The organism is Micromonospora sp. ABR4_055 (assembly GCF_056160425.1).
This window is the reverse complement of record NZ_JBSWXD010000049.1, coordinates 1-40453: the sequence shown is the minus strand read 5'-3', so window position 1 is coordinate 40453 and position 40453 is coordinate 1. Positions and strand designations below refer to the sequence as shown.

The following is a 40453-nucleotide window of genomic DNA, read 5'->3' as shown; positions in this document are numbered from 1 at the left end:
CCGTCACCGCGCCGCCGCCGGCCGGCGCTGCGGCCGCCGAGGTCCTCCTCGACCTCGGCGGACAGCCCGGCGCGGGTACGGTCGGCGCTGGGCAGCGTGCCGGAGACGTCGCGGGAGATGTCCAGGTCTGCGTAGAGGTGCTCAGAGGTGTGGTACGTCTCCGGCGGCTCGGGCATCTCCAGCCCGAGGGTCTTGTCGATGATCCGCCACCGGGTGATGTCCTCCCAGTCGACGAAGGTCACCGCCACCCCGGTCGCGCCGGCCCGGCCGGTGCGACCGATCCGGTGGGTGTAGGTGTCCTGGTCCTCCGGGCAGTCGTAGTTGATCACGTGGGTGACGCCGGAGACGTCCAGACCGCGGGCGGCGACGTCGGTGGCCACCAGGATGTCGATCTTTCCGGTACGGAAGGCGCGCAGCGCCCGTTCCCGGGCGCCCTGGCCGAGGTCGCCGTGCACGGCGGCCACCGCGAAGCCACGGAAGTCCAGGTCCTCGGCGACCCGGTCGGCCGCCCGCTTGGTACGGGTGAAGATCATCGTCAGCCCGCGCTCCTCGGCCTGCAGGATCCGGGCGACGATCTCGATCTTGTTCATCGGGTGGGTGCGGTAGACCACCTGGCGGGTCAGCGGAGGGACGCCCGCCTCGGTGGTGTGCCCGGCGTGGATGGTCACCGGGTGGCGCAGGAACCGCCGGGACAGGGCCACGATCGGGTCGGGCATGGTGGCGGAGAACAGCATCGTCTGCCGGTCCTCCGGCAGCATCGCCAGGATCCGCTCGACGTCGTCGAGGAAGCCCAGATCGAGCATCCGGTCGGCCTCGTCCAGCACCAGCGCCCGGATCCGGTCCAGCCGCAGCTTCTTCTGCTTAGCCAGGTCCATCAACCGACCCGGCGTACCGACCAGGATCTCCACGCCGGAACGCAGCGTCTCGATCTGCGGCTCGTACGCGACGCCACCGTAGATCGGCAGCACCCGCACGCCGCGGGTGCTGCCGGCGGCGGCCAGGTCCTTGGCGACCTGCAGGCCGAGCTCGCGGGTCGGGACGACGACCAGCGCCTGCGGTACGCCGTCACCGCCCTCGGTCGGGGCGAGCACCCGGTCGATGAGCGGTACGCCGAAGCCGAGCGTCTTGCCGGTCCCGGTCGGTGCCTGGCCGATCAGGTCGCTGCCGCGCAGCGCGATCGGCAGGGCGTACTCCTGGATGGCGAAGGCGTGGACGATGCCGACCTGGGCAAGCGCGGTCACCGTCTCCGGGCGGGCACCCAGGTCGGCGAAGGTGGGGCTGTCGGGCCGTGCCGGTGGGCGTTTCGCCGGCTCGTCGCCGGCGTTGTGGTCGAAAATGTCAGTCATCAGGTGTCGGGGGTGCCTCTCGTGGTGCGCCCCGCCTGTTCCTGAGGGCGCGTGTCGGATGCGGCGCCGCGACGGCGCCGGTTGTGCGGCGCGCAGGGTGCGCGCCGGTTGTGGTCGGTGCCAGAAGGGCGCCGGTTGTGCGGCGCGCCGAGCCGGCGCGTCCGATGGTCGTCGGCACCGACGTCGTGTCGGTGCGGTGCGGGTGCTGCGAAGTGCCGCCGCGATGCCGGGGCGACGCGTTGTCTGCGGCGTGCCGCAGTGCGTCAGTTGACGGCGCTGGCCACACGCGATCGACAGGTCGCGGGCCGCACGCGCGCCGCGAACCCCGCTCGAGCATCCTCGACGGCCGCAGCATTGCTGACCATGGTAGCTGACGGTCCGCGCAGACGTGGAGATCCTCGGCGACGGCGGCCGGACCGACGACTCAGCTGTGGTTCTTGTCACGCCGCCGGGGTGGTGCGGGCACGGCGGCAGTGACGAACGGCACGGTCGTCAACGGTGTCGGCCGAAGGAGTCGCGACCGGGCCGCAGTCGCGACCGGCGCGGTGATCTGGCGGGTGATCCGGGCGGACCGATCCGGATCAGGCTGAACCGATCCGGATCGGTGCGGTCGGCCCTGGGAGCCGGCGGCCGACTCGGCAGCTTCGGGGCCGGTCCGGCCAGGTCAGCGGACGGTGAAGCCGACCGAACGGGGAGCGGCCTCGGCGATCTCGACGTACGCGATCTTGCTGACCGGGACGATGACCCGGCGGCCGCGCTCGTCGGTGAGTGACAGAGTCCCCTCGGTCGTGATTGCCTGGGTCACGATCTGCTCGATCTCAGCCGGTGACTGGGCACTGTCCAGAACGAGCTCGCGCGGCGCGTACTGCACGCCGATCTTGACCTCCACGGGTCCTCCTTGAGGTGGGCGAAAACAACGCCAACGCGAAGGTTAGCCGATGCGGACGCGCTGTGGTCAGGATGCCTCACCCTGCAGCGGGAACCCGGCGATGCCCCGCCAGGAGAGTGCGGCGAGCAACGACTCGGCTTCGTCCTTGGGCACCTGTCGACCGCCGGCCAGCCAGAACTGGGCGGCGGTCTCGGCCGCGCCGACCAGCCCGGAGGCGAGCAGCTCGGCCCGGGACCGGCTCACCCCGGTGTCCGAGATGATGGTGTCGGTGATCGACGCGATGCACTCCCGTTCGACGCGTTCCACCCGGGCCCGTACCAGCGGCTCGTTGCGCAGGTCGGAGTCGAAGACCAGCCGGAAGGCGCCGCTCTCCTCGTCGACGAAGTCGAAGTAGGCCTGCACCGCCCCGCTGACCCGTTCCTTGTTGTCGGTGGTCGCGGCCATCGCGGCGGCGACTTTGGCGATGATGGCGTCGCAGTGTGTGTCGAGCAGCGCCAGATACAACTCCAGCTTGCCCGGAAAATGCTGATAGAGCACCGGCTTCGACACGCCGGCCCGCTCCGCGATGTCGTCCATCGCCGCCGCGTGGTAACCCTGTGCGACGAACACCTCCTGGGCGGCGGCGAGCAGCTGCTTGCGGCGGGCGGACCGTGGCATCCGGGCCGGTCGGCCGCTTGTCTGTGCGTCGCTCGACGCAGCGGTCATGTCGAACCTCCGAGTCCGGTCGCGGCCATCTGGTCGGCGAAGAAACGAAACGATCAGTGCATATCACCTGGCCGGTCAATTGGCCCGACGTTGCAACTTATCGCCACTGTCAGCACACGGTAGCCTCAGCGGGGGCGACCGAGGAGCGCACGGTGGACGAATCAGGTGAACCCCGCGGGGCCGCACCGGGACCAGAGGACGGCGGAGCGGATCCGCGAGACCGTCGTGACCAGGGCATGGGCAGTTGGACGGGGTCGCCGACCCGGTGGTCGGACGGCTCCGGTGTCGGGCCGGACGCCGACCGCGCCGATGCCGGCTGGGGCGCCCGCGACGAACCGGTGAGCGGCCCGCACTGGGCTGACCCGCCGTCCCGGTACGCCGAGGTGCTGCCGTTCACCCGGACTCCGCGCGGCGGCTCAGTCACCCGTGGTTCCCGCAGCGCCGACAACGGCCGTGCCACAGCCGTCAACGGCCGGCCGGTCTCCGGGCCGGCCGAGACCGTGGTGCCGACCCCACGCCCCGCGCCGGCCGGTGAGTCGATCCAGCCGGGCGGCGTGGACACCGGACGGGCCGACAACGAGCCGACCGCCAGGATGGCCGGTGGACCTGCGGACGACCCCACCCCACCCGGTGGCTCGGCCGAGCGTCGTGGCGGTGACAACCCACGCCCGACCCCGACGCCGGTCAACCCGCCGCCGCGCTGGCAGGAGACGGCCCGGGTAGTGCCGACCGCGCCGCTGCGCGCGGTGCCGGTGGCCTCGGCGGCACCGGTGTCGCCGGCCCGGCCGGCCCGCCCCGGCACCCCACCGGGCTTCCAGCCGCCGCCGACCGGTCGGCCGGGCGCGCAACGATCCGAGCCCGACGACCGCCCGGTCGAGCCTGACCGGCAGCGTTCCGCGCAGTCCGACCTCCCGCCCGACCGGCCAGACCTCCCGCCCGACCGGTCCGGGATGTCGCCCGACCAGTCCGGCCTCCCGGGTACGCCGGCCGACCGGTCCGCTGCCGGCCCCGCCGGCCGTACGGCGGACGCAGCCGGACGTGACGAACCTGCCCGACGCGACGACTTCGCCCCCACACCGCCGCAGCCCGCTGGGCAGCCGTCCAACGCCGGCCCGCTCCGGCAGCCGACCGGCGAATGGCCCGGTCCAGGTGCTGGCGGGCCGTGGTCCCGGCAGGTGACCGGCGAATGGCCCCGGCCCGGCACCGCCGACGAGTTGCGACGGCCGGTCCCGACCAGCGCCGCACCGGCCGCTGACCAGTGGCACCGACAGAGCGCCACCGGTGAATGGCCACGACCGACCAGCTCCGCCGCCTGGGACCGGCCCGCTGACGACGAGGCGGGCGATCGGACCCAGCGTGGCCAGGGGTCGCCCTCCGGGTCGGCGTCCGGGCCCCCGGCCGGTGAGCCGGACTGGTCGTACGGGCAGCGCTGGCCGGCGCCGGAGCCGGGCTGGACGGACGGGCCGACCGATTCGAGCTGGGCGGCTACGGACTCTGGCGGTCAGGTGTGGGCGGCAGAAGCCGCCGGTGGGCCGAGCGGCCCGGTGGAACGGGACGACGCCGAGCCGTCGGGCTGGTCCGACGACCAGACCGCCCCGGCTGACAGCGGCTGGTCCGGTCCGCCACCACCGAGCTGGGGCGGCGACGACCGCAGTGGCTTGCCGGGCGCGGCGAGCGGTGAGTCGGGCTGGGTGATGCCGGATCCGCCGACCGTGCCGGAGGAGCTGCCGTGGCGTCCCGACCGCCCGGCCGACCTGGGCCAGGCCGCCGGGTACCGGCCGGTCAGTGGCCAGCCCCGGTACGAGCCGACGGCTCCCGCCGAGCAGTATGAGCGGCCGGCTCCCGCCGGGCAGTACGAGCCGACGGCTCCCGCCGGCGGGCAGTACGGACCGGGGCGGCCCGGCCAGGGTGACAGCGGCGGGGACGCCGACGGCCTGATGCCCCGCCGCCGGGCGGTTTTCCGCCGCGCCGACGACGAGCTTGGCGAGGCAACGGTGTCCGGGCCGACTGGTGCGTCGGTCCCCGCGGAGCCGCCTGGGGCACCGGCCACCGCCGAGCCGGCCGGTGGTGCGCTGCCGCCGGTCGAACACCCGGCGGATCTGTCCACCACCCCCATCGCGGCTGCCGCGCTGGACTCGTTGCCGCAGCGGGTTCCCGCCGACCCGGACGTGCCGACCGTGCCGCAGCAACTGCCGCCGGTCGAACACGCGGCGGAGACGCCGGAACTCGCGCGGATCGCGTCCCACCTGCGCCGCGGCGACGTCGTCGACCAGCCGCAGGAGCGGCCGGAAGGCTTCGACGTCGGAGCGATCCTGGCAGCGGTACGCGGCGTCGGCGGAGTCCGCGACGCCTCGCTGCGGACCACCGACGCCGGTGCCCACAGCCTCCGGCTCGACCTGTCCGAGGGTGCCGACCCGGCCGAGGTGAGCCGGTTGGTGGCGCGGCTGCTCCAGGAACGGATGGGCCTGGCGGCGGCCCCGCAGAACCTGCCGGGTGGCGAACCCGACCACGGGCTGCCGGCGTTGCCCGGCCGCGCCGATCTGCCGGCGCCGGGTCGGCCGCCGGGCTCGACAGCTCCGCCGTTGACGGCTCCGGGTGGCGTACCTGGCTGGGTCGCCCCGGAACCGGCGGACGTACCGCGCCGCCGCCGACAGCCGCTGGGTCCCCGCCCCGGCCAGGACGATCCGCCGCCCCGGCACGCGGGCGCGGGCGCGACCGCCGCGACATCCGCTGTGCCGTGCGTGGAGCCGGGCGGCACCGCGCCGGAGAGCGGGCCGCCCCGGCCGCTGAACCCGGGTGGTCGGCCCGGCCCCCGGGTCGTGCTGGACCATGTGCAGGTCAGCACGTTCGGCGTGGACGCCACCGTCGAGGTGCGACTGACCGCCGGCCAGCGGACCACGTCCGGTGTGGCGACCGGGCCGGCGGTCGACGGGTACGTGCTGCGGTTGTGCGCGGTGGCCGCCGCCTCGTCGATCGAGAAGCTGTTGACCGGCCCGGCCGGCGCGGCGGACCGGGGACGGTGCATCGTCGAGCACGCGGCCGTGGTGCCGATGGGCGGCTGCGAGGTGGCGGTGGTCGTCGTACTGCTCGCCTGTGGTGGCTGGGTGGAGCAGCTGGCCGGTTCGGCGGTCGTCTCGGGGGATCCGCGGCAGGCTGTGGTGAGAGCCACACTCGCCGCCGTCAACCGGCGACTGGACGCTCTGCTGGCCTGATCGGCACGGCCACCGCCCCTGCTCGGCACGCATCCGCGGCCTGCTCGGCACGGTCCTGCGGCCTGATCGGCACCGTCCGGCGGGCTGACTGGTCGCTCAGTGGCCCGGTCGGCGGGACGGGGTGCCCGGACCGACGCGCCGGTCCGGGGTGCCCGGACCGGCGTCGGCTGTGGCACGCTGGTCAGCGATGTCCGACCGCCGTACCCGCCCGACCCGCCGTGACCACCCGACCGGGGCACGGAGCCGGTCGGCGCACCGCCGGCAGCGGCGCGGCGCGTCGCGTACCCGCCGACGGTGGCTGCGGTGGCCGGTGCTGGCGGCGGTGCTGGTGACCGTGCTCGGGCTGGCGGCGATCGGGTTCGCGTTGCCCCGGGTCGGAGTGGGCGGCGATCGGGACGCGGTGGCCGCGCCGCCCGGCGACACCACGGCGGCGACGTCCAGCGTCGAACCGCCCCCGACGACCGGCCCGCCACCGACGACCGCGCCACCCGCGCCGGTGCTGCGGCTGTCCGGCACGGCGCCGTCGGCCGGCAGCGGCGAGTTCGACTTCAGCACCAAGCAGGGGAAGATCGCCGGTCGGTCCGGCACGCTGCGCCGCTACCGGGTGGCCGTGGAGATCGGCGCCGAGGAGGACGTCGAGGCGTTCGGTGACGCGGTGGAGAAGCTGCTCTCCGACGAACGGAGCTGGATCGGCGGCGGTCAGCTGCGCCTGCAGCGGGTGCCCGACCAGGCCGGCCACGACTTCACCGTCTACCTGGCCACGGCGCAGACCGCCGCCCGGATGTGCCAGGCCGGCTGGGTGGACATCCGGATCGACGGCGAGCCGTACACCTCGTGTCGGGCGCAGGGCCAGGCAATCATCAACCTGGACCGCTGGCGGTTCTCGGTCGACCACTACGTCAGCGGTGAGGTCCCGCTCGACGTCTACCGGGCGTACGTGATCAATCATGAGGTCGGCCACGAGCTGGGCCACGGCCACGAGCGCTGCCCGGGGGAGGGCGAACCGGCCCCGGTGATGATGCAGCAGACGCTGTTCCTCAACGGATGTGTGGCCAACCCGTGGCCGTTCCTGGCTGGTGAGCGGTACGCCGGCCCCCCGCTGTGACCGGGGCGCTCAGCGGATCGGCGGAGGATACGGGGCGTACGGTCGGATTGAATCCCTGAACCGATGGTCCCCGCGCGTCGTTCGGGCCTTACCGACATGCCGTGACAATCTGGGCAGGTCAGGCCAGGGATTCGCGCCGGTTCGCCCCCTGTCGTGCACCAGTCCGACCGGCGCGGGTGGCGAAGCACGCCATGAGGGGCGGGCCACGATGCACGACCGACGACGAGTCACCGAGGAGCCGGACCGCCGGCCGGGCAACCGGCCGGACCGCCAGGGGCCGGACCGTCAGCGGGATCACCGGCCGGAGCGTCGACGGGCGGCGCGTCAATGGACGGCGCGTCGCCGACGTCGCCGGGCCGGGGCACTCATCCTGGTGACGATGGCGGCGGCGCTGATCGTCACCGACGTCCTACGAGCCGGTTCCGGCGCCACCGGGCTGCTGGCGGCGGCGGTACACGAGCCCGGCCCCGGCGGCGGGGTGGCACCCGCCGGCAGCGCACCGTCGGACGGCGCCGGTCTGCCACCGGCCCCGTCGCCAGCCAGCTACCCGGAGACCGGGCCGGGTACGTTCGGCTACCTCACCGGGACCGGCCCACTGCTCGGCTGGGCCGGGGAACTCCGTCGGTTCCGGGTCGCCGTCGAGGACGGGACCGGCCAGCGCGCCGACGAGTTCGCGGCGATCGTCGACGCGACGCTCGGCGACGGACGCAGTTGGATCGCCTCCCGGCAGTTCCGGCTGCAGCGGGTGTCCCGGGTCGACGCCGCCGAGTTCACCATCTACCTGGCCACCCCGGGCACCTCGGAGCAGATGTGCGCGCTCGGTGGGCTGACCACCGAGAAGTACACCTCGTGCCGGCTGCCCGGTCAGGTGATCATCAATCTGGCACGTTGGCTGGAGGCGGTGCCGCATTACGACGGGACACTCGCCGAGTACCGCGCCTACGTGATCAACCACGAGGTCGGTCACCAGTTCGGCATGGGCCACGAACTGTGCCCGGCACCCGGCCGCCCCGCTCCGGTGATGCAGCAGCAGACGTACGGGATGCAGGGCTGTGTGGCCAACGGCTGGCCGTACCTGGACGGCGAGCGGTACACCGGACCACCGATGACCTGACCGATGACCGTGACCGGGCGACAGTGCCAGGTGCCGATCCGCACGGGGAACGGCTATTCCCGGATCCCGGATGGCGGGCGGTGTCGCTACTCATGGCCGAGTCGGCGCGGAGCGAGCAACAATAGCGCAGCCAGCATTGCCGATCCCGGGGAGTTCACCGTGTCGTTGCCCCCGCTCGTCGAACCCGCCGCCGAGCTGACCGTCGATGAGATCCGCCGCTACTCGCGGCACCTCATCATCCCGGATGTCGGGGTCGACGGCCAGAAACGCCTCAAGAACGCCAAGGTGCTCTGCGTGGGCGCCGGCGGGCTCGGCTCACCCGCCCTGATGTACCTGGCCGCGGCCGGTGTCGGGACGCTGGGCATCGTCGACTTCGACACCGTCGACGAGTCGAACCTGCAGCGTCAGATCATCCACGGCCAGTCGGACATCGGCCGGTCCAAGGCCGAGTCGGCCGCCTCGTCGGTGCGGGAGATCAACCCGTACGTCAACATCCAGATCCACGACGTGTCGCTGGACAACGACAACGTCTTCGACATCTTCGGCCAGTACGACCTGATCCTCGACGGCACCGACAACTTCGCCACCCGCTACCTGGTCAACGACGCCTGCGTACTGCTCGGCAAGCCGTACGTGTGGGGGTCGATCTACCGGTTCGACGGCCAGGTCAGCGTCTTCTGGGACCAGCATGGCCCGAACTACCGGGACCTCTACCCGGAGCCGCCGCCGCCCGGCATGGTGCCGTCCTGCGCCGAGGGCGGCGTGCTCGGCGTGCTCTGCGCCTCGATCGGGTCGATCATGGTCACCGAGGCGATCAAGCTGATCACCGGCATCGGTGATCCGCTGCTCGGTCGGCTGATGGTCTACGACGCCCTGGAGATGACCTACCGGGTCATCAAGATCCGCAAGGACCCGAACGGCGAGCCGATCACCGGCCTGATCGACTACGACGACTTCTGCGGCGCGGTGTCGACCGAGGCCGAGGAGGCGGTCGTCGACTCCACCATCACCGCCCGCGAGCTGAAGGACTGGCAGGACGCCGGCAAGGACTTCTTCCTGATCGACGTCCGGGAGCCGGCCGAGTACGAGATCGTCAAGATCCCCGGCTCGACGTTGATCCCCAAGGGCGAGTTCCTCAACGGCGAGGCCCTGGCGAAGCTGCCGCAGGGCCGGCAGATCGTGCTGCACTGCAAGTCCGGCGTACGGTCGGCCGAGGCCCTTGCCACGGTCAAGGCCGCCGGTTTCGCCGACGCCGTGCACGTCCAGGGCGGGGTGCTCTCCTGGGTCAAGCAGATCGACCCGTCACTGCCCAGCTACTGATCCAGCGGCCGGTGGCCGCCCGCCTCCCTGGCCGGCGGTCACCGGTCCCCGGCCGGCTAGTTGACCTTGACTGAGTTACCGAGGCGGACCGCCGGACCCGGCGGTAGCCTGTCGTCCGTGGTCGATATGGATGCCGCCATCGGGTTCGTCGTCGCGCACGGCGACACCGTGGACCGGGCCCGGCTGTCCTGGTTGCGGACCGGGACCGCCCCGCAGCCCGACGCACTCACCAGCGCCGAGGTCGGGCAGGCGCCGGACGGCGGCTGGCCCGCCTTTTGGGCCGGCGACGTCGCCTCGGTCGACGCCACCTGCTTCCGGCTCGCCGAACTGGACGACCTCGGTGCGCTCGACCGGCCACCGGCCCGCAAGGCGCTCGACTGGCTGGCCGGCCGGCAACGGGCCGACGGCAGCTGGGAAGAGGACGAGAGCCTGGCCGCCGAGGCACCCGACTGGGCACGGCCCGGCGACCCGGAAGCCACCTACTACCTGACCGCCAACGCCGGCTACTGGCTGAGCGTCGCCGACACCGACGGCGCCGGCGACCCCGGCCACCGCGCCGCCGCACAGCGCGCCGCCCACTACCTGGCTGCCCAGATGCGCCCGGACGGCACCTGGCCGTCGTACCTGTTGGCCGGCTGGCTGGCCGCCGCCACCCTCTACCGGCAGACCATGTTCTACGAGTCGGCCCGGATGCAGGTGGTGCTCAACGACCGGCTCGCCACCATGGCCCCCGGCGACGTCGCCCAGCTGGCCGCCGCGCTGCGCCGGGCCGGCCTGGCCGACGACGACTGGCTGCTCACCAACGCCCGCCGTCGGCTGGCCGCCACCCAGCGCAGCGACGGAGGCTGGGACAGCGACGCGGGCGACCCGTTCGAGGTGCACGTCGTCCTGGCCGCGATCCGCGCCTGCCGCTGACCGGCCTCCCGGTGCGCGCCCGCCGTCGGGTGGGGTTACCCGCGCAGGTGGCCGTCGCCGGTGACCACGTACTTCGTCGAGGTCAGCTCCGGCAGCCCCATCGGCCCACGGGCGTGCAGCTTCTGCGTGGAGATGCCGATCTCCGCGCCGAAGCCGAACTGCCCGCCGTCGGTGAACCGGGTCGACGCGTTCACCATCACCGCGGCCGCGTCGACCCGGGCGACGAACTCCCGGGCGGCGCTCGCCGAGTCGGTGACGATCGCCTCGGTGTGCCCGGTGCCGTACCGCTTGATGTGCGTCACCGCCGCGTCGAGTGAGTCGACGACGGCGACTGAGATGTCCGCCGACAGGTACTCGGTGGCGAAGTCGTCGTCGGTGGCCGGCACCACGTCGGCCGAGAACGCCGCGACCTCCGGGGTGCCGTGCACGGTCACATTCGCGTTACGCAGTTCCTTCAGCAGCTTCGGCAGGAACGCCGCCGCCACGTCCACGTGCACCAGCAGCGACTCGGCGGTGTTGCAGGTCGACAGCCGCTGCGTCTTCGAGTTGACCGCCACGGCGAGGGCCTTGTCCAGGTCGGCGGCGGCGTCGACGTACACGTGGCAGTTGCCGACACCGGTCTCGATCACCGGCACCGTCGACTCCTCGACCACGGTGCGGATCAGGTCCGCCCCGCCGCGCGGAATCAGCACGTCGACCAGGCCGCGCGCCCGCATCAGCTCCTTGACCGAGTCGCGCGACGAGGCGTCCAGCAGCTGCACCGCGTCGGCCGGCAGTCCGACGCCGGCCAGTGCGTCCCGCAGCACCTCGACGAGGATCGCGTTGGAGTGCGCCGCCGACGACGAGCCGCGCAGCAGCGCCGCGTTGCCCGACTTCAGGCAGATCCCGGCGGCGTCGACGGTCACGTTCGGCCGCGCCTCGTAGATGATGCCGACCACCCCGAACGGCACCCGCACCTGCCGCAGTTCCAGACCGTTCGGCAGCGTCGAACCGCGCACCACCTCGCCGACCGGGTCGGCCAGCCCGGCCATCTCCCGCAACGCCTGCGCCATGTCCTCAATGCGCTTCTCATTGAGCGCGAGGCGGTCCAGGATCGCCGTCGACAGGCCGTTGGCCCGTCCGGCGTCCAGGTCGGCCGCGTTCGCGGCCACGATCTCGGCGGTACGGGCGACGAGCGCATCGGCCATCGCCAGCAACCCGGCGTCCTTGGCCGCCCGGGTCGCGGTGACCAGCTCGTCGGCGGCCACCCGCGCCCGCTTGGCCTGCTCGGTCACGCTCATGGTCAGCTTCTCCTCGAATGTCGTGTGGTCACTCGAATGTCGTGTGGTCATAGGAGCACCAGGTCGTCACGGTGCACGACCTCCCGCTCGTATCCTGGCCCCAGCGCCGCGGCCAGCTCGCCGGTGGACCGGCCCAGCAGCGTCGGCAACTCCACCGCGTCGTAGTTGACCAGCCCACGGGCCACCGGCGCACCCGCCGCGTCGACCAGGTCGACCGGGTCGCCGGCGGTGAAGGTGCCGTCGACGGCGGTGATCCCGGCCGGCAGCAGCGACTTGCGGCGGGCCACCACCGCCTGCACCGCGCCGGGGTCCAGGTGCAGTCGGCCACGGGGTGCGGTGGCGTGCGCCAGCCAGAACAGCCGGGCAGCGGGCCGGCGCTCCACCCGGTGGAACAGGGTGCCGACCGCTTCACCGCGCAGTGCTTCGGCGGCGAGCGGGGCGGCGGTGAGGACCACCGGGATACCGAAGCCGGTGGCGATCCGGGCCGCCTCGACCTTGGTCACCATGCCGCCGGTGCCGACCCCGGCCCGCCCGGCCTTGCCGATCGCCACCCCGGCCAGGTCGGCGGCGTCGCGTACCTCGGTGATCCGTTCACTGGCCGGCTTCGCCGGGTCGCCGGTGTAGAGCGCGTCGACGTCGGAGAGCAGCACCAGCAGGTCGGCGTGGACCAGGGCGGCGACCAGGGCGGCCAGCCGGTCGTTGTCGCCGAACCGGATCTCGTCGGTGGCGACGGTGTCGTTCTCGTTGACGATCGGGATCGCGCCGAGGTCGAGCAGCTTGCGCAACGTCCGGTACGCGTTGCGGTAGTGCACCCGCCTCGTCACGTCGTCGACGGTGAGCAGCACCTGGCCGGTCGTCAGACCGTGCCGGGCCAGGCTGGCGGCGTACCGGCCGATCAGCAGCCCCTGCCCGACGCTGGCCGCCGCCTGCTGGGTGGCCAGGTCATTCGGGCGTCGGGTCAGCCCGAGTGGCGCGAGCCCGGCCGCGATCGCCCCGGAGGAGACGAGCACAACCTCCCTGCCCTGCGCCGTGAGGGAGGCGAGGACGTCGGCGAGGGCGTCGACCCGGTCGCCGTCGAGGCCGCCCTCCGCTGTCGTGAGGGAGGAGGAGCCAATCTTGACGACGACCCGCTTCGCCTGGGTAACTGCGGCACGCACGAGCCCCATTCTGCTTCCCTGCCCGGCGACGCCTGGCGCGAGATCTCATATCGTGGCGCGCGTGACCCCGCAGGAGTACGTGGAGGAAGTGCTGGCGCTCGTCGAACGCATCCCACCTGGGAAGGTCATGTCGTACGGCGCGGTCGCCGACGCGCTTTCTGAGCTTTCCGGGCGTTGTTCTGCCCGCCTGGTCGGGAACATCATGGCGCGGTACGGCTCCGCCGTCCCCTGGCACAGGGTGGTTTCCTCGGCCGGCCGGCTGCCGCCGGGGCATGAGGAGCGCGCCTCTGCTTTGCTGCACGCCGAGGGTTGCCCGTTGCGCGCCGACGGCGTTTTCGTCGACATGAAGGCCGCCGCCTGGTACCCGCCGCAGTACGGCGGGTGAGACCCGCGAGTGGAGGGCTGGGGTACGTAACTCCGGGAGAATGACGTACCCCAGCCCTCCACTAGACGCGGTCACCCGGCCCGCTCGGCGATCGCCTGCCGTACTGTTTGGGGGATTTGTTCGCTTCGCCGGAGTACGTCGTCGGCGGTGAAGCGTAGCGCCAGCCAACCGGCGGCCCGCAAAGCGTTGAACCGGTACACGTCCTTGCGGAAGGTGGTTTGCTCCCGGTGATGGTCGCCTTCGTACTCGATGGCGATGCGCCACTGCGGGTACGCGAGGTCGACCCGGGCGATGAACTTCCCGCTACCTGTTGAGTCTGTTGAGCTGGTCGTCGGGGTGACGACTTTGAACTGCGGGGTGGGCTTCGGCAGGCCGGCGTCGTGCAGCAGCAGCCGGAGCCGGCTCTCCATCGGTGACTCGCTCAACGGCTCAGCGAGGTTCAGCAGGTCGCGGAGTTGCTTGACCTGCCGTAGCCCCGGGTGGGCGTCGACGTACGCCGACAGTTGGGCCTTGGTGCAGGTCCGGCGGCGCAGGAGCGCGTCCAGGGCGACGAGCGCGTCGGCCCTTGGCAGCCTCCTACCCAGGTCGAAGGCGGTCCGGACCCCGGTGGTGATGGGTATCCCGGTGAGGGAAGTGACGTCATGCTCCCAGTCGAGGGCCAGGTTGGCGTACCGGATGCGGGGGTGCGGGTCCGGTCGAGCCTTGCTCGGTACGGCGACGTGCACGGGTGCTGGCACCGTGCCCTTGTGCGGCAGCAAGTCGACGCCCCAGAGGAAGGCGGCGCTCAGTCCGTAGATAGTCGCGACGGGTGGGAGACGGACCGCGACGGCGAGGCACCACATCCGGTGGTCGTTCGGGTGGTACGCGTCGGCATGCACGTAGACGTCGTGGAGCAGGCGGCGCCAGGTCGGGCCGGCGAGCATCCGCTTGGTGAGCAGGCCGGCGGCGACTGCCTGGCTGCCGGCGAACGGTTCGACGGTCAACTCGCGGGGCACCTTGACGGGGCGGGCCATCCGGCAGAGCTTGCCGGCACACCGGCATGCTTCGCTGCCCCGATTGTCGATCTGGTCGCGAATCCGACTCAAGAGTGAGGGGGAGTGGGCTGCTGGGAGGCTCCGGCCCGGTGAGGACGGTGGAGGGGCGGGAGCCGGCGGTGGTTTGGTGCAGGCGGGGCAGTCGATGACGGTGACTGGTGACTGCCCCGCCTGCGGGTGGGGTCGGCGCGGTCTCCCGCTGGTGGCGCCGATCCGGCGGCGTCGGGTCAGATGTCGGCAGTCACCGCGGTGACCGCTCCGTCGAGGGTGGCGGCGGTGGCGATCAGCTTCGTGTGGTGCGGGCCGTCGGGCAGGTGGACTTCGCATCGCCGTGGGGTGAGCAGGACGGTGACGGCGGTGCCGGGGTGGTGGGTGGCGAGTGCGGTGAGCGCCGGCACCGGGTCGGGCGTGCCGTTGTCGGGCCGGGCATCGCCTGCGCCGCCGGGCTCACCCGCGTGGTCGTCGAGGTTGGTCGGTGCGGGGACCGGGGTCGTCGGGTCGGTGGGCACGGTGACGTCGCTGGCGTTGCGAAGGAACTCCAGGGCTTGCGCGATCGCCTTCGGCAGGCTGGGCTGGTGTGCCCCGGGGTTCCAGCGGTCGAAGTCTGTGGTGGTGTCGGGTGGGGCGAAGCGGATCCCCCAGCGCAGGCCCTGCACCTGGTACGGGATGCCGTCGTTGCGGCGGTGGTCGGCGACGGAGACGACCAGGGTCAGGCCGAGGGCGTACGCCAGTTTGACCACTGTGGCCAGGGGCGGCACCTTCGGTGGGCTGGCGCGCAGCAGGATCCGGCCGCCGGGGTGCCCGTTGGTGACATTTTCGAGGTACGCCGTGATCGGGTCGCCGCCGGGCCGGTGCACGGTGGCGTAGCCGTGCAGCAGTTCGTGGTCCCGCAGGTGCATGGTGAGGCCGTCGAGGGTGGCCAGCTCGGTCGGGTCGAGGCCGAGCGCGGTGAGATGGTGGGTGAGCTGGTACTCCGGTGGGAGCTGGTGGATGGCTTTGCCGTTGGGGTGGTAGCCGATCCAGGGCGGTGCGGCTGGCGGCGTACCGCCGAGGGGTGGCCAGTTGAGGTGACGGACCCGGCGGCGGCCGGCGGCGATGGTGACGGTCGCACCGTGGTAGATGCGGTGGGTGCCGCCGCAGGTGCGGCAGCCACCGATCGGTTCGCAGTCGCAGTCTTCCCAATGGGGCAGGTGGGTGCAGTCGGGGCAGCGCCGGTGCGGGATCGGCGGTCCCTGCCACGATGGTGGGGGTGGCTGCCAGGAGCGGGCCAGCCGGACGGCGGTATCGGTGTCGGCGTCGGTGTTGGTGCTGGTGTCGGTGCTGGTGGTGCGCAGGGTGGTGTGCCACCAGCGGCCGTCGCGCCAGATGGCGTGCGCGCCGGGGGTCGGCTCGCCGGTGAGCACGGCGGTGCAGTCGGCGACGATGCGACGTTCGAGCTGGTCGACGTCGACCGGCGGCGGGCCGAGGCTGATGCCGTTGGCCGGGCGTGGGGTCACGTAGTGGGCGGGGGCGTGCTGGCTGCGGTCGACCAGCTCGTAGCAGGCGCGGGCGACACTGACCCGGGTGGCGGCCTCGGCGAAGCTGCCGTAGCGGCCGGTGCCGGCGGGGACCGGGCTGCCGGGCAGTTCGAAGCGGACGTCCCAGCGGAAGCGGTCGCTGTCGGGTGCGAACGAGTCGCGGCGGGCTTCGACGACCAGGTCGAGGCAGAGCAGTTCGGCGGTTTCGCAGAGTTCGCCGAGGCGGCGGGCCGGGTCGGGCGGTGGTGGGGCGGCGGTGCGGCCGTACCAGATTCGCCATGGTTCGTAGCCTTCGCCGGCGATCGGCCCGGCTTCGAGGGCGTGCCGTTGGTGGTCGGGCAGGTCGGGCTGCCAGCCGGCGGGCAGCTCCGCCCACGGGGCGAAGATGGGTTCGCCGGGTAGTTCGGGGTCGTAGACGTGGGCGGCGCCGACCCGGGCGGCGAGGTCGTCGATGACGGGTGCCAGGTCGAGGCACCAGAAGCGGCCGTCGTCGGTGCGGGTCGGGGTGACCGCGCCGGGTACGACGTTCGCCGACGCGACGGCGGCGGTGTCGATGTTGGCGACGGTGAGCACGAACTGGGCGCGGCGTTTGCCCGCCCCGCCGCAGCGCGGGCACGCTGCGGCGGGGCTGCCGTCGCAGCGGGGGCAGCTGACGACGGTGACAGTGTGGTGCGGGGTCGGGTCGTGGGTCACGACTGCCCCGCGTACCTGGCGGTGGGGGTGCCGGCGCCGGTCCAGGCGGGCAGGTTGACGGCGGCCTGCGCGGCGCGGGCCTGGCTGGTCTGCCAGCGGCGGAGCGCGTCCTTGATCCGGTCGTTCTGCTCGTAGGTGCGGTCAAGTTCGGCGTAGACGACGCCGAGGTCGTGGGCGACCCGTTCGAGGAAGGCGGCGACTTCGCCGGGGTCCAGGCCGGGTCCGTGCGCCTTGCGGGTGACGGTCGGGAAGCGGTGGGCGCGGATCTGCCAGGGCCGGATCGGCCGGTACGCGGCGGGCCGCTGGTTACGGCTGCGACCGTCGGCGGGTACGCGGTAGACGCCGCTGCCGTTCGGCCAGTCACGTGGTGGTGTGCCGGCCATCGTGCGGCGTTGCCGGCGCAGCCGCCAGCGTCGCCAAAGCTCTCGCATCACGTGTTCCTCCCCATTCCTTCGCTGCTGGTGTTCGGGTCTCGCGGTGTCGTGGGTGTCTGGACGGGGGGTGGCCCTGCCGCTTGCCGATCCCGGCGGGGCCACCCCCACCCCGATCGCCGCAGCTCTCCTCGGCAGTACGGCGACCAGGGCAAACCTTCGGGGCCGGGACGCCCAACGGCGTTACCCGCTGACCGCCCCGACCGGCCACGTGGCGTCCTCTGAGGTTGGAGACCAAGGAGGAAACCTCGCACCGAGGAACCTAAGCGAAGTAGTTCGCTTAAGTCAACACCACTAGTTCGCTGTACCGGCATCTTGCTGCCTGAGCTGTCAGCGTGATCTCATGGCGGGTGGAGACCAAGGAGTGACCATGCCCGCCACCAAGTGGGAGAAGCTTGCCGACCACATTCGCGCTCAGATCAAGAGCGGCGAGCTGCGGCCCGGCGACAAGCTCCCGTCAACTGCCCAGCTCAAGGCCGAGCACAACGTCTCGGACTCGGTGATCCGCTACGCCATGCATGCCCTGCGCACGGAGGGCCTTGTCGAGAGCGCCCATGGCGTTGGAGTCTTCGTCGCCGAACCCAAGTAGGACTCCGGCTACGCGGCTGGCTCCTCCGATGACATCGCCGTGATGCTTGCAGCGTGGCCTGGACGATCAGCGGAATGATCGCAGGGCCCGATCTCGTCTACGTCGGCAGGCCCAATGACAAGCCGTGGGAGCGCTCGTAGCGGGGGCGGCACTGGTTCGCAGCCTCCGATAGTGTGGACCAACGGCTCGGGTGCCTCGAGATGCATCCCTGAGCGTAGGCCGATGGGAGGAACCGGATGGCCAGCATCCACGAGGTCAAGGCCGGTCTAGCCCAGGCCATGGCACACGGCGGCGCGACCATCCAAGAGATTCGTGCCGCGAGGGAGATGCTCGAAGGGATCATGGGTGACGTGCGTGTGGTCGGCGCTGGCACGGGACACCCCCACATCGATGCGGCCATCAATGCCTGCGAGCAGAGCTTGAAGTATCTCCATGAAGTTTCCAACCTGATCTACGGAGCGAACGAGGCCACCCGCAACTACGGGGATCGGCTCGGCTGAGGCATCGGCGATGAGTGTCGACGACGTCAAAGCAGCGCTTGTTGAGGCGAACACTCTAATGGTCAGAGCTCGCGGCACCTTCCTGGGTGCCACCGAGGTTGTTGCGGAAGGAAAAGCCCTAGCCGAAAGTGCTTGCCACGACAGCGGAAAAGATGAAGTTGTTGCGGCCAGCAAAACTTTCATCGCTGCGGCGCAGGAAATCGAACGGACTGTCCGTAGATTCGATTGTGCCATCGAGCTGGCAGACGAGTACCGAGGTCAGATATAGTGACCGCAAGCATGGAACCTGTCCTTGTCCAGGTTCAGGCAGCTTTTAATCAACTTGCCGAGGCTGCCGTGCGAGCGAGACGGGCCGCGGCTGACGCTGAACAGGCCCGAGATATCTACGAGCGTACGGCTCAAGGTGCTACCGACCCAAAAGTGCGTCGAGCGATGGCCGAGGCGCAGATCGCGGCAGACAAGTGCGGGCGATATGCGAACCTTCTTGACGCTGCTCGCGCCCAGTACGAGGCGTATTTCAAGGTTGTCGCACCCGGTTGGCGATTTAGCATTGCTGACGGGATGCCGGACGGTGAACGGCTGGCCGAGGAGGCGCTGGCGCAGGAATCCCGTGCTGAGCAGCTTCATCGTAAGCTGGTCAACGGCGTCGGGGAAAAAGAGGGAGAAATCAAGCAAGGCGAGCAGCTGGCGCGCGACATTGCCTCTGCGATCAAGGATCTTGTGAAACCTGGGGACACTCATTCGGGCACCGTTGCACCTGGCCAGAATCCTTTCCTGCAGCCAAGGGTGCAAGATTCTCAACACCCTGTCGCTGACGTCGTTATCGCGTTGACCGGCGCAGGGTTGATCGTCCATTCATTTATCAGGAAACTTAGGAACTCGAAAGCGAAGAAAAATGACCGAGATCAAGCCGGAGATAGTTGAGTATGTCCGCACGTTCGTGCGCGATGACCACGAGGAGAACGACCGGATCGAGCGCCTGCTCGACGAAGAGGGCTGGGGCGACGGTTTCGCCTCGTACCTGGCTGCGGTCTTCTACTACGCCATCGATCGTAGGTTCGGGGGCAAGTGGAGCCAAAGTGCGGTGATCCAATTTGTCGCAGATATGCGAGCTGCGAACCCCGTTGCGGCCCAAGTTGACCCAAGTGTTGCGGAAGCTGCGATTCGAGCTGCTCTGGACCCGGCAGCCGAATTGAATGTGTCGGCGCTGGAGTTGCCCAAGACGCAAATTGTAGCCATCCATCATGCGGTCGCCGACCTAGATATGACAGACAGCGATCTCGACGATCTCCTGCGCAAGGCCGAGCGCCTGGCGGCCCGATGAGATCGTCGAGATGGTGGACTGAAAGGTGACTGTTGGCCAACATCCAAGAAGTCAAAGCCGGGCTTGCCATTTCCGAGGAGCAGACAGCCAAGGTCGTCGCCCGAATTCAGGGTGCGATCGACGAGATCGAAAGAATGCTCGTCATGCTGCGATCTGTCTCGTCTACCGCTGGACATCCGCTGGTTCAAGCTGCAACTACCCGTTGCGAGCAGAGTAAACAGCGCTTGACGGAGGCCACGAAACTTGTGCGGCAAGCTAGCAAGGCTACATCCGAGTACCGAGGGCTCCTTGGCTAAGTCCTAACGGTGTGACTGGGCTGGCTTTCGTGTAGTCCGGACTTCGTTATGTAGTTGCGCAGGAGGCCTTTCGGCTCCTAATCTTCGACCTGCTCGTCGGCCAGACGAATATTTCGGTGATATTCGATCAAAGACCAGTTGAGTGGGTGTTTGTCGGTCTGCTGCAGGTCAACGACAAACGTATTACTCATGGTGTCTATGACTCGACCACTCGGGTCAATTCGAAGGGCTCCGTTGTCGAACAGTATGTGATGGTTCGGGCAGAGGCAGAGGACGTTGCTGAGGACGTCTGGACCGTTGTGTGGCTTCCCGAGGGGCTTGATGTGTGCGGCTTCCGCGTATGGTCCGGCGGGGGTCACCAGCTTGATTCCGCAGATCTGGCATGTGTAGTCATGAAGACGCTTGGCCTCCGCCGCGACAGTGGCACTTCTAACGAGCCGTTTGATTGTGGCCTCAACCCGAGTGGTGCGGGTGGACGTCTCCAGCGGAGCGAGGATCCCGGGTAAGTCCAAGCTCTCGTAAGTCACCAAGCGAAAGCGCCAAATAGTGTACCCGTCGGTCCCGACGTCTTTCCAGTAGTCAACCACTCGGAAGAGTCCGTCATAACGGAGACCGACCTCGGGCGAGTGCATCTCGTCCCCTCCGGCACCACGAATCACGCGGACGGGGTAGCCCTCAAGTTGGCTCCTGGCGAGCCCCAGGTTTCCACGCGTGAGTTCTTGATGCGCGATCTGGCGCTTAGTTCGAGGGTCGTTGCCGCCCTGGCCCGTGTACACGATCTCGTTGCCGTAGTCCTCGTCGTCGACGTAGCCGCCGGAGACGACGATAGACTCTGCTCCATCCTGCCCGCCGCAGATGCCGCCCTGAAGTGGCCGGTGGACCTTGGCCGCTGCGAGCTCGGTGCGGTTAGCGAACGTTGAGCCGGGTGGGTAACCGGGAATCTCGCCGTACGTCCGCTCCGCCATAGCCGGCAGAGTAGGACATGCGGACGGGAATGTGAAGACGATTCGATTCTGGCAAGTGGCTGCGCCGGAGGTTCAAGGCTGGCGTAGTCAGCTGTGCTGCAGGGATGGAGGCACGACGATGTCGATGCGCTGCTCCAGCTTGTGGGGGGTGGCGAAGAACTCGACGTCGCTGACGGACCTCAGCTCGCGGACGATGGCAGGCGACCAGTCGTCCTGTGTCCCGTCGAGGGCTGCGATGCGCTGCTGTTTGGGCACCTCGGACAGGCTGAAGATGTGGTAGCAGTGCTCGGCAGCCTGCTCCTGGTCGCGCCCGCTCACCGCCTGCACGTACGCGGCTTTGTTGGCGGACGACACCTGCACGGTGACGGGCCGCTGCCGACCTGAGGTCAGTCGTACCGGTGCCTCGCGCCGCACCTGTCGACCGTCGTTGGTAGCCCACGCCTTGATTCGGGTGACGACTCTGTCCGGGAAGCGCACCGGCGGCTGCTTCACCGCCAGCCATCGCAGCTGGTCCACCCGCATCGACGCCTGCGCGACGGCCAGGACCAGTTCGCCCAACGTCTCCTTGGAGCCGTAGGTGGCCAACTCGCCGGGCACGGCGTCGAAGCCGTTCAGCCCGGACAGGCGGGCTGCTTCGGCGATCGCCTCCGCAGGGCGCCCATCGTCGAACTTGACGCCGGCCATCGACAGCAGAGTGGTCGCTGTGGCGCGATCGGAGACGCGGTAACCGTCGCCGATCGGCTCCACGAGGAGTCGCACCGCGTCGCCGTCGCCGTAGGTGAGCGGCAGGTCGATGAGCAGGCCGTCGCCGTACGCCTGGGTGACGCTCTGGTCGTTGACCGCCCGCAAGATCGCGCCTACGACGGTTTCGCTGTTCATCGCCACCCCCATCACGGCTCTACCCAGGTGAAGTCGGTACCCAGTTCAACGAAGCACTCTGCCGCGAACGCTTCAAATATCGCACGGTGGACGCCCGGAGCGACCCGAGGTGCCAACGGCACCTCGGGGATGTCCGTAGGCTTATAGGCGACTTCATCGCCAATCGCCGGCTCTGTCCGATGCTTGTGAGTGCCCTCGATGGGCCGGTGCGTGTGGTTGACGCATAGCCGCCGAGCCGAGAACCCGTCACGACCAGCGCCGACGAGGTACTGCAGGTAGGGCTCGCTCGGCCGCAGCGGATGGACCGTCATCCGCAGGACGCACGGCGCAAGATGCTTGATGGCGATCCGGACCTGGACCAGGCCTTCCTTGTCGAGGCCGGGCTTCTGCCTCCAGGAGATGCCCCCGACGGTCGTTGCGGAGGCGGCGGGTGACAGGAGGCTGCCCAGGTTCGCGTGCGTAGCCAGCGGGGAGGCTTGCCTGCTCAACGATGCTCACCGGTCCAGGGGAGTGGCGGGGAGGGGAGGCGACCTTGGCGGACCAGCGATCGCCAGCGTCGATCTGGCTTAGGTTACTGCACAACTACTCCCCGCGATGCCCCGTTTCGTGTCGTCTGTGGACGTGGCCCGATGAATGCGCGGGCTCGGGGCGGGTGATGTGGTTGACTGGGTCGCACGTACTCGGAGCGACCCGGAGGAGGTGGCGGCGCGGTGGTGCAGGTGCCGGCGGTGCTCGGTGAGCCGATCCGGTTCGTGCTGAACTGGGGTCGCCGCTACTCGCTGTGGGTGTTCAACTTCGGCCTGGCCTGCTGCGCGATCGAGTTCATCGCCACCAGCATGGGCCGGCACGACTTCATCCGCCTCGGCGTCATCCCGTTCGCCCACGGGCCGCGCCAGGCCGACCTGATGGTCGTCTCCGGCACCGTCACCGACAGGATGGCGCCGGCGATCAAGCGGCTCTACGACCAGATGCCCGAACCCAAGTACGTCATCTCGTTCGGTGCCTGCTCCAACTGCGGTGGCCCCTACTGGGACTCGTACTCGGTGACCAAGGGCGTCGACCAGCTGATCCCGGTCGACGTGTACGTGCCCGGCTGCCCGCCCCGGCCCGAAGCGCTGCTGCACGGCATCCTGCGGCTGCAGGAGAAGATCGCCGCCGAGCGCTCCGGCATCGGCGGCGTGCACCGGCCCGACCCGCTCGCCTCCCCGGCGGACCTGGCCGCCGAACCGGCCACCGCGCCCGGCGACCCACGACCCGGCCCACCGCCCGCGCTGCCGAAGTCGGTTGACGCGCTCACCGCACCGGCCGTCAAGCCACCGGCCCGCTGACCACCAGCTTGCCGGCCTCGACGCTCCTGAGCTGCGCTGCCCGATGGGCCAACCCGCCTTGTTGTCCCATCCTCGCAAGTTATCAAGTATGGATCCAGCTTAGAGGTGCTATTAACAATGCTGGGCGCAATGCAATGGGCGGTGCGGCTTCTATGTTGTCGCTGGATCCCTCGGTCATGAGTGGGTCAGCTGGAACAGTGCGGTTTTCGTTTCCCGGAACGCTCGTAACTCATATGCCTAGTTTTATCCCAACATGGTCTACGATCCAACGCTGGCTGTCGTCATCTATAGCGAAGTAGACGCGACCTACTCGATCGGGGCTTACGCGATCATCGATTTTTATGTGCGGCAACCGTGAAAATTTGGACCCGTCGAACGTAAAAGTGTCGAGCTTCCGGCGACGTATGCCCTCGTCGTCTGGGGCATACGTCAATCCGTATTCCTCTGACATCCAGGTAACCATGCTTTTTCCGAGTCTACCAGTGGTCGCGCGCCAGCCGACGGCCGCCCTTGCCAGGGTTTCCAGAGTCCTCCGCATTCGTTCGCGGTACGGATAGCCTGACTGGATCCAGGACTCTTTGGCTGATTCTGTGAAAATAAGCGCACCGTCAGACTCGACTTCGAGAGCGGACCAGAGCTCGCGGAAGTCTGGCGATACTTGCAACTCCTCAAGGGTTGGCTCGTCCTCCTGTGACGATGATTCATAATGGCGGGAGATGGCCTCGAAATTGTCCTTGTATGTGCGGAGCTCGCGGTTCTCCTGTTCTAGTTCTTCGTTTGCCTCAATGAGGAATTCGGACATTTCTCGTTCTTGAACTATCTGAGCCCGCAGTTCGTTGACGAGTCGATGTACGTCTCCACTCTTTTCTGCGGCCCGAATCCTTCGCTCGGCCTTCTCCTGGGCCGACCTCCGCTCGGCTGCTCGGACAGCTTCAGCAAGTTGGTCGCGTGGGTTTGCGGCCACGGATAGGCGGGACAGCATGTTGAAGAGACGGTCGCTGACGGCCCGTTCGTCCTCTAGTAGTCGTGAGGTCCACCACGGGTTTCGTGTCGTACCGGCTGCCGTAGGCCAGAATAGCCTTGCGCCCCGTAGGGGAACCCGTGTAGAGATTTTCGCGTTTAAGGAGTCGAGGGCCAGCCATGTCTCCAACAAAAATACATGAGCAAGTCCCGCTAGTCTGTTTGCCATGGCTGACGCCAGGCGATCTTCTTGGCTTCCATCGGCGGTGCTGCTGAAAATTATGACTGGTAGCCGTCGCGAGGATTGTGTCAGCGTTTGAACAACTTCTGGTACATCGCTGGCGCGCGCGCGGATCGGTTGCGCGCGCACTTGCTCGTCGCCGTAGTAGCATGGCACCGAATTTAAGACAAGCGGTATCAGGCGGGGGCGATCTATGAAGTCGATTTGAACCGGAGCCAGTCGAGCTACCTTGGAACGTCGCCCAAGTTCGACGCGCATCCCTGTGGAGGTGTCGGCCTTGGCGACAGAGACAGCACAGACGAACTCTGCCTCACCGCCTTCGCCGAGCGGGCTGCAAATCTCTAACTTCCAGAGCTGGTGTGGTGAATCCTCTACGGTGATCGACTCCCACTGAATCTCTCGCTCATTCACCACTGCGGTCCCGCGCCCGGAGAAAAATCCTGAGGGTGCTGGCTCGCTGCCGACCGCCCATGACGCCACCTGCTGTTGCAGTGCATCGAAGGTGGATTCGGCGTCCCCATCGGTGCGTACGGCTACCGAGTACATCACCTGCATCCCAGCACCTCACTCTCGATTTGTACCGTTTGCAACTACTGTGGCGAGGTCCGATCGGTTTTGCGAGATCGTTCTGGAATCGGTGGATGCAGGCGCGGGCCTCGTAGTTCCGCACCCACCGACGGACATCACCTATGAGCTGAAACTGATCGGTACTGCCGTCCTGCGGCCAGAATACTCGGGCGGGCCGGGACAACTCGATGGCCGGCCGACCTGGGGCCGGCGATAGGAGCACCGTCCGGCGCGAGCACCTGGTACGGCGTACCGCTGGGTTCTGACCCGGCGCTCAGCGGAGCTGTTGCCCACGCGCGGTAGCGTGCCCGGACGTGAGTGAGACGCAGCGCGCGACGCAGATCGTCGACATCCTGACCGCCGAGTTCGGTGAACTGATGGCCATCGACCCGGCCGCCTTCCAGCGCAAGTTCCGCAAGATGGCCGCCAGCCCGTTCGCGTTCTACCGGGGCACCGCCTGCCTGTTCTACGCCGACCAGACCGACCCCGGCGGGCCGTTCAACGACGACAGCTTCTGCGACAAGCGGACCAGCCGCGTCTGGATCCATGGTGACCTGCACGCCGAGAACTTCGGCACCTACATGAACGGCTCCGGCGAGCTGGTCTTCAACGTCAACGACTTCGACGAGGCGTATGTCGGGCCGTTCATCTGGGACCTGCGGCGCTTCGCCGCCAGCGTCGCCCTCATCGGCTACGCCAAGGCGCTCTCCGACGACGTCATCAGCGCCCTGGTACGCACGTTCGCCACCGCCTACCTGGCGGAACTGCGGGCCATCGTCGCCGGCGGCGAGGAAGCGATCGGCTCGATCACCCTGGCCAACGCCACCGGCGTGCTGCGCCACGTGCTGCAGGAAGCCCGGCTCAACACCCGTGTCGGTCTGCTCGAGAACCTCACCACCATCAACGACTACGAGCGGCGGTTCATCCACCGCGACGGCGTGTACGCCATCGACGACGACACCCGGGCCGCGGTCACCGCCGCGTTCGCCGACTACCTGACCACGCTGCCGCAGCGGGCCGACGGCAGCCGCACCGACCCCGCCCACATCAAGGACATCGTGCTCCGCAAGGGCGTCGGCATCGGCTCGGCCGGGCTGCCGTCGTACAGCATCCTGCTCGAAGGCCACACCCAGGCGTTGGAGAACGACGTCATCGTCTACCTGAAGCAGGCCCAGGTGCCGGCCGTCGCCCGGCACGTCGACGACGACGGCGTCCGCTCCTACTTCCGCCACCAGGGCCACCGGACCGCCGAATCGCAGCGGGCGTTGCAGGCCCACGCCGACCCGTGGCTCGGCTTCACCGAACTCGGCGGGGTCGGGCAGCTCGTCGCCGAAGTGTCGCCGTACGCCGCCGACCTGGACTGGTCCGACGTCAACGAGCAGGCCGAGCTGACCGGCATCGTCACCGACCTGGCCCACTCGGTGGCCCGGATGCACTCGGTCGCCGACGACGAGTCCAGCCACGACCTGGTCGACTACTCGACCGAGGAGGCGATCGTCGCCGCGGTCGACACCGACGAAGCCGGCTTCGTCGCGGGCCTGGTCGACTTCGCCCACCGGTACGGTGCCCGCGCCCGCACCGACCACCGGATCTTCGTCGACCTGTTCCGCAACGGCCAGCTGCCCTGGGTCTGACCGGCCGGCCCGGTCGCCGTCAGTCCGGTTGCCGGCTCACCGCGTCCCGCAGGGCCTGGACAAGGGCGGTCGTTCGAGGGTCCGGTCCCATCGTGACGCGGAGTCCGTTCGTCACGTACCCGAAGGCGATGCCGCTGGCCGGATCGGCGTAGCCGAGCGAGCCGCCGTGGCCTGGGAAGCCGAAGGCGGTGGGCGACCACCATGGCTGCTCCGGCAGCGGCAGGCCGAAGCCGAGCGCAGGTCGGGTCGGGACCATGAGCACCTGGTCGATTCCGTTGGCCTGTTCGCGGGTGGCGGCGGCGAGGGTGGTCGCGTAAAGAATCCGGATACCGTTGACTTCGCCGATCAGCCCGGCGTAGAAGCGGGCCAGTGACGAGGCAGTGCAGATGCCGTTGACCGCTGGGATCTCCGCTGCCCAGGTGCGCGGATCGGTGAGGTCGATCGGCGGGTCGGTCACCGTCATCGACCGGACCACCAGAGATGTCGGATCGGTGTACGCGGCGAGCACCTGTCGCAGCTGCTCTGGCACCGCCTCGGACACGGGTGGGGTCGCCGGCTGCTCCACGGTCCGCGCGACCCGGTGTGCCTCGGTGTCGGGCAGGCCGATCCAGAAGTCCAGGCCGAGTGGTTTGGCGATCTCGTCGGCGAAGTATGTGCCGAGGCTTCGGCCGCTGACGCGCCGTACTACTTCACCGACCAGCCATCCGTAGGTCAGGCCGTGGTAGCCGTGCGCCGTGCCCGGCCGCCAGGCGGGTGCCTGGGCCGCCAGCGCGGCGACGACCGGCCCCCAGGCCAACGCCTGCTCCAGCGGGACCGGCCGGTCGAGTACCGGCAGTCCGGCCTGGTGGGACAGTAACCAGCGGACCGGGATGTTGCTCTTGCCGGCCGCCGCGAACTCCGGCCAGTACCCGGCGACAGGTGCGTCCAGGTCGAGCTGCCCACGCTGCGCCAGCAGGTGCGCGCAGGTGACCGCCGCGCTCTTGGTGGCCGAGTAGACCAGCTGGAGGTTGTCCCTTCGCCACGCGTTGCCGGTGGTGGGATCGGCGACCCCGCCCCACAGGCAGACCACCTCCTGTCCGTGACGGTAGACGCTGACGGCGGCCCCGACCTCGGACCGGGTTTCGAAGTTTGCCAGGAATGCCTCCTGGACCGGCTCGTATCCCGGCGCGACAGTGCCATTGACCACTGGCATGGGCTCTCCTTAAAGCTGTCGGGCCCGAACGGCGATCCATTCGAGCCACAGTCTGTGTCAGGCTATCCTGACTTCCCGCGTCAGGGAATCCTGACGGCCTATGCTGATGGTGTGGCGGAGGAAATGGTTCCCGGGCACGCGGACATCATCGGGTTCCGGCAACCGGACGGGACGCTGAGCGCTGACGCCGAAGCGCCGGCCGGCACAGTCGGCTACCGGGCCCGGTGCAGTTGCGGCTGGCTCGGCACCAGCGACTACCCGGCTGCCGAAGAGGGCCGCTGGATGGCCACCTCCGAGTGGGCCGGACATATCAGGCCGATCCTGGCCGCCGTGCCCCCTGGTTGGCTGCTGAGCCGTTCCGACGCCCTCCGCGACAACGTCGCCGAACTGGCCACCATGTGGCCGTTGCAGGCACTCGGCGTCCTCGCCGAGGTGGAACGCTGGCAGCGGCAGCTGACCGAACGCGCCGTGGTGGCCGCCCGGGCCGCCGGGCTCTCCTGGGCCGAGATCGGCAACGCCCTCGGCATCAGCCGACAGTCGGCACACGAACGGTTCCGCGGCGTCGCTCCACGCAAACAAGCCGGGTGACGGACACCGGCTGCCGGCCCAGGTGCCGGCCGTCGCCCGGCACGTCCACGACGAAGGTGTCCGGGCGTACTTCCGGCACCAGGGCCACCGGACCGCCGTGTCGCAGCGGGCGTTGCAGGCGCACGCCAACCCGTGGCTCTGCTTCACCGAGCTGGCCGGCGTCGACACCGACCTGGCCCACTCGGTGGCCGGATGCACTTGGTCGCCGACAACGAGTCCAGCCACGACTTGGTCGACCTCGCCCATGCGTACGGTGCCCGCGCCCGCACTGACCACCGGATCTTCGTCGACCTGTTCCGCAACGGCCAGCTGCCCTGGGTCTGACCGGGAAGACTCCTCGGCCGCCCCGGGGGTGCACGCTAGCCCAGTGATCGAACACGTGTTCTAATGAGTGCCAAGTATGCTGCGTCGGGCGAGGGTGGGGTAGCGTTGCGAGAGATGGTAGAGTCCCCGCCCCCGCTGTCCGCGTCGCGACGAACGGTCGCGGCGTACGTGGCGGTGCTGAAGTTGGCTCGCGAGCGTGGGTACGTGGTCACCCGGCTGAAGATGGCGAAGTTCCTCTACCTGACCGACCTCGCGGCAGTGCGCGAGAGCGAGGATCCGGTCTCCGGGGTCGAGTGGCGGGGCCCGTTCAACAACTCCCTGCAGTTCCTGGAGAACGAGCTCGTCGAGCGCCGTGTGGTGCAACGCGACCCCTACTACCAGGGATTCCAGATCCGGCTCGTTGGTGAACTCCCGGGTTACGACATGCCTGCGGAGGACATGGCGATTCTGGAGAAGACCCTCACCGAGCTGGGCGGGCTGGCGGCTGCGACTCTCAAGGACCTGAGTTACCAGACCCCGCCGATGGAGGACGCGCTACAACGCGAGCGGGGCGTGGTGCTCGACCTGTCGCTGGCGCGCCCGCGCCCCAAGCTTGCGAAGCTCGCGCGAAGGATGTCGGCTGTGCTCAGGCGGCTCCCGGAGCAGGAGAACGACCCGGGTATCGGCCAGGAGCTTGAGCGGGAGATGGCTGAGTTGGCCGAAGGGCGCCGACGAGCAACAGGAGTGCTATCACGACGAGCGTAGGCCGGTCGTCGTTCTGAGTGGTCCCAACACGAACAGCGTCGCAGGCTGGCCCACCGTCCTGGTCGCTCCGATCTCCACATCGACCACCCTCAAGACGGAGTACTGTGCAAGCTCAGGGCCAGCGAGGGTGGTCTGCCCAAGAAGTGCTGGGTACGGGTGGTCGCGGTGCAACCGCTCCTCAAGTCAGATCTCCAGGACCATCTCGGGGTCCTGACGGCCGAGCGCCTCGAAGAGATCCAGGCCCGACTCTTCCAGTACATGGGCCTGAACATCGACGAACCGGACGATGGCGAGCTGTCCTAGCTCAGTACGGAGCGGATCAGGGCGACGACGCCGGCCCGGATCCGTTCCGTCGGCTCGTCACGCAGCTGGTGCAGCAGGTCGCTGCGGACAGCGGCGAGCAGGGCGTGCGCCAGGAAGTCGGCGTGCTCCGGGCCGCGTACGCCGGTGATCATGTCGATCAGACGCCGGTGCAGGTCGCCGTACGCCGGGTTGAGGTACGGGCTGCCCCGGCCGGCGCTCTCCAACGCCAGCGCCAGTGCCCGGTTGGCGTGTTTGTAGTCGAGGATCGCGTCGAAGATCGCGATGATCCCGGCCACCGGATCCCGGTCGGCTCCCTGCCGAGAGTCTTGCAGGGTGGCCTGCAGGGCGGTGCCCCGCTGGGCGGCGAGGGCCTGCAGCAGGCCGGTGCGGTCGCCGAAGCCGCGGAACAGGGTGCCCTTGCCGACGCCGGCCGCCTGGGCGATGGCGTCCATGGTGACCTCGTCCGGGTCGGCGGCGGCGTCGAGCAGCCGGCCGGCGGCGGCCAGCACGGTTTCCCGGTTGCGGGTGGCGTCGACCCGTTCCTTACGTGCTGCTGCCGGCACGGTTGACCGTCCTCTCGCCCCCGCCTCGGATATCCGGACCGTCGGTCCGTATAGTTAATCCGGACCGCTGGTCCGAATCCTAGAGGAGGCACCGTGACCGAAGCGCCCAGCCCGACCGTCAGCCCCGCCGCCCAACTGCTGCACCGCTGCCTCGACCACCTGCTTGCCAAGGACATGCCCGGCTTCCTCGCGCACTGGCACGACGACGCGGTCGCCGAGTTCCCGTTCGCCCCACCCGGCTACCCGCGCCGCCTCGACGGCATCGCCGCCGTCACCGGCTACCTGATCGACTACCCGAAGCTGATCGACATCGCCGAGTTTCCCCGACGTGACCGTGCACCAGAGCGTCGACCCCGACGTGGTGATCGCCGAGCTCACCGCCACCGGCACCGTCGTACCGACCGGGCAGCCGTACCGGATGTCGTACGTCGTCGTGGTGACCGTGCGGGACGGCCGGATCGCCCACTACCGCGACTACTGGAACCCGCTGGCCGCCCCCGACCTGACCAGCGCCGCTGTGATCCCGGTGGGCACCGATGTCTGACCAACGGACCGTCCTGGTCACCGGGGCGACCGGCAACATCGGCCGGCACATCGTCGCCACCCTCGCCGCAGCCGGCCACCCGGCGCGGGCCGCCAGCCGGCACCGCCCAACCGACCCGGTCGCCGCCACCAGCCACGTCCCCTTCGACTGGCACGACCCGGCCACCCACCAGCCTGCCGTCGACGGCGTCCACGCCGTCTACCTGATGCCGCCGCCGGCCAGCGCCGACCCGGTCGGCCAGGTCGGCGCGTTCCTCGACCTGGCCCAGGACGCCGGCGTACGCCGGATCGTGCTGCTCAGCTCGTCGGCGATCCGCACCGGCGACCCCGGCCCCGGCCAACTGCACGCCACCGTCGCCGACCGGTTCCCGGAGTGGACGGTGCTGCGCCCGTCCTGGTTCATGCAGAACTTCGTCGCCGAGCACCATCACCACGGTGCCGGCATCCGCCGCGACGGCGAGATCGTCACCGCCACCGGCGACGGCCGGGTCGGCTTCATCGACGCCGCCGACATCGCCGCCGTCGCCGTCCGGGCCCTGACCGACCCGGTGCCGCACAACGCCGAACATCTGCTCACCGGCCCGCAGACCCACAGCTACGCCGACGTCGCCGCGATGATCAGCGAAGCCGGCGGCCGACCGGTCCGGCACCGTACGGTCGACGTCGACACCATGCGCCACCGGCTCACCAGTTTCGGCATCCCGGACGGCTTCGCCGCCCTGCTGGCCGGCATGGACGGTGCCATCGCCGGCGGAGCCGAAAACCGGACCACCAGTACGGTCCACGATGTCACCGGCCGGGCACCGACCAGCCTGCGCGACTTCTGCGCCGCGAACGCCGACCACTGGCGACGGGCCTGACGTCACCCGTCTGCGCGACAGCCGGACGTAGGGCCAGTCAGCGTTCCCGTCCAAGCGTGGGTAGACCGCCTCGAACGAATTTTGGAGGAGGCGGCTGCCGTGTTCTGGTCGGGGTCTTGACGGGCGGTGTGAGGCGGCGGAGTTCCTTTAGCGCTCGGGCTCGGATGGCGTGGCAGTCCGGGCAGGCACGTCCCGTCGGTACCCGCCGCTGATAGACCGGAGCCATGCGGGGCAGGGGCAGCTCGCACATGACCTGGTCCGGGTGTTCGGGATGCGGTCTGTGCCATACGGCCGGGTCGTCGAGACGCACCCAGCCGACCGGCACCCGCCATGTGCCTGCCGTGCCGACCGGCCCGTCGCCGACAACGGGCCCGGTCGCGAGCCGGATGAGGATCCGCGTGGACGCCTCCACCGGCCGCTGCCGTGGTCGTGGCGGTCGCTTTCGATGCTGCCCGCCACGGCCGGCGACCTCGGCAGGTGCGGCCGGCTCGCGGCGGTCCCGGCGAGGCTTCCCGGAGCCCGAACCAGCTTTCGCCCGACATCGGTCGCAATGCGCCCAATCGCACGGCAGTTCTTCGTGGATCGGCACGCCGCCGGGCAGCTTCAACCCGCACAGGACGCGGTCGGGAATGTACGGGTCAGGCCGGTGGAGTACCTGCCGTGCAGGTCTAGGCAGCTTCACCCAGCCGAGCCGATTGCCTTCCACTACTCGCTGCCACGCCTGACGTCCAGGGCTACCGTCGGCCCCGGCAGATCGTGGAATCGGGTACTCGGCACCCGCGTCACGGCAGGCCACGCAAATGGAGAACATGCGGCGCGGGCTCTGCAGTACCAACACGTCTGCTGCCAAGTCGCGACCGCACAACGTGCGCCCTACATCGGCCCGATCCGCGCCGTGCATCCGCGTACCCTCACCGGGCAGAAACACCCAGCCTGCCACCCGGCCGTCCATCTCCATTAGAGTACGCGGCGCGGCCCTGCCCGTCCGACCCGAAACCGAGTGCCTCGTGCCAACTGCCACCGATCCGACAGGTCAGAACTCGATGACCGTCTTGATGCCTTCCTCCTCGGCGTACGCCCGCTGGTAGTCGTCCAGACCGTACCGGTGGGTGATCATGCTCGTCAGCCAGTCGTTGTCGGCGCGGGCCAGCGCGTCGGCGGCCTGCTGCCAGTGCCGGCGGTTGGCGTTGACCGTGCCGAAGATGACGTTGTTCTTCAACACCAGGCACCGGTTCAACTCGTTGAGGTCCAGCTCGGTGTGGTGGGCGTGGGTGTTGATCCCGGTCAGACAGCCGATGCCGTTCGGCGCCAACCTGTTGAACACCTCACGCACCACCGGCGGCGCGCCGGTGCACTCGATGATGACGTCCGGGTCGAAGTCCAGCTCATCCACCGGCACCGCGTGGTACGTCGCACCCAGCCGGCGGGCCAGCTCCGGCTTCGGCCCCGACGTGCCCCGGGCCAGCACATGCGTCTCCAGACCACGCTGCACGCCCAGCAGCGCCGCCAGCAGCCCGATCGGGCCGGCCCCGGTGACCAGCACCCGCTGCGGCGCCCAGAAACCACGCGCGCCGATCCGGTCGACGTGGTCCCAGGCCTTCGCGACCACACTGGTCGGCTCCAGCAGCACCCCGGCCAGCCCCAGCTCCGGCCGCAGCGGTACGGCGTACTCGGCCGGCACCCGCCACCGCTGCCGGGCGAACCCGTCGATGCCCTTGATCCCGCACTCGGTGTACCGCCCGTTGGTGCACATGTCCCACTCGCCGGCCGCGCAGTACCGGCACGGCACCGGGTCGGGCCGCCGGACGATCCCGGCGACCAGGTCACCCGGCCGGATCGTGCCACTCGGGTCCTCGACCACCCGGCCCAGCGACTCGTGGCCGAGGACCAGCATGTCCCGGCCCGGCGGCGGCTCGCCGTAGTCACCGCCGAGGATCTCCCCGTCGGTGCCGCAGATGCCGACCGCGACCGCCTCGACCAGCACCTCACCCTCGTCGGGTGACGGCTCCGGCGCGTCGTCGACGAGCCGCAACGAATCGGCCTTGCCCGGGGTGACAGTCAGCGCACGCATGACCAGGATGTTTCCCCGCAGGTCAGTACCTACACGCGTAATGTCGGGCCCACCTGCGTACCACCCGCGCCCTTAGGATCAGACCCATGACCCCCGACGAGATCGGCGCGCACCTGGTCAGCCTGCTCGACCAGCCGACGGCTGTGTCGGAGGCCGCGCAGGTCACCGCGCAGGTCACCGCCACGGTCTCCGCAGGCGGCGGCCGGTACGCCCGGGCCACCGTCGACGTACCCGCCGACAGTTGGCCGGCCGCGCTCGCCGCCGCCCGCGACGACGCCGACCTGGCCTGCGACTTCTTCGACTGGCTCTCCGCCGTCGACGAGCTCGACGACGGCTTCGCGATCGTCGCCCACCTGTGGTCCACCCGGCACCGGCACGGCCTGCTGCTGCGCACCCGGGTGCCGCGCGAACGCCCCGAGCTGCTGTCCGTGGTCGACGTGTTCCCCGGCGCCGACTGGCACGAGCGGGAGACCCACGAGATGTTCGGTGTCCACTTCGTCGGCCACCCTGCCCTCACCCCGCTGCTGCTGCCGCCCGAGTTCGAAGGCCACCCGCTGCGTAAGGAGTTCGTCCTCGCCGCCCGGGTCGCCAAGCCGTGGCCGGGCGCGAAGGAACCGGGCGAACCGGCCGGCGGCGGCGGGGGAGCCCGGCGGGCCCCGATGCGGCCACCGGGCGTACCGCTGCCGACCGAATGGGGTCCGCAGGCCGCCAGGTCCGCGCCCGACGCCGGCCCCGACGGCGGTACGCGGCCCGCGCGCGCCGCCGGCCCCGACGGCGGCCGACCCGACGGGGGTACGGCCTGATGCCGCTCTGGCTGGAGCTGACGATCCGGGTCGGTTCCGTCGTCGTCGCGTTCCTCACCCTGCCGCTGCTCGTCGGGCAGATGGAACACAAGGCGATGGCGCACATGCAGGGCCGGCTCGGCCCGATGTACGCCGGAGGCTTCCACGGCTGGGCGCAACTCATCGCCGACGGCGTCAAGTTCGTGCAGAAGGAGGACATCACCCCGCGCGCCGCCGACCGGCCGGTGTTCCGGCTCGCCCCGGCGATCGCCCTCGTGCCGTACCTGCTGGTCCTGCTCGTCATCCCCCTCGGGCCGGGCGACCTCGTCGGCCAGCCGCTCGACGTCGGCCTGTTCTTCGTCCTGGCCGTGATGGGCGTCGGCGTCGTCGCCGTGCTGATGGCCGCCTGGGCGTCGGCCAACAAGTACAGCCTGCTCGGCGGGCTGCGCGGCGCCGCCCAGCTGCTCGCCTACGAACTGCCGCTGGTGCTCGCCGCCGCCAGCGTCGCGATGGCCGCCGGCACCCTGTCGCTGTCCGGCATCGTCGAAGCGTGGCGGCCCTGGTGGCTGCTCTGGCAGGCACCCGCCCTGATCGTGTTCTTCCTCGCCGGCATGGCCGAGATCCGCCGCCCGCCGTTCGACATGCCGATCGCCGACAGTGAACTGGTCTTCGGCTACCTGACCGAGTACACCGGGCTGCGGTTCGCGTTCTTCCTGCTCGCCGAGTACGCCGGCATCGTCGTCATCGCCGCGCTGACCACCGTGCTGTTCCTCGGCGGCTGGCAGGGGCCGTTCGGCGTCGAACAACTCGGCTGGCTGTGGACACTGCTGAAGGTCTTCGCCGTCGCGTTCGTGATCATCTGGGTGCGGGTGTCGTTCCCCCGGCTGCGCGAGGACCAGCTGCAACGGTTGTGCTGGCTGGTGCTGGTGCCGCTCGCCCTGGCCCAGCTGGTGCTCACGGCAGGGGTGAAGGTGGCCATCGGATGACCGGTGCCACGTCCACCCAGGAGCGTGCGGACGGCCGGGCCGACCGGCCCGACGAGCCGCCGCCGGCCGGCAGCGGTGGGCCGTCGGGGGACCGGCTACGCCAGCCGCCCCGGGACCGGCTGCGCTGGCTGGACCGGGACCGGCTGCGCTGGCCGGCCCGGATCGCCCTCGCCGTGACCCTGGCCGCCGGCGCAGCCGGGCAGATCGCGGTCTGGGCCGCCGGCAACTGGCTGTGGAACGACGAGACAGCCATCGCCATCAACCTGCGCCGCACCTTCCTCGAACTGACCAGGGGGATGGAGTTCCAGCAGGTCGCCCCGGTCGGCTGGCTGTGGCTGGAGAAGACCCTGTGGTTGGCGTTCGGCGACGGCGAACGGGTGCTGCGGCTGCCGTCGCTGGCCGGCATGCTGGCCGTCCTGGTGTTGACCGCGATCATCACCCGCCGGGTGGTCGGGCGGTGGGCGGCGGTCGCCGCGACCGCGCTGATCGCCGCCGCGCCGATGATCCTGACCTACGTCGGCGAGCTCAAGCAGTACGCCGTCGAATCGGCGGTCGCCCTGGCGGTGCTGCTGCTCGGGGACCGGTATTTTGCGTCGGTCGGCTCCCGCCGAGGCCGGTCCCGCTGGCTGATCCCGGTCGGCTGGGCGGCGGCCACCTTGGTCGCCGTCTTCGTCAGCCTGACCGCGGTGCTGGTGCTCGCCGCCGCCGTCGCCGGCATGACCCTGCTGCTGGCCCTGCGCCGACGCTGGACCGACGTGGCGGTCCTGCTCGCCGGCTCCGCGCCGGCGGTCGCCTTCGCCGGCTACCTGATCGACCGCCGTCGCCGGTTCCCGTTCATGCCCGGCCAGTCCGACTACTTCGCCGACGGCACCCCGCCGGCCGGCTCCGGGCCGGTGGACATCCTCGCCTGGCTGCCCCGGATGTGGTCCAGCTTCGTCACGGTGACCCTGGACTGGCGTCAACCGCTGCTGGTCCTGCTGCTGGCCGTGGCCGGCGTCGCCGTGCTGATCTGGCGTCGCCGGTCGCTGTGGGCGGCGATGCTCGGCGGGACCCTGCTGGTGGCAGTGGCCGCTGCGGCGGCCCGTGGTCTGCCGCTCGCCGACCGGGTGGCGACCTGGCTGATCGCCCCGACGGTGATCCTGGTGGTCGCCGGCCTCGACGGCGGCGTACGGCTGGCTCTGCACGCCGGCACTCGGCTGACCTCCCGGGTCGGCACCGGGCTGACCTCGCGCGTTGGTACCGGGGCCCGGCGAGCCGGCCGGGTGGCGGTGGCGTCCGTGGTGCTGATGCTGGCCGTCGCCGTGCTGCCGGTGATCGCCCACCCGGCGGCCGTCGCGGCGTACCGGCAGGTGGTCGACCCACAGATGAAGGACGCCGGCCCCGCCGCGCTCGCCGACGTGGCCGCCCGTGCCCAACCCGGCGACCTCGTGCTGTTCTACTGGTTCAGCTACCGGATGGTCGTCTGGTACGGACCACGGCACGACCTGGCACCACACACCGTGCGGCTGTACCCGTCCGATCACGACAAATGCGACCCGCAGGCGTTCGGCGAGTGGCTCGGTGACGTCGACCGCGTCTGGTACGTGCACGGCCGCAGCCTCAGCAGCGCGCCGGACGACTACCCGACCCGGGTCGCCGCCGAGTTCGCCGACTACGGCACCATCGTGGAGATCCGCGACTTCCCCGCCGACCGCTGGTCGACGGCGGCCTGGGCGCTGGTCGACCTGACCGCCGGCCCGGACCCGCAGCCGCCGGTCGTCGAACCGGATCCGGAACACGCCTGCCTCGGCCGCTGGTGACGGCGTGGCAATCGGCGACGGAGACCGCAGACAGCGGAGATCGACGGCAACGGAGATCAGATGCTCGCGTGCCCGGCACGGATTCGGCAGGATGAGGCGCATGGACCGACGCGGCGGACGACCGGCATGAGCGGCGAGGAGCACGACACCGGACACGGCGGCACCGGACACGGCGGCACCGGACACGGCGGCACCGGACACGGCGGTGCCGGGCGCAGCGAGGGCGGGCACCGCGGCGGGCACGGCGAAGGGCTGCTGAAAGGCCTGGCGACGACCTTCAAGACGATGGTCTCCCCGGCCCACACCCAGCAGTACCCGGACGTCGCCCCCGATCTGCCGCCCCGCTCCCGTGGGGTCATCGCGCTGCTGGCCGAGAACTGCACGGTCTGCATGCTCTGCGCCCGCGAATGCCCCGACTGGTGCATCTACATCGACTCGCACAAGGAGGAGGTGCAGGTGCCGGGTGCGGCACGGGCCCGGCAGCGCAACGTCCTCGACCGGTTCGACATCGACTTCTCGCTCTGCATGTACTGCGGCATCTGCGTCGAGGTCTGCCCGTTCGACGCGCTCTACTGGTCGCCCGAGTTCGAGTACGCCGAGTACGACATCCGGGACCTGCTGCACGACAAGGAACACCTCGGCGAGTGGATGGCGAGCGTACCGCCGCCACCGGCGCACGACCCGAACGGCGAACCGGCCAAAGAGGAGACCGCCGCCGCACGCAAGGCCGCCGCGCCCGGTCGGCCTGCCCGTGGGGCGACCACGTGACCGGTACGGACGTGCTGCTGCTCGCCCTCGGCGCGGTCGCCGTCGGTGCCGCCGCCCTGGTGGTGAGCACCCGGCACATCGTCCGCGCCGGGCTGTACCTGGTCGGCTGCCTCGGCGCCGTCGCCGGCCTGTACCTGGTGCTGACCGCCGAACTGGTCGCCTGGGTGCAGGTGCTGATCTACGTCGGCGCGGTCGTGGTGCTGCTGCTGTTCGCGGTGATGCTCACCCGCGCGCCGATCGGCGCCGCCACCGACCTGGACCGGCCCGGCTGGCCGGCCGCGCTGATCGGCGGCGGGGCCGGGCTGGGGCTGGCCGCGCTGTTCGTCGACGCGTACCGCTGGTCGCGGGTCGAGCTGCCCGACGCCGGCACCGCCGACCGGCTCGGCGCGGCCGTCTTCGGTAGCTGGGTGCTGCCCTTCGAGGTGCTGTCGGTGCTGCTGCTGTCCGCGCTGATCGGGGCGATCGTGCTGTCCCGCCCCGACGTCGGCGCGCAGCCCGAGCGGGCTGGGCGGGCCGGGCCGGGCGGGCGCGGCTGATGCGCCCGGTCATCCCGTACCTCGTCGCCGCCGCGCTGTTCGGGCTCGGCGTCTACGGCGTGCTGCGCCGCCGCAACGCCGTCCTGCTGCTGATGTCGGTCGAGCTGATGCTCAACGCCGTCAACCTGGTCCTGGTCACCGCCGACACCACGGTGCGCGCCGCACTGCCGTACACCGGGCAGACGTTCGCCCTGTTCATCATCGTGATCGCCGCCGCCGAGGTGGGTGTCGGGCTGGCCATCGTGCTGCACCTGTACCGGCTGCGGTCCAGCGTGGTCGTCGACGACGTGCCACTCGACGGTGACGCGGACGGGCGGGCCGACGCAGACCCGCCGGCCGACACCGCTGCCGTGCAGGTTGGCAGCGTCGCCGAGCGGCAGGAGGTGACCCGGTGACCGGGTCGACCCTGGGCCACCTGCTACCCGCCGTACCGTTCGCGGCCGCCCTGGCCGGCCTGCTGGTCGGCCTGCGACCCGACCCGCTGACCGCCACCCGACGGCGGGTCGCCGCCGGGCTCGGCGTCGGCGGTGCCACCGCCGCGCTGGCCGTCGCCGTCGCGCTGCTGGCCAGTGGGGCACCGACCGTCGAGCAGTCCCGGTCGTGGGTCGACGTCGGCGGGCTGGCGGTCACCTTCGGCGTCCGGCTGGACGGCCCCGCCGCCCTGGTCGCCGTCGCGGTCGGCGCGGTCGCGCTCGCGGTACAGCTGTACTCCGTCGCGTACCTGGCCGGCGACGACCGCTATCCGGCGTACGCCGCCCAGGTGAGTCTGTTCACCGCCGCGATGCTGCTGGTCGTCGTCGCCGGTGACCTGATCATGCTGCTGGTCGGCTGGGAGGTGATGGGCGCCTGCTCGTACCTGCTGATCGCGCACGACCGGCGGCTGCCCGAGGCGCCGGCGGCGGCGATGAAGGCGTTCCTGGTCACCCGGGTCGGTGACGTCGGATTCCTGCTCGGCATCGCGGTGCTCGGCATCGGTGCCGGCAGCTTCCGCATCGCCGAGGTGCTCGCCCACGACTACCCGCCGGCCACGGTCACCACGGCGGCGCTGCTGCTGCTCGCCGGGGTGGCCGGCAAGAGCGCCCAGTTCCCGCTGCACACCTGGCTGCCCGACGCGATGGCCGGCCCGACGCCGATCTCCGCGCTGATCCACGCCGCCACCATGGTCGCCGCCGGGGTGTACGTGGTGATCCGGCTCTACCCGATCTTCGTCGCCGCCCCGGCCGCGCTGATCCTGCTCGGCGTGCTCGGCGTCGTCACCCTGCTGCTCGGCGCGTTCGCGGCGACCGCCGCCGACGACATCAAACGGGTGCTCGCCTGGTCGACCGTCTCCCAGCTGGGCTACATGACCGGCGCGTTGGCCGTCGGCTCCCCACCGGCCGCCCTGTTCCACCTGCTCACCCACGCCGCGTTCAAGGCGCTGCTGTTCCTCGCCGCCGGCTGCGTGATCCACGCCGTCGGCAGCAACCTGATGTCGGCGATGGGCGGGCTGCGCCGGCCGATGCCGGTCACCTTCGCCGCCACCGCCGTCGGGCTCGGCGCGCTCGCCGGGCTGCCGCCGCTGGCCGGCTTCTGGAGCAAGGAGAGCGTGCTGTACGCGGCCGCCGAAGCCGCCCGGCACCCCGGCGACGGGCCGGTGCCGGCGTGGCTGGGCTGGCTGGTCTGGACGGCCGGTCTCGTCGGGGTGGCGGTCACCGCCTGGTACGCCACCCGGCTGCTGCTGCGTACCTTCCTCGGGCCGTCCCGGGTGCCCGCCGGCACCCACCCGCACGACCCGCCGGCGTTGATGCGCTGGCCGGTGCTGGCCCTGGCCGTGCCGGCCGGGCTGCTCGGCCTGGCCGCGTTCAGCCCCACCTTCACCGGCTGGCTCGGTGCCCCGCCGGACGGGCTGGTCCACTTCGGTCCCGACCTGGTGCTGCCGGTGCTGCTGCTGGCCGTCGGCGTCGGCGCGGCGGTGTGGCTGCACCGGCGTGACCCGGTCTCTTCTCCACATCTGACGCTGCCGACGACC

The 40453-nt window shown here is 70.3% G+C and carries 39 protein-coding genes and 2 pseudogenes; 26 read left to right on the top strand and 15 right to left on the bottom strand.

Going from position 1 to position 40453, the window contains the following annotated elements:
- From ACXAHD_RS14020 to ACXAHD_RS14010, 3 genes are all read right to left on the bottom strand, one after another.
- Positions 1 to 1346 (bottom strand): DEAD/DEAH box helicase (locus ACXAHD_RS14020; RefSeq protein ID WP_475050972.1); only part of this gene is annotated, 1346 nt, incomplete at its 3' end.
- Positions 1347 to 2010: 664 nt separating this feature from the next.
- Complete coding sequence (locus ACXAHD_RS14015) at positions 2011 to 2235, bottom strand: DUF3107 domain-containing protein (RefSeq protein ID WP_278173586.1); 225 nt, start codon at positions 2233 to 2235, stop codon at positions 2011 to 2013.
- A gap of 66 nt (positions 2236 to 2301) precedes the next feature.
- Entirely contained in the window at positions 2302 to 2940 is a 639-nt protein-coding gene (locus ACXAHD_RS14010; protein WP_278173588.1) for a TetR/AcrR family transcriptional regulator, read from the bottom strand.
- 236 nt (positions 2941 to 3176) lie between these two features.
- On the opposite strand from ACXAHD_RS14010, the gene ACXAHD_RS14005 reads away from it, so the two are divergent.
- From ACXAHD_RS14005 to ACXAHD_RS13985, 5 genes are all read left to right on the top strand, one after another.
- Positions 3177 to 6152 carry a hypothetical protein gene (locus tag ACXAHD_RS14005; RefSeq protein WP_475050969.1) on the top strand — a complete coding sequence of 992 codons (2976 nt, stop codon included), beginning with the start codon at positions 3177 to 3179 and terminating at the stop codon, positions 6150 to 6152.
- 187 nt (positions 6153 to 6339) lie between these two features.
- Positions 6340 to 7257 (top strand): DUF3152 domain-containing protein, encoded by a 918-nt coding sequence (locus tag ACXAHD_RS14000; RefSeq protein ID WP_282233468.1) that lies wholly within the window; start codon positions 6340 to 6342, stop codon positions 7255 to 7257.
- 208 nt (positions 7258 to 7465) lie between these two features.
- A complete protein-coding gene (locus tag ACXAHD_RS13995; RefSeq protein WP_475050967.1) occupies positions 7466 to 8371 on the top strand; it encodes a DUF3152 domain-containing protein in 906 nt (301 codons plus the stop codon).
- A gap of 159 nt (positions 8372 to 8530) precedes the next feature.
- Positions 8531 to 9691, top strand: coding sequence for an adenylyltransferase/sulfurtransferase MoeZ (gene moeZ, locus ACXAHD_RS13990; RefSeq protein WP_475050965.1), 1161 nt, complete (start codon positions 8531 to 8533; stop codon positions 9689 to 9691).
- 126 nt (positions 9692 to 9817) lie between these two features.
- The gene (locus ACXAHD_RS13985; protein WP_281555734.1) at positions 9818 to 10606 is read left to right on the top strand and encodes a prenyltransferase/squalene oxidase repeat-containing protein; all 789 of its coding nucleotides are present in this window, start codon (positions 9818 to 9820) and stop codon (positions 10604 to 10606) included.
- 35 nt (positions 10607 to 10641) lie between these two features.
- Here the strand turns inward: ACXAHD_RS13985 and ACXAHD_RS13980 are convergent, their stop codons facing one another.
- Positions 10642 to 11886 (bottom strand): glutamate-5-semialdehyde dehydrogenase, encoded by a 1245-nt coding sequence (locus tag ACXAHD_RS13980; RefSeq protein ID WP_281551934.1) that lies wholly within the window; start codon positions 11884 to 11886, stop codon positions 10642 to 10644.
- 47 nt (positions 11887 to 11933) lie between these two features.
- Positions 11934 to 13043 (bottom strand): glutamate 5-kinase, encoded by a 1110-nt coding sequence (gene proB, locus ACXAHD_RS13975; RefSeq protein WP_475050963.1) that lies wholly within the window; start codon positions 13041 to 13043, stop codon positions 11934 to 11936.
- Between the two features lie 61 nt (positions 13044 to 13104).
- Between proB and ACXAHD_RS13970 the strand changes: the two genes are divergently transcribed.
- Positions 13105 to 13428: an MGMT family protein gene (locus ACXAHD_RS13970; RefSeq protein WP_281567216.1), complete on the top strand. Its 324-nt coding sequence runs from the start codon at positions 13105 to 13107 to the stop codon at positions 13426 to 13428.
- 71 nt (positions 13429 to 13499) lie between these two features.
- On the opposite strand, the gene ACXAHD_RS13965 is transcribed toward ACXAHD_RS13970, so the two are convergent.
- The 3 genes from ACXAHD_RS13965 to ACXAHD_RS13955 all read right to left on the bottom strand — a co-directional run bounded on the left by ACXAHD_RS13965 (position 13500) and on the right by ACXAHD_RS13955 (position 17103).
- Positions 13500 to 14441, bottom strand: a complete 942-nt coding sequence (locus ACXAHD_RS13965; protein WP_281567217.1) for a DUF559 domain-containing protein — start codon at positions 14439 to 14441, stop codon at positions 13500 to 13502.
- Positions 14442 to 14689: 248 nt separating this feature from the next.
- Complete coding sequence (locus ACXAHD_RS13960) at positions 14690 to 16672, bottom strand: hypothetical protein (RefSeq protein WP_475050959.1); 1983 nt, start codon at positions 16670 to 16672, stop codon at positions 14690 to 14692.
- Entirely contained in the window at positions 16669 to 17103 is a 435-nt protein-coding gene (locus ACXAHD_RS13955; RefSeq protein ID WP_416551230.1) for a DivIVA domain-containing protein, read from the bottom strand. Before ACXAHD_RS13955 ends, ACXAHD_RS13960 begins: the two co-directional genes overlap by 4 nt.
- Positions 17104 to 17473: 370 nt before the next feature.
- Between ACXAHD_RS13955 and ACXAHD_RS13950 the strand changes: the two genes are divergently transcribed.
- The 5 genes from ACXAHD_RS13950 to ACXAHD_RS13930 all read left to right on the top strand — a co-directional run bounded on the left by ACXAHD_RS13950 (position 17474) and on the right by ACXAHD_RS13930 (position 19516).
- On the top strand, positions 17474 to 17692 hold the full coding sequence (locus ACXAHD_RS13950) for a winged helix-turn-helix domain-containing protein (RefSeq protein ID WP_421369810.1): 219 nt from the start codon (positions 17474 to 17476) through the stop codon (positions 17690 to 17692).
- Positions 17693 to 17928: 236 nt separating this feature from the next.
- Positions 17929 to 18192: a hypothetical protein gene (locus ACXAHD_RS13945; RefSeq protein ID WP_281567221.1), complete on the top strand. Its 264-nt coding sequence runs from the start codon at positions 17929 to 17931 to the stop codon at positions 18190 to 18192.
- Positions 18193 to 18202: 10 nt separating this feature from the next.
- Positions 18203 to 18460 (top strand): hypothetical protein, encoded by a 258-nt coding sequence (locus ACXAHD_RS13940; protein WP_281567222.1) that lies wholly within the window; start codon positions 18203 to 18205, stop codon positions 18458 to 18460.
- Entirely contained in the window at positions 18460 to 19116 is a 657-nt protein-coding gene (locus tag ACXAHD_RS13935) for a hypothetical protein (RefSeq protein WP_475050955.1), read from the top strand. Before ACXAHD_RS13940 ends, ACXAHD_RS13935 begins: the two co-directional genes overlap by 1 nt.
- The gene (locus ACXAHD_RS13930) at positions 19088 to 19516 is read left to right on the top strand and encodes a hypothetical protein (RefSeq protein WP_281567224.1); all 429 of its coding nucleotides are present in this window, start codon (positions 19088 to 19090) and stop codon (positions 19514 to 19516) included. The genes ACXAHD_RS13935 and ACXAHD_RS13930 overlap by 29 nt, the downstream gene beginning before the upstream one ends.
- Before the next feature lie 373 nt (positions 19517 to 19889).
- Here the strand turns inward: ACXAHD_RS13930 and ACXAHD_RS13925 are convergent, their stop codons facing one another.
- From ACXAHD_RS13925 to ACXAHD_RS13915, 3 genes are all read right to left on the bottom strand, one after another.
- Positions 19890 to 20777, bottom strand: coding sequence for a YDG/SRA domain-containing protein (locus ACXAHD_RS13925; protein WP_281567225.1), 888 nt, complete (start codon positions 20775 to 20777; stop codon positions 19890 to 19892).
- A gap of 87 nt (positions 20778 to 20864) precedes the next feature.
- On the bottom strand, positions 20865 to 21656 hold the full coding sequence (locus tag ACXAHD_RS13920) for a hypothetical protein (RefSeq protein ID WP_281567226.1): 792 nt from the start codon (positions 21654 to 21656) through the stop codon (positions 20865 to 20867).
- An 11-nt stretch (positions 21657 to 21667) separates the two neighbouring features.
- The gene (locus ACXAHD_RS13915) at positions 21668 to 22144 is read right to left on the bottom strand and encodes a hypothetical protein (RefSeq protein ID WP_281567227.1); all 477 of its coding nucleotides are present in this window, start codon (positions 22142 to 22144) and stop codon (positions 21668 to 21670) included.
- Positions 22145 to 22369: 225 nt separating this feature from the next.
- On the opposite strand from ACXAHD_RS13915, the gene ACXAHD_RS13910 reads away from it, so the two are divergent.
- Positions 22370 to 22984: an NADH-quinone oxidoreductase subunit B gene (locus tag ACXAHD_RS13910; protein ID WP_475050976.1), complete on the top strand. Its 615-nt coding sequence runs from the start codon at positions 22370 to 22372 to the stop codon at positions 22982 to 22984.
- Positions 22985 to 23213: 229 nt separating this feature from the next.
- On the opposite strand, the gene ACXAHD_RS13905 is transcribed toward ACXAHD_RS13910, so the two are convergent.
- Positions 23214 to 24740 carry a hypothetical protein gene (locus ACXAHD_RS13905; protein ID WP_475050952.1) on the bottom strand — a complete coding sequence of 509 codons (1527 nt, stop codon included), beginning with the start codon at positions 24738 to 24740 and terminating at the stop codon, positions 23214 to 23216.
- 389 nt (positions 24741 to 25129) lie between these two features.
- Here ACXAHD_RS13905 and ACXAHD_RS13900 point away from each other — a divergent pair, with 389 nt between their 5' ends.
- Complete coding sequence (locus ACXAHD_RS13900; RefSeq protein WP_475050974.1) at positions 25130 to 26386, top strand: DUF2252 domain-containing protein; 1257 nt, start codon at positions 25130 to 25132, stop codon at positions 26384 to 26386.
- A gap of 19 nt (positions 26387 to 26405) precedes the next feature.
- Here ACXAHD_RS13900 and ACXAHD_RS13895 read toward each other — a convergent pair whose 3' ends face one another.
- Positions 26406 to 27578, bottom strand: a complete 1173-nt coding sequence (locus ACXAHD_RS13895; RefSeq protein WP_475050950.1) for a serine hydrolase domain-containing protein — start codon at positions 27576 to 27578, stop codon at positions 26406 to 26408.
- A 111-nt stretch (positions 27579 to 27689) separates the two neighbouring features.
- On the opposite strand from ACXAHD_RS13895, the gene ACXAHD_RS13890 reads away from it, so the two are divergent.
- The 4 genes and pseudogenes from ACXAHD_RS13890 (at position 27690) to ACXAHD_RS13875 (ending at position 29537) form a co-directional block, all read left to right on the top strand.
- Positions 27690 to 28166, top strand: coding sequence for a hypothetical protein (locus ACXAHD_RS13890; RefSeq protein WP_281567231.1), 477 nt, complete (start codon positions 27690 to 27692; stop codon positions 28164 to 28166).
- 16 nt (positions 28167 to 28182) lie between these two features.
- Positions 28183 to 28490, top strand: a pseudogene (locus tag ACXAHD_RS13885) (DUF2252 family protein); the annotation flags it as partial.
- 114 nt (positions 28491 to 28604) lie between these two features.
- Positions 28605 to 29234, top strand: coding sequence for a hypothetical protein (locus ACXAHD_RS13880; protein WP_281567232.1), 630 nt, complete (start codon positions 28605 to 28607; stop codon positions 29232 to 29234).
- Positions 29235 to 29390: 156 nt separating this feature from the next.
- On the top strand, positions 29391 to 29537 hold the full coding sequence (locus tag ACXAHD_RS13875) for a hypothetical protein (protein WP_281567233.1): 147 nt from the start codon (positions 29391 to 29393) through the stop codon (positions 29535 to 29537).
- Here ACXAHD_RS13875 and ACXAHD_RS13870 read toward each other — a convergent pair.
- Entirely contained in the window at positions 29534 to 30100 is a 567-nt protein-coding gene (locus ACXAHD_RS13870) for a TetR/AcrR family transcriptional regulator (RefSeq protein WP_475050947.1), read from the bottom strand. The two genes, ACXAHD_RS13875 and ACXAHD_RS13870, sit on opposite strands and share 4 nt — an antisense overlap.
- Before the next feature lie 328 nt (positions 30101 to 30428).
- Between ACXAHD_RS13870 and ACXAHD_RS13865 the strand changes: the two genes are divergently transcribed.
- Both ACXAHD_RS13865 and ACXAHD_RS13860 read left to right on the top strand, forming a co-directional pair.
- Positions 30429 to 30644 (top strand): nuclear transport factor 2 family protein, encoded by a 216-nt coding sequence (locus tag ACXAHD_RS13865; RefSeq protein WP_281567235.1) that lies wholly within the window; start codon positions 30429 to 30431, stop codon positions 30642 to 30644.
- Positions 30637 to 31503: an NAD(P)H-binding protein gene (locus ACXAHD_RS13860; RefSeq protein WP_281567236.1), complete on the top strand. Its 867-nt coding sequence runs from the start codon at positions 30637 to 30639 to the stop codon at positions 31501 to 31503. Before ACXAHD_RS13865 ends, ACXAHD_RS13860 begins: the two co-directional genes overlap by 8 nt.
- Before the next feature lie 1033 nt (positions 31504 to 32536).
- On the opposite strand, the gene ACXAHD_RS13855 is transcribed toward ACXAHD_RS13860, so the two are convergent.
- Positions 32537 to 33574 carry a glucose 1-dehydrogenase gene (locus ACXAHD_RS13855; protein WP_281567237.1) on the bottom strand — a complete coding sequence of 346 codons (1038 nt, stop codon included), beginning with the start codon at positions 33572 to 33574 and terminating at the stop codon, positions 32537 to 32539.
- Between the two features lie 86 nt (positions 33575 to 33660).
- Here ACXAHD_RS13855 and ACXAHD_RS13850 point away from each other — a divergent pair, with 86 nt between their 5' ends.
- The 7 genes and pseudogenes from ACXAHD_RS13850 to ACXAHD_RS13820 all read left to right on the top strand — a co-directional run.
- Positions 33661 to 34377, top strand: coding sequence for an NADH-quinone oxidoreductase subunit C (locus tag ACXAHD_RS13850; RefSeq protein ID WP_475050940.1), 717 nt, complete (start codon positions 33661 to 33663; stop codon positions 34375 to 34377).
- A complete protein-coding gene (nuoH, locus tag ACXAHD_RS13845; RefSeq protein WP_281567239.1) occupies positions 34377 to 35342 on the top strand; it encodes an NADH-quinone oxidoreductase subunit NuoH in 966 nt (321 codons plus the stop codon). The genes ACXAHD_RS13850 and nuoH overlap by 1 nt, the downstream gene beginning before the upstream one ends.
- Positions 35339 to 37141 carry an RNA-binding protein gene (locus tag ACXAHD_RS13840; protein ID WP_475050937.1) on the top strand — a complete coding sequence of 601 codons (1803 nt, stop codon included), beginning with the start codon at positions 35339 to 35341 and terminating at the stop codon, positions 37139 to 37141. Before nuoH ends, ACXAHD_RS13840 begins: the two co-directional genes overlap by 4 nt.
- A 126-nt stretch (positions 37142 to 37267) precedes the next feature.
- Positions 37268 to 37891, top strand: a pseudogene (locus ACXAHD_RS13835) (NuoI/complex I 23 kDa subunit family protein); the annotation flags it as partial.
- A gap of 14 nt (positions 37892 to 37905) precedes the next feature.
- Entirely contained in the window at positions 37906 to 38445 is a 540-nt protein-coding gene (locus ACXAHD_RS13830; protein ID WP_475050935.1) for an NADH-quinone oxidoreductase subunit J family protein, read from the top strand.
- Positions 38445 to 38840, top strand: a complete 396-nt coding sequence (gene nuoK / locus ACXAHD_RS13825) for an NADH-quinone oxidoreductase subunit NuoK (RefSeq protein WP_281551911.1) — start codon at positions 38445 to 38447, stop codon at positions 38838 to 38840. Before ACXAHD_RS13830 ends, nuoK begins: the two co-directional genes overlap by 1 nt.
- Positions 38837 to 40453: NADH-quinone oxidoreductase subunit 5 family protein (locus ACXAHD_RS13820; protein ID WP_475050929.1), on the top strand; the 1617-nt coding region annotated here is incomplete at its 3' end. The genes nuoK and ACXAHD_RS13820, both read left to right, overlap by 4 nt.

Bases quoted from the DNA above. Each gene is read 5' to 3' on its own strand.
- ACXAHD_RS14010 (WP_278173588.1), bottom strand. From the start codon at position 2,940: ATGACCGCTGCGTCGAGCGACGCACAGACAAGCGGCCGACCGGCCCGG.
- ACXAHD_RS14005 (WP_475050969.1), top strand. From the start codon at position 3,177: ATGGGCAGTTGGACGGGGTCGCCGACCCGGTGGTCGGACGGCTCCGGT.
- ACXAHD_RS14000 (WP_282233468.1), top strand. From the start codon at position 6,340: ATGTCCGACCGCCGTACCCGCCCGACCCGCCGTGACCACCCGACCGGG.
- ACXAHD_RS13995 (WP_475050967.1), top strand. From the start codon at position 7,466: ATGCACGACCGACGACGAGTCACCGAGGAGCCGGACCGCCGGCCGGGC.
- ACXAHD_RS13985 (WP_281555734.1), top strand. From the start codon at position 9,818: ATGGATGCCGCCATCGGGTTCGTCGTCGCGCACGGCGACACCGTGGAC.
- ACXAHD_RS13980 (WP_281551934.1), bottom strand. From the start codon at position 11,886: ATGAGCGTGACCGAGCAGGCCAAGCGGGCGCGGGTGGCCGCCGACGAG.
- ACXAHD_RS13965 (WP_281567217.1), bottom strand. From the start codon at position 14,441: ATGGCCCGCCCCGTCAAGGTGCCCCGCGAGTTGACCGTCGAACCGTTC.
- ACXAHD_RS13955 (WP_416551230.1), bottom strand. From the start codon at position 17,103: ATGCGAGAGCTTTGGCGACGCTGGCGGCTGCGCCGGCAACGCCGCACG.
- ACXAHD_RS13950 (WP_421369810.1), top strand. From the start codon at position 17,474: ATGCCCGCCACCAAGTGGGAGAAGCTTGCCGACCACATTCGCGCTCAG.
- ACXAHD_RS13945 (WP_281567221.1), top strand. From the start codon at position 17,929: ATGGCCAGCATCCACGAGGTCAAGGCCGGTCTAGCCCAGGCCATGGCA.
- ACXAHD_RS13940 (WP_281567222.1), top strand. From the start codon at position 18,203: ATGAGTGTCGACGACGTCAAAGCAGCGCTTGTTGAGGCGAACACTCTA.
- ACXAHD_RS13930 (WP_281567224.1), top strand. From the start codon at position 19,088: ATGACCGAGATCAAGCCGGAGATAGTTGAGTATGTCCGCACGTTCGTG.
- ACXAHD_RS13925 (WP_281567225.1), bottom strand. From the start codon at position 20,777: ATGGCGGAGCGGACGTACGGCGAGATTCCCGGTTACCCACCCGGCTCA.
- ACXAHD_RS13920 (WP_281567226.1), bottom strand. From the start codon at position 21,656: ATGAACAGCGAAACCGTCGTAGGCGCGATCTTGCGGGCGGTCAACGAC.
- ACXAHD_RS13905 (WP_475050952.1), bottom strand. From the start codon at position 24,740: ATGCAGGTGATGTACTCGGTAGCCGTACGCACCGATGGGGACGCCGAA.
- ACXAHD_RS13900 (WP_475050974.1), top strand. From the start codon at position 25,130: ATGGCCATCGACCCGGCCGCCTTCCAGCGCAAGTTCCGCAAGATGGCC.
- ACXAHD_RS13895 (WP_475050950.1), bottom strand. From the start codon at position 27,578: ATGCCAGTGGTCAATGGCACTGTCGCGCCGGGATACGAGCCGGTCCAG.
- ACXAHD_RS13880 (WP_281567232.1), top strand. From the start codon at position 28,605: ATGGTAGAGTCCCCGCCCCCGCTGTCCGCGTCGCGACGAACGGTCGCG.
- ACXAHD_RS13860 (WP_281567236.1), top strand. From the start codon at position 30,637: ATGTCTGACCAACGGACCGTCCTGGTCACCGGGGCGACCGGCAACATC.
- ACXAHD_RS13855 (WP_281567237.1), bottom strand. From the start codon at position 33,574: ATGCGTGCGCTGACTGTCACCCCGGGCAAGGCCGATTCGTTGCGGCTC.
- ACXAHD_RS13850 (WP_475050940.1), top strand. From the start codon at position 33,661: ATGACCCCCGACGAGATCGGCGCGCACCTGGTCAGCCTGCTCGACCAG.
- nuoH (WP_281567239.1), top strand. From the start codon at position 34,377: ATGCCGCTCTGGCTGGAGCTGACGATCCGGGTCGGTTCCGTCGTCGTC.
- ACXAHD_RS13840 (WP_475050937.1), top strand. From the start codon at position 35,339: ATGACCGGTGCCACGTCCACCCAGGAGCGTGCGGACGGCCGGGCCGAC.
- nuoK (WP_281551911.1), top strand. From the start codon at position 38,445: ATGCGCCCGGTCATCCCGTACCTCGTCGCCGCCGCGCTGTTCGGGCTC.